The sequence below is a fragment of the Streptomyces sp. NPDC033178 genome, from assembly GCF_055577685.1.
Genome location: NZ_JBVIPT010000007.1, coordinates 108,546 through 164,625, shown reverse-complemented (window position 1 = coordinate 164,625; position 56,080 = coordinate 108,546). Strand labels below are relative to the sequence as shown.

General features: G+C 70.8%; 52 protein-coding genes and 1 tRNA gene (1 of these 53 running past the window's edge). 29 read left to right on the top strand and 24 right to left on the bottom strand.

The window, feature by feature from the left end:
* A protein-coding gene (locus tag ACZ5VQ_RS19270) for an ABC transporter substrate-binding protein (protein ID WP_469105932.1) crosses the window boundary here: on the bottom strand, positions 1-881 show its 5' portion. Its footprint begins 385 nt before the window's first position; only the first 881 of its 1,266 coding nucleotides appear in the window; the start codon lies at positions 879-881; the stop codon falls past the left edge of the window.
* Between the two features lie 214 nt (positions 882-1,095).
* Between ACZ5VQ_RS19270 and ACZ5VQ_RS19265 the strand changes: the two genes are divergently transcribed.
* The 3 genes from ACZ5VQ_RS19265 (at position 1,096) to ACZ5VQ_RS19255 (ending at position 4,364) form a co-directional block, all read left to right on the top strand.
* Complete coding sequence (locus tag ACZ5VQ_RS19265) at positions 1,096-2,079, top strand: ROK family protein (protein WP_469105931.1); 984 nt, start codon at positions 1,096-1,098, stop codon at positions 2,077-2,079.
* On the top strand, positions 2,076-3,290 hold the full coding sequence (nagA, locus tag ACZ5VQ_RS19260) for an N-acetylglucosamine-6-phosphate deacetylase (protein WP_469105930.1): 1,215 nt from the start codon (positions 2,076-2,078) through the stop codon (positions 3,288-3,290). Before ACZ5VQ_RS19265 ends, nagA begins: the two co-directional genes overlap by 4 nt.
* Before the next feature lie 144 nt (positions 3,291-3,434).
* Entirely contained in the window at positions 3,435-4,364 is a 930-nt protein-coding gene (locus ACZ5VQ_RS19255; RefSeq protein WP_469105929.1) for a 1-phosphofructokinase family hexose kinase, read from the top strand.
* 220 nt (positions 4,365-4,584) lie between these two features.
* Here the strand turns inward: ACZ5VQ_RS19255 and ACZ5VQ_RS19250 are convergent, their stop codons facing one another.
* Both ACZ5VQ_RS19250 and cdgB read right to left on the bottom strand, forming a co-directional pair.
* The gene (locus tag ACZ5VQ_RS19250; RefSeq protein ID WP_469105928.1) at positions 4,585-5,556 is read right to left on the bottom strand and encodes a carbohydrate-binding protein; all 972 of its coding nucleotides are present in this window, start codon (positions 5,554-5,556) and stop codon (positions 4,585-4,587) included.
* Positions 5,557-5,674: 118 nt separating this feature from the next.
* The gene (cdgB, locus tag ACZ5VQ_RS19245) at positions 5,675-7,357 is read right to left on the bottom strand and encodes a diguanylate cyclase CdgB (RefSeq protein WP_469105927.1); all 1,683 of its coding nucleotides are present in this window, start codon (positions 7,355-7,357) and stop codon (positions 5,675-5,677) included.
* 390 nt (positions 7,358-7,747) lie between these two features.
* Between cdgB and ACZ5VQ_RS19240 the strand changes: the two genes are divergently transcribed.
* Positions 7,748-8,311, top strand: a complete 564-nt coding sequence (locus tag ACZ5VQ_RS19240) for a flavin reductase family protein (RefSeq protein WP_469105926.1) — start codon at positions 7,748-7,750, stop codon at positions 8,309-8,311.
* A gap of 42 nt (positions 8,312-8,353) precedes the next feature.
* Here ACZ5VQ_RS19240 and ACZ5VQ_RS19235 read toward each other — a convergent pair whose 3' ends face one another.
* Both ACZ5VQ_RS19235 and arfB read right to left on the bottom strand, forming a co-directional pair.
* Positions 8,354-9,223 (bottom strand): sigma-70 family RNA polymerase sigma factor, encoded by an 870-nt coding sequence (locus ACZ5VQ_RS19235; protein ID WP_469106133.1) that lies wholly within the window; start codon positions 9,221-9,223, stop codon positions 8,354-8,356.
* A gap of 276 nt (positions 9,224-9,499) precedes the next feature.
* Positions 9,500-9,928, bottom strand: coding sequence for an alternative ribosome rescue aminoacyl-tRNA hydrolase ArfB (arfB, locus tag ACZ5VQ_RS19230; protein ID WP_454352213.1), 429 nt, complete (start codon positions 9,926-9,928; stop codon positions 9,500-9,502).
* A gap of 241 nt (positions 9,929-10,169) precedes the next feature.
* Between arfB and ACZ5VQ_RS19225 the strand changes: the two genes are divergently transcribed.
* Both ACZ5VQ_RS19225 and ACZ5VQ_RS19220 read left to right on the top strand, forming a co-directional pair.
* Positions 10,170-10,745 carry a TerD family protein gene (locus tag ACZ5VQ_RS19225; RefSeq protein WP_306938732.1) on the top strand — a complete coding sequence of 192 codons (576 nt, stop codon included), beginning with the start codon at positions 10,170-10,172 and terminating at the stop codon, positions 10,743-10,745.
* 118 nt (positions 10,746-10,863) lie between these two features.
* Complete coding sequence (locus tag ACZ5VQ_RS19220; RefSeq protein WP_469105925.1) at positions 10,864-11,379, top strand: GNAT family N-acetyltransferase; 516 nt, start codon at positions 10,864-10,866, stop codon at positions 11,377-11,379.
* A gap of 48 nt (positions 11,380-11,427) precedes the next feature.
* Here the strand turns inward: ACZ5VQ_RS19220 and ACZ5VQ_RS19215 are convergent, their stop codons facing one another.
* Positions 11,428-12,840, bottom strand: a complete 1,413-nt coding sequence (locus ACZ5VQ_RS19215; RefSeq protein ID WP_469105924.1) for a M1 family metallopeptidase — start codon at positions 12,838-12,840, stop codon at positions 11,428-11,430.
* Between the two features lie 37 nt (positions 12,841-12,877).
* Between ACZ5VQ_RS19215 and ACZ5VQ_RS19210 the strand changes: the two genes are divergently transcribed.
* Positions 12,878-13,378, top strand: coding sequence for a hypothetical protein (locus tag ACZ5VQ_RS19210; protein WP_143639596.1), 501 nt, complete (start codon positions 12,878-12,880; stop codon positions 13,376-13,378).
* 286 nt (positions 13,379-13,664) lie between these two features.
* On the opposite strand, the gene ACZ5VQ_RS19205 is transcribed toward ACZ5VQ_RS19210, so the two are convergent.
* On the bottom strand, positions 13,665-14,360 hold the full coding sequence (locus tag ACZ5VQ_RS19205) for a pentapeptide repeat-containing protein (RefSeq protein WP_362086860.1): 696 nt from the start codon (positions 14,358-14,360) through the stop codon (positions 13,665-13,667).
* 160 nt (positions 14,361-14,520) lie between these two features.
* On the opposite strand from ACZ5VQ_RS19205, the gene ACZ5VQ_RS19200 reads away from it, so the two are divergent.
* On the top strand, positions 14,521-15,711 hold the full coding sequence (locus ACZ5VQ_RS19200) for an FAD-dependent oxidoreductase (RefSeq protein WP_469105923.1): 1,191 nt from the start codon (positions 14,521-14,523) through the stop codon (positions 15,709-15,711).
* Between the two features lie 151 nt (positions 15,712-15,862).
* A complete protein-coding gene (locus ACZ5VQ_RS19195) occupies positions 15,863-16,873 on the top strand; it encodes a zinc-binding dehydrogenase (protein WP_469105922.1) in 1,011 nt (336 codons plus the stop codon).
* Positions 16,874-16,900: 27 nt separating this feature from the next.
* Here the strand turns inward: ACZ5VQ_RS19195 and ACZ5VQ_RS19190 are convergent, their stop codons facing one another.
* Both ACZ5VQ_RS19190 and ACZ5VQ_RS19185 read right to left on the bottom strand, forming a co-directional pair.
* Positions 16,901-17,383: a GNAT family N-acetyltransferase gene (locus tag ACZ5VQ_RS19190; protein ID WP_469105921.1), complete on the bottom strand. Its 483-nt coding sequence runs from the start codon at positions 17,381-17,383 to the stop codon at positions 16,901-16,903.
* A gap of 119 nt (positions 17,384-17,502) precedes the next feature.
* On the bottom strand, positions 17,503-18,333 hold the full coding sequence (locus ACZ5VQ_RS19185; protein WP_469105920.1) for an aminoglycoside phosphotransferase family protein: 831 nt from the start codon (positions 18,331-18,333) through the stop codon (positions 17,503-17,505).
* 70 nt (positions 18,334-18,403) lie between these two features.
* Between ACZ5VQ_RS19185 and ACZ5VQ_RS19180 the strand changes: the two genes are divergently transcribed.
* From ACZ5VQ_RS19180 to ACZ5VQ_RS19170, 3 genes are all read left to right on the top strand, one after another.
* Positions 18,404-19,870: an NAD(P)/FAD-dependent oxidoreductase gene (locus tag ACZ5VQ_RS19180; RefSeq protein ID WP_469105919.1), complete on the top strand. Its 1,467-nt coding sequence runs from the start codon at positions 18,404-18,406 to the stop codon at positions 19,868-19,870.
* A 15-nt stretch (positions 19,871-19,885) separates the two neighbouring features.
* Positions 19,886-20,617: an alpha/beta hydrolase gene (locus ACZ5VQ_RS19175; protein WP_469105918.1), complete on the top strand. Its 732-nt coding sequence runs from the start codon at positions 19,886-19,888 to the stop codon at positions 20,615-20,617.
* Between the two features lie 577 nt (positions 20,618-21,194).
* The gene (locus tag ACZ5VQ_RS19170; RefSeq protein WP_469105917.1) at positions 21,195-22,589 is read left to right on the top strand and encodes an EamA family transporter; all 1,395 of its coding nucleotides are present in this window, start codon (positions 21,195-21,197) and stop codon (positions 22,587-22,589) included.
* Here the strand turns inward: ACZ5VQ_RS19170 and ACZ5VQ_RS19165 are convergent.
* Positions 22,586-25,600: a helix-turn-helix transcriptional regulator gene (locus tag ACZ5VQ_RS19165; RefSeq protein ID WP_469105916.1), complete on the bottom strand. Its 3,015-nt coding sequence runs from the start codon at positions 25,598-25,600 to the stop codon at positions 22,586-22,588. The genes ACZ5VQ_RS19170 and ACZ5VQ_RS19165 overlap by 4 nt on opposite strands.
* A gap of 198 nt (positions 25,601-25,798) precedes the next feature.
* Between ACZ5VQ_RS19165 and ACZ5VQ_RS19160 the strand changes: the two genes are divergently transcribed.
* Both ACZ5VQ_RS19160 and ACZ5VQ_RS19155 read left to right on the top strand, forming a co-directional pair.
* Positions 25,799-28,747, top strand: coding sequence for an AAA family ATPase (locus ACZ5VQ_RS19160; protein WP_469105915.1), 2,949 nt, complete (start codon positions 25,799-25,801; stop codon positions 28,745-28,747).
* Between the two features lie 135 nt (positions 28,748-28,882).
* Entirely contained in the window at positions 28,883-29,524 is a 642-nt protein-coding gene (locus tag ACZ5VQ_RS19155) for a helix-turn-helix transcriptional regulator (protein WP_469105914.1), read from the top strand.
* A gap of 28 nt (positions 29,525-29,552) precedes the next feature.
* Here the strand turns inward: ACZ5VQ_RS19155 and ACZ5VQ_RS19150 are convergent.
* Positions 29,553-29,626 (bottom strand) — tRNA-Thr (locus ACZ5VQ_RS19150).
* 259 nt (positions 29,627-29,885) lie between these two features.
* Here ACZ5VQ_RS19150 and ACZ5VQ_RS19145 point away from each other — a divergent pair.
* The 3 genes from ACZ5VQ_RS19145 to ACZ5VQ_RS19135 all read left to right on the top strand — a co-directional run bounded on the left by ACZ5VQ_RS19145 (position 29,886) and on the right by ACZ5VQ_RS19135 (position 32,651).
* Positions 29,886-31,022: an ABC transporter ATP-binding protein gene (locus tag ACZ5VQ_RS19145; RefSeq protein WP_469105913.1), complete on the top strand. Its 1,137-nt coding sequence runs from the start codon at positions 29,886-29,888 to the stop codon at positions 31,020-31,022.
* Between the two features lie 250 nt (positions 31,023-31,272).
* Positions 31,273-31,755 (top strand): hypothetical protein, encoded by a 483-nt coding sequence (locus ACZ5VQ_RS19140; RefSeq protein WP_469105912.1) that lies wholly within the window; start codon positions 31,273-31,275, stop codon positions 31,753-31,755.
* A gap of 164 nt (positions 31,756-31,919) precedes the next feature.
* On the top strand, positions 31,920-32,651 hold the full coding sequence (locus ACZ5VQ_RS19135) for a nucleotidyltransferase family protein (RefSeq protein WP_143639575.1): 732 nt from the start codon (positions 31,920-31,922) through the stop codon (positions 32,649-32,651).
* Between the two features lie 185 nt (positions 32,652-32,836).
* Here ACZ5VQ_RS19135 and ACZ5VQ_RS19130 read toward each other — a convergent pair whose 3' ends face one another.
* The 6 genes from ACZ5VQ_RS19130 to ACZ5VQ_RS19105 form a co-directional block, all read right to left on the bottom strand.
* Positions 32,837-34,498 (bottom strand): DoxX family protein, encoded by a 1,662-nt coding sequence (locus ACZ5VQ_RS19130; RefSeq protein ID WP_469105911.1) that lies wholly within the window; start codon positions 34,496-34,498, stop codon positions 32,837-32,839.
* A gap of 237 nt (positions 34,499-34,735) precedes the next feature.
* On the bottom strand, positions 34,736-35,692 hold the full coding sequence (gene rlmB / locus ACZ5VQ_RS19125) for a 23S rRNA (guanosine(2251)-2'-O)-methyltransferase RlmB (protein ID WP_362086809.1): 957 nt from the start codon (positions 35,690-35,692) through the stop codon (positions 34,736-34,738).
* Between the two features lie 122 nt (positions 35,693-35,814).
* A complete protein-coding gene (gene cysS / locus ACZ5VQ_RS19120; RefSeq protein ID WP_469105910.1) occupies positions 35,815-37,212 on the bottom strand; it encodes a cysteine--tRNA ligase in 1,398 nt (465 codons plus the stop codon).
* Between the two features lie 300 nt (positions 37,213-37,512).
* The gene (gene ispF, locus ACZ5VQ_RS19115; RefSeq protein ID WP_469105909.1) at positions 37,513-38,043 is read right to left on the bottom strand and encodes a 2-C-methyl-D-erythritol 2,4-cyclodiphosphate synthase; all 531 of its coding nucleotides are present in this window, start codon (positions 38,041-38,043) and stop codon (positions 37,513-37,515) included.
* Entirely contained in the window at positions 38,033-38,785 is a 753-nt protein-coding gene (ispD, locus tag ACZ5VQ_RS19110; protein WP_450647329.1) for a 2-C-methyl-D-erythritol 4-phosphate cytidylyltransferase, read from the bottom strand. Before ispD ends, ispF begins: the two co-directional genes overlap by 11 nt.
* A gap of 342 nt (positions 38,786-39,127) precedes the next feature.
* On the bottom strand, positions 39,128-39,610 hold the full coding sequence (locus tag ACZ5VQ_RS19105) for a CarD family transcriptional regulator (protein WP_006380568.1): 483 nt from the start codon (positions 39,608-39,610) through the stop codon (positions 39,128-39,130).
* A 783-nt stretch (positions 39,611-40,393) separates the two neighbouring features.
* On the opposite strand from ACZ5VQ_RS19105, the gene ACZ5VQ_RS19100 reads away from it, so the two are divergent.
* Positions 40,394-41,089, top strand: a complete 696-nt coding sequence (locus ACZ5VQ_RS19100) for a copper chaperone PCu(A)C domain-containing protein (protein ID WP_469105908.1) — start codon at positions 40,394-40,396, stop codon at positions 41,087-41,089.
* 101 nt (positions 41,090-41,190) lie between these two features.
* Here the strand turns inward: ACZ5VQ_RS19100 and phoP are convergent, their stop codons facing one another.
* Both phoP and phoR read right to left on the bottom strand, forming a co-directional pair.
* Positions 41,191-41,871, bottom strand: a complete 681-nt coding sequence (phoP, locus tag ACZ5VQ_RS19095) for a two-component system response regulator PhoP (protein WP_033322296.1) — start codon at positions 41,869-41,871, stop codon at positions 41,191-41,193.
* Positions 41,868-43,145, bottom strand: a complete 1,278-nt coding sequence (gene phoR, locus ACZ5VQ_RS19090; protein WP_469105907.1) for a two-component system sensor histidine kinase PhoR — start codon at positions 43,143-43,145, stop codon at positions 41,868-41,870. Before phoR ends, phoP begins: the two co-directional genes overlap by 4 nt.
* Positions 43,146-43,435: 290 nt before the next feature.
* On the opposite strand from phoR, the gene phoU reads away from it, so the two are divergent.
* From phoU to ACZ5VQ_RS19055, 7 genes are all read left to right on the top strand, one after another.
* The gene (gene phoU, locus ACZ5VQ_RS19085) at positions 43,436-44,113 is read left to right on the top strand and encodes a phosphate signaling complex protein PhoU (protein WP_361058373.1); all 678 of its coding nucleotides are present in this window, start codon (positions 43,436-43,438) and stop codon (positions 44,111-44,113) included.
* A gap of 231 nt (positions 44,114-44,344) precedes the next feature.
* The gene (locus ACZ5VQ_RS19080; RefSeq protein ID WP_186001259.1) at positions 44,345-44,497 is read left to right on the top strand and encodes a hypothetical protein; all 153 of its coding nucleotides are present in this window, start codon (positions 44,345-44,347) and stop codon (positions 44,495-44,497) included.
* 232 nt (positions 44,498-44,729) lie between these two features.
* On the top strand, positions 44,730-44,951 hold the full coding sequence (locus ACZ5VQ_RS19075) for a hypothetical protein (RefSeq protein ID WP_469105906.1): 222 nt from the start codon (positions 44,730-44,732) through the stop codon (positions 44,949-44,951).
* Positions 44,952-45,340: 389 nt separating this feature from the next.
* Positions 45,341-45,838 carry a DUF6082 family protein gene (locus ACZ5VQ_RS19070; RefSeq protein ID WP_362082624.1) on the top strand — a complete coding sequence of 166 codons (498 nt, stop codon included), beginning with the start codon at positions 45,341-45,343 and terminating at the stop codon, positions 45,836-45,838.
* 166 nt (positions 45,839-46,004) lie between these two features.
* The gene (locus ACZ5VQ_RS19065) at positions 46,005-46,241 is read left to right on the top strand and encodes a hypothetical protein (protein ID WP_362082627.1); all 237 of its coding nucleotides are present in this window, start codon (positions 46,005-46,007) and stop codon (positions 46,239-46,241) included.
* 170 nt (positions 46,242-46,411) lie between these two features.
* Positions 46,412-46,894: an SLATT domain-containing protein gene (locus ACZ5VQ_RS19060; RefSeq protein ID WP_469105905.1), complete on the top strand. Its 483-nt coding sequence runs from the start codon at positions 46,412-46,414 to the stop codon at positions 46,892-46,894.
* A gap of 198 nt (positions 46,895-47,092) precedes the next feature.
* Complete coding sequence (locus ACZ5VQ_RS19055) at positions 47,093-47,542, top strand: DUF7144 family membrane protein (protein WP_469105904.1); 450 nt, start codon at positions 47,093-47,095, stop codon at positions 47,540-47,542.
* A gap of 128 nt (positions 47,543-47,670) precedes the next feature.
* On the opposite strand, the gene ACZ5VQ_RS19050 is transcribed toward ACZ5VQ_RS19055, so the two are convergent.
* On the bottom strand, positions 47,671-48,432 hold the full coding sequence (locus ACZ5VQ_RS19050) for a phosphoglyceromutase (protein ID WP_362082633.1): 762 nt from the start codon (positions 48,430-48,432) through the stop codon (positions 47,671-47,673).
* Positions 48,433-48,713: 281 nt separating this feature from the next.
* On the opposite strand from ACZ5VQ_RS19050, the gene ACZ5VQ_RS19045 reads away from it, so the two are divergent.
* On the top strand, positions 48,714-50,006 hold the full coding sequence (locus ACZ5VQ_RS19045) for an MDR family MFS transporter (protein ID WP_469105903.1): 1,293 nt from the start codon (positions 48,714-48,716) through the stop codon (positions 50,004-50,006).
* A 39-nt stretch (positions 50,007-50,045) separates the two neighbouring features.
* Here ACZ5VQ_RS19045 and ACZ5VQ_RS19040 read toward each other — a convergent pair whose 3' ends face one another.
* On the bottom strand, positions 50,046-50,546 hold the full coding sequence (locus ACZ5VQ_RS19040; protein WP_469105902.1) for a DUF2000 family protein: 501 nt from the start codon (positions 50,544-50,546) through the stop codon (positions 50,046-50,048).
* 49 nt (positions 50,547-50,595) lie between these two features.
* Between ACZ5VQ_RS19040 and ACZ5VQ_RS19035 the strand changes: the two genes are divergently transcribed.
* The gene (locus ACZ5VQ_RS19035; protein WP_469105901.1) at positions 50,596-51,396 is read left to right on the top strand and encodes a helix-turn-helix transcriptional regulator; all 801 of its coding nucleotides are present in this window, start codon (positions 50,596-50,598) and stop codon (positions 51,394-51,396) included.
* Here the strand turns inward: ACZ5VQ_RS19035 and ACZ5VQ_RS19030 are convergent.
* From ACZ5VQ_RS19030 to mshA, 3 genes are read right to left on the bottom strand one after another with little or no spacing between them, the layout of a single operon-like run.
* A complete protein-coding gene (locus tag ACZ5VQ_RS19030) occupies positions 51,383-51,505 on the bottom strand; it encodes a hypothetical protein (RefSeq protein WP_469105900.1) in 123 nt (40 codons plus the stop codon). The two genes, ACZ5VQ_RS19035 and ACZ5VQ_RS19030, sit on opposite strands and share 14 nt — an antisense overlap.
* Before the next feature lie 46 nt (positions 51,506-51,551).
* Positions 51,552-52,052, bottom strand: coding sequence for a type III secretion system chaperone family protein (locus ACZ5VQ_RS19025; protein WP_469105899.1), 501 nt, complete (start codon positions 52,050-52,052; stop codon positions 51,552-51,554).
* Positions 52,045-53,382 (bottom strand): D-inositol-3-phosphate glycosyltransferase, encoded by a 1,338-nt coding sequence (gene mshA, locus ACZ5VQ_RS19020; RefSeq protein ID WP_362082648.1) that lies wholly within the window; start codon positions 53,380-53,382, stop codon positions 52,045-52,047. Before mshA ends, ACZ5VQ_RS19025 begins: the two co-directional genes overlap by 8 nt.
* Positions 53,383-53,780: 398 nt before the next feature.
* On the opposite strand from mshA, the gene ACZ5VQ_RS19015 reads away from it, so the two are divergent.
* Entirely contained in the window at positions 53,781-54,590 is an 810-nt protein-coding gene (locus ACZ5VQ_RS19015; protein WP_469105898.1) for a class I SAM-dependent methyltransferase, read from the top strand.
* A 245-nt stretch (positions 54,591-54,835) separates the two neighbouring features.
* Positions 54,836-55,927: a C40 family peptidase gene (locus ACZ5VQ_RS19010; RefSeq protein WP_469105897.1), complete on the top strand. Its 1,092-nt coding sequence runs from the start codon at positions 54,836-54,838 to the stop codon at positions 55,925-55,927.
* The last annotated feature ends 153 nt before the right edge of the window (positions 55,928-56,080 follow it).

Here is a 56,080-nt window from a genome sequence, read left to right as displayed (position 1 = left end):
ACCCCGGGCATCGGCACCATGCCGAACTTCACGCCCTTCGCCTCGGCGGCCTGCATCAGCGTGGGGTGGCCGTTCAGCATCCCGACCTCACCGCGAGTGAACGCCGCAAAGGCCTCCGCACGGTTGAGATTCGCGGGCGCGACGGGTCCGGTGAGCCCCTTCTCGACCAGTTTCTCCTTGAGCCAGGTGAAGGTCTCGACGTTCTGCCTGGAGTCGATGCCGTACGACCCGACCGTGTCGGTGTAGCCGTCGCCGCCGCTCAGCAGCCACATCATCGTCTCGGCCTGCGCCTCCTCGGGCCCCAGCGGCAGCGCGTACGGGTACTTCACGCCGCGCGACTTGAGGACCGCGGCGTCGGACGCGAGCTGGCTCCAGGTCTGCGGCGGGGTGAGGCCCGCGTCGCTGAAGAGCTTCTTGTTGTAGAAGAGCAGCCGCGTCGAGGAGGCGAACGGCATGCCGTACTGCGTCCGGTCTATCTCGCCGGCCTCGCTGAGCCGGGTCACGAAGTCGGCCTGGGTGTTGATGGAGAGCAGGTCGTCGGCCTTGTAGAGCTCGCCCTTCGCGGCGTAGTCGGCGTACGCGCCGATCTGCGCCATGTCGGGTGCGTCACCGTCCGCGACCATGTCCTTGACCTTGGCGTCCACCTCGTTCCAGGAGTAGACGCTCACCTCGACCTTGATCCCGGGGTTCTTCGCCTCGTACGCCTTGGTCAGCGCGTCCCAGTACTTCTGGGAGCTGTTCGCCTTGGAGTCGCCGTAGTCGGCCGCGACCAGTCGCAGCGTGACGTCCCCGGATTCCGAGGAACTGCCGCAGCCGCCGAGGGCCGCCGTCATGCCCAGCGCGGACACCACCGCGATCAGACCTGTCACTCGCCGCTGCACCGCTGCCGCCCCAACCTTCTCGTCCCGCACTCGTCCCGCACTGCCGATTCACACGGCCGGTCACCCGGCCTGCCCGCACGGCTGGTTCACCCGGCCGGTTCACCCGGCTGGTTCACACGTGCGATCCCATGCTTTCGATTCGCAATTTCGCTCTAAGGTCTACACCACGTGAGTGGACTAGACCTCTCACGGGGTAAGGGGCGACACTGTACCCGTGAGACATGTCATCGCCCTGGATGTGGGCGGCACCGGGATGAAGGCCGCCCTCGTGGGGGCGGTCGACGCCGCGCGCTCCGGGGGGATACCCCCCGTGCTGCACCGGGCCCGCCGTGCCACGGGCCGCGAGCACGGTCCGGACTCCGTCGTCGAGTCGATCCTCGCCTTCGCCGCCGACCTGCGCGCGCACGGCGAGCGCCACTTCGGCGAGCCCGCTGCGGCCGTCGGCGTCGCCGTGCCCGGCATCGTGGACGCCGACCGCGGCATCGCCGCGTACTCGGCCAACCTCGGCTGGCGCGACGTACCCCTGCGGGACCTGATCAGCGCGCGACTGGGCGGGGTCCCGGTCGCCCTCGGCCACGACGTGCGCACCGGCGGGCTCGCGGAGGGCCGCATCGGCGCGGGCCGGGGCGCGGACAGGTTCCTGTTCGTGCCGCTCGGCACCGGCATCGCGGGCGCGATCGGCATCGACGGCCGGGTGGAGGCGGGCGCGCACGGTTTCGCGGGCGAGATCGGCCACATCGTCGTACGCCCCGGCGGCACCCCCTGCCCATGCGGCCAGCACGGCTGTCTGGAGCGGTTCGCGTCCGCCGCGGCGGTCAGCGAGGCCTGGGCCGAGGCATCCGGCGACCCGGAGGCGGACGCGGCGGACTGCGCGAAGGCCGTCGAGTCCGGGGATCCGCGGGCCCTGGTGGTCTGGCAGGAGGCCGTGGACGCGCTGGCCGACGGGCTAGTCACCGCGCTCACCCTGCTGGACCCGCGCACCCTGATCATCGGTGGCGGTCTCGCCGAGGCCGGGGAAACCTTGTTCACACCGCTGCGAGCCGCGGTCGGGCGACGCGTCACCTTCCAGAAACTCCCGTCCATCGTCCCCGCGGCACTGGGCGACACGGCCGGCTGCCTGGGCGCGGGCCTCCTGGCCTGGGACCTGCTGAGCACCCTTTCCGCTTCCACCCCCGCTTCGGAGGTAACCACCCGATGACCATGAACCGGGTTCACGACAGCGCCCCGAAAGGGGCGCGGGGAACTGCGCGACCAGCCCCCGCCGACCCGCACGTCGTGGTCCTCTCCGGCGCCAACGTCGTACTCCCCACCGGGACGGTGCCCGGCGGCCGCGTGATCGTCGAGGGCACCCGCATCGCCGGGAGCGCTCCCGACAACACCCCCCGCATCGACCTGACGGGCCACTGGCTGGTCCCCGGCTTCGTCGACATGCACAACCACGGCGGCGGCGGAGCCTCCTTCACCTCGGGCACGGTCGAGGAGATCCTCAAGGGCATCCACACCCACCGTCTGCACGGCACGACGACCCTCGTCGCCTCCACCGTCACCGGTGACATGGACGGCCTCGCCCAGCGCGCCGGACTCCTCTCCGAGCTGGCCGAGCAGGGCGACCTCGCGGGCATCCACTTCGAGGGCCCGTTCATCTCCCCGTGCCGCAAGGGCGCCCACTCCGAGGAGCTGCTGCGCGATCCGGATCCGGCGGAGGTCCGCAAGCTGATCGACGCGGCCCGCGGCCGGGCCAGCATGGTCACGCTCGCCACGGAACTGCCGGGCGGCATCGACTCCGTACGCCTCCTCGCCGAGCACGGCGTCATCGCGGCGATCGGCCACACGGACGCCACGTACGAGCAGACGGTGGAGGCCATCGACGCGGGCGCGACCGTGGCGACGCACCTCTTCAACGCGATGCCCACGCTCGGGCACCGCTCCCCCGGTCCGATCGCGGCTCTCCTTGAGGACGAGCGGGTCACGGTCGAGCTGATCAACGACGGTGTCCATCTGCACCCGGCCTCCCTCCAGCTGGCGTTCCATCACGCGGGCGGCGACCGAGTGGCGTTCATCACGGACGCCATGGACGCGGCGGGCTTCGGCGACGGGCGGTACATGCTCGGTCCGCTGGAGGTCGAGGTCAGCGAGGGTGTGGCGCGGCTCGTGGAGGGCGGTTCGATCGCGGGCTCCACGCTCACGCTGGACCGGGCCTTCAAGCGCGCGGTGACCGTGGACGGGCTGCCGATCGAGGACGTCGTCTCGGCCATCGCGGCCAATCCGGCCAGGTCACTGGGCCTGTACGACCGGGTGGGCTCGCTGGAGCCGGGCAAGGACGCGGACCTGGTGGTGCTGGACGCCGACTTCGAGCTCAAGGGCGTGATGCGCCGGGGCGAATGGGTGGTGGATCCCCAACTGGGGTGATTCACACTCCTGTTGCCGTACGGCGGTTGGCCCTCAGGACTGGGCCGACCGCCGTTCCCTTTGGCATGATCGGGCCTCCGGAACAACCGGCAAGCGCGTTCCACGCGTCCACTTGACGAATCTCTTCGAGGGAGGCCGGCCCAGGTGATCCTCACGGTCACGCTGAACACCGCTCTCGACATCACCTATCGCGTACGGGGACTGCGACCGCACACCTCGCACCGCGTCACCGAGGTGATCGAACGGCCGGGCGGAAAGGGCCTGAACGTGGCCCGGGTGCTCGCCGCCCTCGGTCACGAGGTGACCGTGACGGGCTTCGTGGGTGGCGCCACCGGGCGGGCCATCCAGGACGGGCTCACGCACACACCGGGTGTGGTGGACGCGCTGGTCCCGGTGGCGGGTGCGACCCGTCGCACGATCGCGGTGGCCGACACGGCGACCGGTGACACGACTCAACTCAACGAGCCGGGCCCGTCGATCGCCCCGGCCGAGTGGTCCGCCTTCCAGGAGGCGTACGAGGATCTGCTGCGGTCAGCTTCTGCGGTGGCCCTCTGCGGGAGTCTGCCGCCCGGGGTGCCGGTGGGGGCGTACGCCGGGCTTGTGCGCGTGGCCCGGTCGCTCGCTGTGCCCGTGCTGCTCGACACGAGTGGGGAGCCGCTTCGGCGGGGGGTCGCCGCGCGGCCCGACATCGTCAAGCCGAACGCGGACGAGTTGGCCGAGCTGACCGGGGCGCATGAGGTGTCGCGGGCCACGCGGGATGCGCGCCGGCGGGGCGCGCATGCTGTGGTGGCCTCGCTGGGCGCGGAGGGGCTGCTCGCGCGCACCCCGGACGGTGACTGGCGGGCCGCCCCGCCTCGCCGGGTCCGCGGGAACCCGACGGGGGCCGGGGACTCCGTGGTCGCGGGGCTTCTGTCGGGGCTGGTGGAACAGTTGCCGTGGCCGGAGCGGTTGGCCCGGGCGGTGGCGTTGTCCGCGGCGACCGTGTTGGCGCCGGTGGCGGGGGAGTTCGACCGGTCGGCTTATGAGGAGTTGGTGGGGCGGGTGTCTGTGACGGGGGAAGCGGCGGCGGCGTGAGCGCTCCGCTCGGCTGCGGGATGTTCGGCTGCGGGTTGGTGGGGGCTGGTCGCGCAGTTCCCCGCGCCCCCTAAAGGATTGCGCCGTTCCCCGCGCCCCTAGAAGCCAAAGACTGCGCCGTTCCCCGCGCCCCTTGAGAGGCGGAGTGTCGGCTGCGGGGCGGTGGGGGCTCGGCGCGCAGTTCCCCGCGCCCCCTGAAAGACTGCACCCCTGCGGGGCGCTAGTCCTTGACCTGGCCCGCCTTGAGGCGGAGCTGGTCCAGTAGGACGTTGCAGTCGTCGCCCTGTTGGCAGGAGATGGAGATGGTGTTGGTGCCCTTGGTGAGGGTGGGCCAGGAGTAGGTCTCGGTCCAGCCCTTCTCCCACTCGTTGTCCTTGGCGCCCGTGAAGTTGCCGAGGTTCAGCTTGCTGCCGAACTCCTTGCCGTTCACGGTGAGCGTCATCTTGGCGTCCTTGCCGGCGACGCTGTACCGCGTGAAGACGGTGTAGGTGCCTGCCTTGGGGATGCCGTTGACGGTCCAGGTGACCTCCGCGCCGACCTGGTTCATGCCCGTCACATAGATGCCGCCGCCGGAGCTTGCGCCCTCCACGTCGGAGGCGGTCGTCACACCGGGGCCCAGCTTCAGGGCCTTCGCGTCGATCTCCGGCAGGTCGGCCGGGTCCGCGGCCTGCTTCGTCGGCTCCTTGCTCGGCTCGGCGCTGTCGACGGCCGACGGGGTCGAGCCCGTCGCCTCGCCGCCCTTGTCGTCGTCCGAGTCGCCGCCGAGCATGGCGATGCCGATGCCGACCACGACGGCCGCCACGACGGCGACGGCACCGATCAGCAGGCCCTTGGTGTTGGGACCGCGGCCCCGACCGCCGCCACCGTGGCCATGGCCCTGGTCGGGCAGCGGCTGGTACGTGGTGGGCTCGGCGCCGGGGAAGGCCTCGGGCGCCGCGTAGTTCGCGTTCGGCTGGCCGTGCGTCCCCTGCTGCTGGGGCACCTGTCCGTACTGCGCGGTGGGGGCGGTCGGCGCGGCGGGCTGGCCGTACTGGCGCTCACCGACCGGCCGGACCCTGTTGACCGAGCCGGGGTAGCCGTAGCCACCTCCGCCGCTCGGCGGCTGGGCTCCGGCGGCCTGCCCGTCGGCGTACAGATAGCCGAACGGGTCGTCGTCCTCGGGCGTGCTCGCGCCGTTGTTGCCGGGCGTCATCCCTAGGTCTCCTAGCGGGTGCGGTTCAGATGCGGTACTGGGGATCGAAAGGCGAGCCTACCCGCTTCCGCTGCCCCAAACGGGTGACTCAGCTCGCATCGCATCGCTGACCTGCGGATCAGCCCGCACGCCTGTGCGCTTTGGGACGAGACCGTTTCTCTATGTACATCCGCTCGTCGGCGGACTGCAGGACCTCGTCCGCCGTCATGCCGCAGTGTGCCCACCCGATACCGAAGCTGGCGCCGACCCGCATGGCCCGGCCGTCGACCCTGATGGGCTGGATGATCTCGTTTCTCAGGCGTACCGCGAGGTCCTGCGCGTCGGCGCGGCCGAGGCCGTCGGCGAGCACCACGAACTCGTCGCCGCCGAGCCGCGCGACCGTGTCCCCGTCGCGCACGGCGCCGCCGAGCCGCCGGGCCACCTCGATCAGCACCGAGTCGCCGGCGTTGTGCCCGAAGCGGTCGTTGATCGACTTGAAGCCGTCGAGGTCGCAGAAGAGGACCGCGAGCCCCTTCGTCCCGTCGTCCCGCTCGCCCTCAGGGGCGACGGTGTGCACATGGTGGTCGTAGGCGTCGAACGCCTCGGGGCCCGGCCGGTAGTCGAAGCCGTGCCCGTTCGCGTCGTACACGCCGACCGCGGTGTGCTCGGCCGGCCCGTGCCCGTACGCGGCGTCGATGGTGTCGACCACGCCGGGCTCGATCGCCGCGGGCCGCGCGCACAGCCGGGCGCCGAGCCGGGAGCGCAGCTCGGCGGAGTTGGGGAGACCGGTGAGCGAGTCGTGCGAGGCCCGGTGGGCGAGCTGCAGCTCGCGGCGCTTGCGGTCCTCGATGTCCTCGACGTGGGTGAGCAGGAACCGCGGCCCGTCGGCGGCGTCCGCGACCACGCTGTTGCGCAGCGACACCCAGAGGTACGTACCGTCGCGGCGACAGAGTCTGAGTTCGGCGCGCCCGCCCTCGGCGGAGGTCCGCAACAGGGTGCCGATGTCCTCGGGATGGACGAGGTCGGAGAAGGAGTAGCGGCGCATCGAGGAGGCGGGGCGGCCCAGGAGGCGGCACAGGGCGTCGTTCGTGCGCAGGATCCGGCCGTGCTGGTCGCCACCCATCTCGGCGATCGCCATGCCGGACGGGGCGTACTCGAAGGCCTGCCGGAAGCTCTCTTCACTGGCGCGCAGCGCCTGCTGCTCCCGCTCCAGGCGGACCAGCGCGCGCTGCATATTGGCTCGTAGACGCGCGTTGCTGATGGCGATGGCGGCCTGGAACGCGTACATCTGCAGGGCCTCGCGACCCCAGGCGCCGGGGTGCCGGCCGTTGCGCGGCCGGTCCACGGACAGGACGCCGATCAGCTCGCCGCAGGAGCCACCGGGGACTCCCGGGGTGTACATGGGCGCGAAGAGGCGGTCGGCGGGGTGCCACTCGTCCTCGAAGCGCGGTGCGGGTCCGTCGGTGTACCACTGCGGGACGTCGTCCTCGTCGAGGACCCAGCCCTCCGTGTGCGGTATGAAGCGCAGATCGCCCCACGCCTCGCCCATGGTGAGCCGACGATCCCAGGAGGTGCGGGAGCCGACCCGTCCGGCGATGAGCGCCTCGGCGGCGGAGTTCCCGGCGAGGGCGGCGACCACGAGGTCACCGTCGGGCTGTACGAGGTTGACGCAGGCGAGTTCGTAGCCGAGGCCGGTCACGACGCCGTCGGCGACGGTCTGCAGCGTGTCGGCCAGGCTGCGGGCCGTGTTCATGTCCGCCATGACCTGATGCAGCTGCCGCAGGGTCGCAAGACGGACGTACGGCTCCGACTCGCTCTCCATGCTCGCTCTCCCCGAGACGCTCGACAGCAACTCCAGAGTTATCCAGGCTTCTCGTCGGTACTCATCGCCTACTGGTCACTCACCGGCCGCCTGCCGGCCGGTCCCACTGATCGCCTACTGCTCGCAGCGTCCCCGCCACTGAATCACAGCGCGCTGCCCACTCGGTACACAGGGTCAACAAAATATGGCACCTGTGACTCAAGTCACAGGTGAAGATGAACAATTGAGTAGAGTTTCTGTGTTTTCGCCGTGCGTTTACTGAACGCAAATTGGTGGGATATGTGCGCGCGCCTGGTAGGAGGCACAAGTCACACTCCTTCCCCGGTCCTAGGACCCGGTTCGGCCCCTGGCCCGATGTGTCGCACGGACGCCGGAGAATAGCGTCTTCCCGTGCTGAACACTCCCTCTGCCGCTCCTCCCGTCCCGCCCGTGCATGCTGAGGGGGTGAGCAACGACGAGTTCCGCGCCGCCATGTCCCGGCTGGCCGCGGGTGTGGTCCTGGTGACCGCGCACGAGCCGCAGCCGGACCCGGACGGCCCGAGCGGCGAGGACGTCGGCATGACAGCGACCTCGTTCATGTCCGTGTCCCTGGACCCGTCCCTCGTCATGGTCGGCCTGCGCGAGGGCTCCCGCATGGACGACCTGCTCGACGAACAGCCCCTGTGGGCCGTCTCCGTCCTCGCCGAGAGCCAGCGCCAGATCGCGGGCCGCTTCGCCATGAAGGGCCGTATCTCCGACCGTCTCCTCTTCGAGGACCTCCTGTGGGTACGCGGTGAGGCGTCCGGGGCCCCGCTGATCGGCGGCTCGCTGGCGACCCTGGAGTGCCGCACCGAACAGCGGGTGACCGCCGGGGACCACACGCTGGTCATCGGCCGGGTCCTGACGTCCTCGGCACCGAACGCGGAGGGCGGGCCGCTGACGTACTTCCGCGGCCGGTACCGGCAGTTGGGGTAACGGCCGCGGAAGTGGCGGCGGGTGGGGTGGCGGCGGTCCGCCTCACCCTTCCAGGAAGGTGACGTCGAGCCCGGCCAGCCGCTCCGGCTCGCGGACGATGTCGATCACCGCGATCCGGCCGTGCACGACTGTGAAGGACAGCACGCTGACCAGGCGCCCCTCCATGAGGCCCACGACGCCGACGGCCCCGTTGACCAGTGCGGGCCGCCCGACCGCGGCCAGCCGCCCGAACGTGATCGCGCCGGATGCCACGGCCGCCGCGCCGGTCGTCACACCGGCCCCGGACCGTGCCACCACATCCGGGTCGAGCACCGCGACGAGACCGTCGAAGTCACCGTCGCGCGCGGCGGCCAGGAACGCGTCCACGACCTCCCGCTGCCGGTCGGGATCGGCGTCGGGCGCGGGCGCGCCGCCCTGGACCCGGCGCCGCGCGCGGCTGGCGAGCTGACGGGTCGCGGCCGGTGAGCGCCCCACCACGGTCGCGACCTCGTCGAAGGGCACGGCGAACAGGTCGTGCAGCACGAAGGCGAGCCGCTCGGCCGGGCTCAGGGTCTCCAGGACGACGAGCAGGGCGAGACCCACCGAGTCGGCGAGCAGCGCCTCCTGCTCGGGGTCGCCCCCGCTGACGGGCGCGAGGACCGGCTCCGGCATCCGTACGCCCGGTAGCTCGCCCGGCCGCTCGTCCAGCGGCTCCTCGCGGCGCGTCCGGCGGGAGCGCAGCATGTCGAGACAGACCCGGCCGACCGCGGTCGTCAGCCAGCCGCCCAGGTTCACGACCTCAGCGGTGTCCGACCGGCTGAGCCTGAGCCAGGCCTCCTGAACGGCGTCGTCGGCCTCGGCGAGCGAACCGAGCATGCGGTAGGCGACGGCTCGCAGACGGGCACGGTGCGTTTCGAACCGCAGGGCGAGAATTTCGGTACCGTCCGCGCTCCCAAGGCCGCTCCCAAGGCTGCCGCGACGGCCGTTCGAGCCGTCGTTCCCACGGCTGTTCCTTTTGCCTTGCGGCCCGGCTTCCGACTTTCCTTCGGGCTTTTCTTTCGGTGTCGGAAATTCGTCCCCGCTCATGCGTCGCAACTCCTCTGCCACCGCTGTTTCCGCGCTCTTCCGCGGCCCGTCGATGAGTTGACGGACCACGGAGGGCGGATGTGACAGAGGACGCGGGTGCCGGGATCCAGGACGCGGGGGCCCTCAGGTCCAGTCGCGCCCGGAACGCCCCCGCTTCATGTCTCCGCGCTGCTTCTTCTCACGCAGCCGGCGCTCGTTGATCCCACGAGGGATGCGGGTGGCGCGGCGGGCCCGCGGCGGCGGGGCGGTGGCCTCGGCGAGCAGTGAGGCGAGCCGGACGGCCGCGGTCTCGCGGTTGCGCCACTGGGAGCGGTGCTCGGAGGAACGCACGCTGACGACACCGTCGACGAGCCGCCCGGCCAGCCTGGCGAGGGCCCGCTCCTTCCACACCGGCGGCAGCGCCTCCGTCTTCGCCAGGTCGAAGCGCAGTTCGACCTGGGAGTCGGAGGTGTTGACGTGCTGCCCGCCCGGCCCGGAGGACCGCGAGAAACGCCACATGAGCTCGGCCTCGGGCAGCGAGACGGAGCCACGGATGACGTAGGGACCGGACATGCCCCCATGGTCCCTTGCCCGTCCGGTCCACGTCACCCGTTTTTCGGCGCGCCGCCACACCCCTCCAGGAGGCCAGGTAAAGAAAGTAAAGAGGTGCGGAACCCTGGGGACCCCCTTCGGCGTTCATAGGGGTGCCGGTAGCTTCGTCCCGTACGAAGCCCGACGCGCAGGACCGCAGGACAGCACAACCGCAGGACCGCACGACCCGTACGTACGTCAAACGAGGGAAGGACTCCCAACAATGGCTGTAAGCCTGTCCAAGGGTGGCAACGTCTCGCTCACCAAGGAGGCTCCGGGCCTGACCGCCGTCACCGTGGGCCTCGGCTGGGACGTCCGCAGCACCACGGGTACCGACTTCGACCTGGACGCCTCGGCCATCGCGGTCAACCCCGAGGGCAAGGTCTACTCGGACGCCCACTTCGTCTTCTTCAACAACAAGCAGACCCCGGACCAGACCATCGTCCACACCGGCGACAACCGCACGGGTGAGGGCGCCGGCGACGACGAGGCGATCAACGTCAACCTGGCCGGCCTCCCGGCCGACGTCGACAAGATCGTCTTCCCGGTCTCCATCTACGACGCGGAGACCCGGTCGCAGAACTTCGGCCAGGTCCGCAACGCGTACATCCGCATCGTGAACCAGGCCGGCGGCACCGAGATCGCGCGCTACGACCTCTCGGAGGACGCGGCCACGGAGACGGCCATGGTCTTCGGCGAGCTGTACCGCAACGGCGCGGAGTGGAAGTTCCGCGCGGTCGGCCAGGGCTACGCGTCCGGCCTGACGGGCATCGCCCAGGACTTCGGCGTCAACGTCTGACGCCCGAACCCCGCCTGAACGGCAGCGGAGGAGCCCCCGATCCGGCACGCCCGGACCGGGGGCTCCTCCGCGTCCGCGCACCCCGCCCGCACGCCCTCGCCCGGCTAACCTGCCGCGAGTGATCATCGAAGCCCTCGCCCTCACGCCGGACCACGACCTCCCCGGCCCGCTCCTCACCGAACTCACCGCTCTCTACGCGTCGAACCACGAGTTCTACGCCCTCAGCGGCGAGTTCCCGGACCCGCACGACATCCGCCCGGAGCAAGTGGCAGCAGCTCTGGCCGACGAACTGACGAACCCGGACGTGGACGTCTTACTGGCCCGCGGCGCCGGCCGGCTCATCGCCGTGGCGATCACCCTCGCCCACCACCCCGACCCGGCCGACCCGGACCCCTGGATCGGCCTGCTGCTGGTGGACGCGGAACAGCAGGGCAAGGGATACGGCCGGCAGCTGGCGGCCCACATCGAGAACCGCTTCCGCGAGGCGGGCCGGGACGCCGTCCGCCTGGCCGCCCTCGACAACAACCCCGCGGCCCTCGCCTTCTGGACGACCATCGGCTACGAGACCATCGGCCACCGCAAGGACCGCCAACTGGGCCGCCCCTGCGCGGTACTGCGCAAGATCCTGCGCTAGCGAGCACCTGTTCCAGGCAAAACGCACGAGCAGCGCGAGAGGCTGATCTCAGGGCCTGTCCGGCTTGCCGTCCCCGTACAGCCAGTCCGTCCAGATCCGGGAGAAGTCCTTGTCCGGGGCCTTCTTCTCCACGTACGCCGTGAAGTCGTCCGTGTCCGCGTTGCCGTGGCGGCGGGTGGCGGCCCAGCCCTGGACGATGTCGTAGAAGGTGTCGTCGCCGACCTTCTGGCGGATCTTGTGCAGCACCATCCCGCCCCGCTCGTACACGGGACTGTCGGAGATACGGGCCGCGCTCGGGGGCTTCGCGGGTGGAAAGGCCCAGACGGCGTCGCTGTCCTCCCGGCTGTCGAAGTAGTCGCCCTCATACAGGGCATCGAAAACGTCCTGGGCCGAGTCACCGCCGTGGTCCTCCGCCCACAGCCACTCGGCGTACGTCGCGAAGCCCTCGTTCAGCCACATGTCCCGCCAGGTCTTCGGGGTGACGGAGTTCCCGTACCACTGGTGGGCCAGCTCATGGACGAGCAGCTCGACACTCGGGGCCCCGGGAAACACGGGCCGGTTCTGTGTCTCCAGCGCATACCCCGCGTCGTCCTCCCGCTCGACGATCGCCCCCACCGACGAGAAGGGATACGCCCCGAAATTCAGCTCGGCCCATTTCATGACCTCGGGAATGCGACCGAGCACCTCGCGGCTCGCCTTCGCCTGAGTGGGATCCACGGCCACATACACCGGCAGCCCGTGCGGCCCCTTCGACCAGCGCACCTCGTACTCCCCGACCGCGACCGTCGCCACATACGAGGCCATCGGCTCCCCCACGTGCCAGGCGAACGACGTACGCCCCCGCCTCGTCACCTCACTCCGCAGCTCACCGTTGGACACGGCCTTCAGCCCCTCGGGCACGGTGACCGTGATGTCGTACGTGGCCTTGTCGCTCGGATGATGGTTCCCGGGGAACCAGGCCATGGACCCGGTCGGCTCCCCCAGCCCGAGGGCACCGTCCTCCGTCCGCAGCCAGCCCTCCTCCGAACCGTCCGGATCGGTGATCGTCTCCGGCGAACCGGAGTAGCGAACGACCGTGGTGAACACGGACCCCTCATCAAGATCGTCACGCGGCCGGACGACCAACTCCTGCCCTCCACTGCGGTTGAAGCGCGCGGCCTCCCCCGCCACCTCCACCGACTCGACCTTCATCCCCTTGAAATCAAGATCGAACGCACTCAGATCCTGCTCCGCCCGAGCCGTGATCTCCGCCTTCCCCGCCAGCCGACGCGCCTCCGGCTCGTACTCAAGGCTCAGGACGTAGTGCGTGACGTCGTACCCCCCGTTCCCGGCCTTGGGAAAATACGGATCCCGCACCCCGGGCGCACCCGCCCTCCCCTTCACCCCTCCGTCACAGCCGACGAGAGCGAGCACGAGCAGAACGGCGACGGTCGCTGGACCAACGGGCACAGATCGGGGCACGACGGTGATCCTAAGACGACGTGACACCATCACCCACGTGCTCGACATCGGCTACGCCCTCTCCGCCCGGTTCCCGGATCCCCCGCAGACCGACTACCGCCGCGCGGACGTCCACGCCCTCCGCCACGACCTCTTCTGCGGGGACGTCTATCTCGCCGACACGAAGGCGGACCGCGAGCTGTCCACAGGCTGGGGATGGGTGCCCGTACTCGACTTCGCGTGGGCCCTGTGCGACATCGTCGAGCAACTCGACAAGGACCCTCTCGGCAGCCGCGCCTCCCGCCCCCAGCGCGCCGAACTCGACTTCACCGAGTCCACCGACCGCATGCTCTTCGAGCGCCGCTTCGGCTGGGTCGACATCGAGTCCGACTGGATGCCCGGTGACGAGCCCCCGCTCACCTTCTCCCACGCCGAACTCCGCCGCGAGGCCCGCGACTTCCTGCACGACCTCCTGGCCGACCTCACCGACCTCCACGAGGCGCTCCGCGAAAACCCGGCGATCTGGAGTCTTGAGGCCCGCTTCCCCAGGTTGCCGTAGCTCTCAGCGTGCCGCCCCTGGAGGCTCCGCCCCCAGACCCCCATCGGCCTGAACGGCCTCGTCCTCAAACGCCGGACGGGCTGAGTGTGCTCGGCGCCGCATACACACGGGAGTGGGCCGTGCCGCAGCCGCCGAACTCACGGGCGCGGGCCGTGCCGGTACGTCGAAAGCCCGCCGCGTACGGCTCCTCCAGGAGGCGGGACCCTCAAAACCGCGGCCGTATACCCGGAGGCGGCGGGCTCGACGTACCGGCACGGACCGCGCCCCACCCCACCGGCCGGCGCGCTCAGACCTCCACCCCCACCACCCGAACTCCCATCTCCGCCGCGAACACCCCCGCCAGATCCATCAACTGAGCCGGACTGATCACGGCCCCCGCCAACCGCTCGACGCCCCGCGTGAACGACACCTCAGCCGCCCGCCGCAGATCGACGTCCACGAGCGTCGCCCCGCTGAGGTCCGCCCCCTTCAGTACGCAGTCCACGAACTCCACCCGCTCCAGCCGGGCACCCCCGAAGTCCGGCTCGACGAGCACACACCCCTCGAACACGACATCCCTCAGGCGGGCCTCCCGCAGATTCAGGTAGTCGATCTTCCCCCCGCGCACGACGACCCGCTCCAGCACGGCCCCGTGCCACTGGACCCCACCCAGCCGGGCATCGACAACCTCCACGTCCCGGAAGGTCGAAGACCCAAGATCCGTACCCACCCCCCGGATCCCGCTCAGCACGGAGTCCAGCACCCGCGCCCCGTGCAGCCGCGTCTCGTCCACCGCGCACCCCGTCAGCGCACAGTCCATGAACCGCGCACCCCCACCGTCCTGCCCCACGAAGTCGACGTCGCTGAACCGCAGCCCGTCATAGTCCCCGTCGGGCTCCAGCTCCCCACCCCCAAAGGGCTCAAGCGGCGGCAACCGCACCTCGGGCCGCCGAGCCGCCTTGACCCCCGCCCCGGCCTTCGCCTTCGCCACGTTCCTCACCATGCCCCCCATCCTGCACCCACCCACTGACAACCCACTTGACCAGCCAGAACACCCCCCGATGTCACATTCCGACGCCTCCGAGGAGTCATAGAGGAGAGGAACCGCCCAACGGACCCCAGGCACCCGGAACGCAGCCCCGGACCAGAGGAGACCCAAGCCCATGCACCGCACGCACCGCACGCACCGCATCACAGTCGTCGGCGGCGGCTTCGCCGGCCTCACCGCGGCCATCACCGCCGCGGAAGCAGGCGCCAAGGTCACCGTGTACGAAGCCCATCACACCCTCGGCGGCCGAGCCCGCACCGCCGAGGGCCCGTACAGGACGAACGAGGGCCCCCACGCCCTCTACAAGGGCGGCCCCCACTGGACCTGGCTCAGCCAACGCGACCTGATCGGCGAACTCGCCCCGCTCCCACCCCTGGAGGCCGCCCGCCTCCGCCTCCGCCACAAGGGCGCACTCCGCCGCACCCCACCGTTCGCGATGCTCAAACTCCTCCGCCGCACAGCCGAACAGGCCCCCGTGGACCAGGATTTCAAGACCTGGGCAACCAACATCGCGGGCGAGGAAGGCGCGACCGCGGCAGCCCACTACTCCGCCGTCGCCGTCTTCCACCACGACCCGGGCGCCCTCTCCGCCGCGTTCGTGCAGGAACGCCTGCGCCGAGCGACAAAGCTGCCCCCCGAGGCGCACTACCCGCGCGGCGGCTGGGCGAGCGTGATCGACAGGATGGCGGCCCGGGCCTGGAACCTCGGCGTACGAGTGGAAACCCTGGCCCGCGTCAGCGAACTCCCGGGCGACCACGGCCCGGTCGTCGTCGCCACCTCCCTCGACGCCGCCCGCAACCTGCTCAAGGACAGCTCCCTGACCTGGACGAGCGGCCGAACGGCCCTGATCGACCTGGCGGTCCGTACCCGCAGGGGCGACGCGTTCGCCGTCTCCGACCTCGACGCACCGGGCTGGATCGAGCGGTTCACGGCCCAGGACCGCACGCTCGCCCCGGCCGGCGAACAGCTCCTCCAGGGCCAGATCCCGTTCGCCCCGCACGAGTCCCGCGCGAACGGCGTCGCCCGCGCCGAGGAACTCCTCGACCTGGCCTTCCCGGCCTGGCGCGATCGCGTGACGTACCGCCGCGAGGCGCTCGCGAACGGCCGCACCGGCGCGGTGGACCTGCCTGGTACGAGCTGGCGCGACCGCCCCCGCATCGACCGGGGCAACGACGTCTACCTGGCGGGCGACCAGGTCGCGGCCCCCGGCGTGCTCTCCGAGGTGTCGTTCAACAGCGCGCTGGAAGCGGTGTCGCTGGCACTGGGCAGCCGAACCAGGTCGAGCCTTGACCTGAAGCACGCTTGAGGTTGAAAGCTGATGACAGCCCACCGCGCCACCACCCCAATCCCCAACCCCAAACCGAGCCCAACCCCAACCCGAGCCCGAGCCCGAACCCCAGAACCGACAGCCCCACCCACCCCACTCGCGCCCCACCCCGCCCCACCCAAGGAGCACCATGCAAGCCATCCGTCTCCACACCTTCGGCCCGGCCGAGAACCTCACGTACGAGCGAACGGACGCCCCCCGCCCGGCCCCCGGCCAGGTCCGCATCCAGGTCGCCGCCGCGGGCGTACACCTCCTGGACACGGCGATCCGGGCGGGCATCAAGGGCCCGCTCCCCGAGCTGCCCGCGCTTCCCACGATCCCCGGCCGCGAGGTCGCCGGCACGGTCGAGTCCCTCGGCGAGGGAGTCGCCGCCCTCTGGCTCGGCAAGCGCGTCGTGGCCCACCTGGGCTTCAACCCGGGCGGCTACGCCGAACTGGCCGTCACGGACGTGGACCGGCTCCACGAGATCCCCGCGAACCTGGACTTCGCAGCGGCCGTCGCGATGATCGGCACGGGCCGTACGACGATGGGGATCCTCCAGTTCGCCGACCTCACCCCCGACTCCGTTGCCGTGATCCCGGCCGCGGCGGGCGGCATCGGCACCCTCCTCGTGCAGTACGCGAAGCACGCGGGCGCCACCGTGATCGGCCTGGCGGGAGGCCCCGAGAAGGTGGCACGGGTCGAGAAGAACGGCGCGGACCTGGCCGTCGACTACAAGGACCCGAACTGGCCGGACCAGGTGAGGCGGTTCCTCGGCGACCGCCCGGCCACGATCGTCCTGGACGGCGTGGGGGGCGACACGGCCCGCAAGTCGGTGGCCCTGCTTTCCGCCCCGGGCACAACCACGACCCCGCACACGCCCGACGCCAGACACCTGGTCTTCGGCTGGTCGGGCGCCGGCCTGCACGACGGCACCCCGTACCTCGTCGAGGGAGTCTCCGAATCGGTCCTCGGCCCCGTGATGATGCGGAAGACCGGCGGCCCCGACCCCGTCCGCACCCTGGAGCTCCGCGCCCTCGCCGAGGCCGCCGAAGGCCGCCTCACCCCGGCCGTCCAGCGCTTCCCGCTCGCGCAGGCGGCTGCCGCACACAGGGCCCTGGAAACCCGGGACACCATCGGCAAGGTGGTCCTGGAACCGTGACCCCGCCCAACCCTCCGCCGTCGCCCCTCAGCGTCGGGCGCCCCGCCCCAACTCCGCGAGCGCCCCGTCCGTGAGCCGGTACACCGTCCACTCGTCCTGTGTCCGGGCCCCCAACGCCTCGTAGAAGTCGATGGACGGCTTGTTCCAGTTGAGGACGGACCACTCCAGCCGCTCGTACCCACGCTCCACACAGATCCGTGCCAGCTCCCCGAGCAGCGCCTTCCCGTACCCACCGCCCCGCGCCTGCGGCCGTACGTACAGGTCCTCCAGGTAGATCCCGTGCACGCCGCGCCAGGTCGAGAAGTTGAGGAACCACAGCGCGAAACCGACCGGCTCGCCGTCCGCCGACTCCGCGATGTGCGCGAACGCGGCCGGCCGCTCCCCGAAGAGCGCCTCGCGCAACTGCTCCTCGGTGGCTCCGGCCTCCTCCAACGCCTTCTCGTACTCGGCCAGTTCACGGACCATGGAGTGGATCACGGGCACGTCTGCGGGAGTCGCCGTACGAATCATGCGGGCAGGCTACGACAGCGCTGCCGCCGGCCAGAGCCAATATTCCGGCGGCCGACCGGAGCCGACGCCCAAGCCCCGGCCCCGCCCCAGGACCCCAGCTCCCAGGCCCGAGCCCCGCCTCAACGCCCGAGCAACTCCCGCGCGATGCCGACCTGCTCGGCGTCCAGCCCCTCCCCCTCCTCCACCTGCCACAACGAGTTCTGCAGTACCCGCCCGAGCGTCCAGGCCCGTGCCCTCTCCCGGTCGAGACCCAGCGTCTCCGTCAGCAGATCGAAGCGGCGCGTCAGCTGCCCCTCCTCGCAGCGGTTCCAGAGCGCGGGCAGCAGCTCGAAGCCCGGGTCTCCCGCCAGGGGCTTCGGGTCGATGACGAGCCACGGTTCGCGCTCGGCCGCCAGGACGTTCTCGAAGTGCAGATCCCAGTGCAGCAGCCGGTCACCGGGCTCGCCCGCGACCTCGCGCAGGGCCGCCGCGCAGTCCGCGAGCAGCCGCCGGTCGCCCTCGTCGCCTTTCCCCTCAAGGGACGTGAGGACGGCCGGCAACCGCTCGAACATGCCCGCGACGACCCCGTCCAGCCGCCGCAGCCCCTCCGGCGCCGGCACGGCCGTGAGCCGGGCCAGCAGCTCCGCGAGGATCGTGGTGGCCTTCATCACGTCCGGCACGGCATCCAGCGGCCGCCCCTCGTCTAGCCGTTCGAGCAGCAGGGTGCCCGTCTCCACGTCCTCGTCCAGCAGCCGCACGACGCCGTCGCCGCCCCAGGTCCGCAGGGCGAGGCCCTCGCCCACGGTCTCTTCGTCCACGTCCTGGAGCTTCAGCGCGGCCCGCGTGCCGTCCCCGAGCACCACCGGCAGCACGACCGAGACCTGCCCGCTCATGGGCGTCCCCTCCTGCCGCAGCCCCCACCGCTCCAGGAACTCCTCGCCCCGCTCCAGCAGCCGCGCATACCGAACCATGACCATCACCTCACGTAACCATGGAATCCGAAGGAGACACCCGCCACCCCGAGAAGCTAACGTCCCGCGCATGAGCAGCACGGAGAACGCGGACCGCGGGACCGACCCGGCACGCGCGGCGCACGCGCCCCGCACCGCCGACGGGCCCCGCACCGTAGTCAACGGCGGCATATCGTTCTGGTACGCGCAGGACGGACTCCCCACGCCCCGTGAGCCCCTCCCCGGGGACACGAGTGCCGATGTGGTGATCGTGGGCGGCGGCTACACGGGCCTGTGGACCGCGTACTACCTGAAGAAGGCCGCGCCCTTCCTGCGGATCACGGTCCTGGAGCAGCGGTTCTGCGGCTACGGGGCGTCCGGCCGCAACGGCGGCTGGCTCTACAACGGCATCGCGGGCCGCGACCGGTACGCGCGCCTGCACGGCCACGAGGCCGCCGTACGCCTCCAGGCGGCCATGAACGCCACGGTCGCCGAGGTCGTGCGGGTCACCGAGGAAGAGCACATCGACGCGGACGTCCACCGGGGCGGCGTACTCGAAGTCGCCTGCACACCGGCCCAGTTGGCCCGCCTGAAAGCCTTCCACGAGACGGAGCTCTCGTACGGGGAGAAGGACCGCGAGCTGTACGGCGCGCGCGAGACCGCCGAGCGGATCCGGGTCGCGGACGCGGTCGGCTCGACCTGGACCCCGCACGGCGCCCGGCTGCACCCCGTCAAGCTGCTCAAGGGGCTGGCCGCGGCCGTCGAGGCGCTCGGCGTCACGATCCACGAGTCGACGCCCGTCACCGAGATCAGACCCAAGCACGCCGTCACGCCGTACGGCACGGTCCGCGCCCCCTACGTCCTGCGCTGCACGGAGGGCTTCACGGCCTCCCTGAAGGGCCAGCGGCGGACCTGGCTCCCCATGAACTCCTCGATGATCGCCACCGAGCCGCTGACCGCCGAGCAGTGGGAGTCCGTCGGCTGGGAGGGCCGCGAGACCCTCGGTGACATGGCGCACGCGTACATGTACGCCCAGCGCACGGCCGACGACCGCATCGCGCTGGGCGGCCGCGGAGTCCCGTACCGCTTCGGTTCGCGCACGGACAACGACGGCCGTACGCAGGCGTCGACGGTCCGCGCCCTGCGGGAGATCCTCGTCCGGTTCTTCCCCCAGCTCTCGTCCGTCGCCGTGGCGCACGCCTGGTCGGGCGTCCTCGGTGTCCCGCGCGACTGGTGCGCCACGGTCACCCTCGACCGCTCCACGGGCCTCGGCTGGGCCGGCGGCTATGTGGGCTCCGGTGTCGCCACGGCCAACCTCGCCGCCCGCACCCTCCGGGACCTGATCCAGAGGGATTCCGGCCAATCGGGGGCGACCGACCTCACCACCCTCCCCTGGGTCGAACACAAGGTCCGCAAGTGGGAACCGGAGCCTTTCCGCTGGCTCGGGGTACACGGCATGTACGCGACGTATCGAGCCGCCGACCGCCGCGAACTCACCACCCATGCCGCACAGTCGTCCCGGATCGCGCGTATCGCCGACCGGGTCGCGGGCCGCTGAGACAAGGGGAACCCCATGAGCACCGCAGTCATGGACACGGTCCGTTACTCCTCCGACGGTCAGCTCCTCGACATCCATCGCGCCGCCGCCCCGGACGCCCCGACGGTTCTGCTCTGGCACGGGCGCGGCCCGGCCGAGCGGGACGTCCTGGGCGCCCTGGCCGCGGAGGTGGCCCGCCTCGGCGCCACCGTCATAGTCCCCGACTGGCACCCGGACGCCCCCGACGGCGGCCGCCCCCACCTGGCGGCGTCCCTCCGCTTCACCTGGGACTTCGTACGGGACCCGGCGGAGGTCGTCCTCGTCGGCTGGTCGCTCGGCGGCCGGGCCGCGATGGCGACGGCCCTGCGCCCCGACCCGCCGGAGGGCTGGCGCCCGGCCGCCGTGGTCGGCATCGCCGCCCGCTACAACCAGCCCGAGCCGCTGCTCGGCCTGCCCTCTCCGATGGCCGTCTGTGCCTCCGCCCCGCCGCTGCCCATCCATCTGGTGCACGGCACGGCGGACCGGGTCTGCGACTTCGCCAACGCCCACGAGTTCCAGGCCGTCCTGGCCGCCTGTGGCCGCCCCGCGCCCCTCACGGTGCTCACCACGGACCACTCGGGCGCGGTCATGGCCGAATACGCCTCCGAACTCGGCCGCTGCCGCCCCGCGCACTCGGGAAGCGCCCACCGCGAGGGCCTGCGCACGGCCCGCGTCATCGCGGAGGCGGCGGGCCTGCGCACGCGGGAGGGCCACCAGGTCAGCGGGTGACCCGTACCCCGTGGAACACCGACAGCGCGGTCGCGGTCGCCCGGATCGTTCTGTCGCGGTAAGAGATGCCCCCGCCGCGCAGCCGCCCGGCATTCCGGTCAGGCACCGCGGCGGGACATCGACGCCGGCACGACCTCGTTGAATTTCATTGCCCGCCAGTCCGCTGAGCACTGCACAGACGGGCTGAATTCAGAGTGTGGTGAGCGCGAGGCGCGGTCGGAGATACCGCTGAACTCCGACTTCGGCGACGGCCTTTCCGGGCTGTTTCCCTCCCGGGTGACGAGTCGGCGACCCGGCCGTCCATCTCCGACCGACAAGCCTCTGAACAGCGTAAACATCCCCGCGACCGGTGCTACGGGCCCTCGGCGAACCGCGGCTGTTCCGGCCGGACAACTGCCCGGGGCAGTCATTTCCACCGCCCACGAAACGGGCGTCGAGCGGCTTTTGAACAAGGCGGGCGGGACGTCGACCGTCCCCTACAGTCCGTACCGCCAAGAGGCGGACCGATGGCTTCCCCCATGACAAGCGCATTCGGATCCGCCGTCCCCCCATGCTCGAATCGGGGTCAGCTCCGCGCGTGAAAACCAGAATCGATCCGCTGTCCATAGCCGCGATGGCGGTCGCCGTGGTTTCCATATCCGCCACCGCCCCGCTCACCGCCGCCGCCACCGCGTCGCCGCTCGCCATGGCGTTCTGGCGCAACGCCCTGGGCTTCGCCACCCTCGGGCCGTTCCTCCTGATACTGCGCCGCCGCGAGGTGGTGCGCGTCGTGCGTGGCGAGCGCGGGCTGCTGCGCCGGGAACAGTGGCGGCCCATGGTCTTCGGCTTCCTCGCGGCCACGGCACTCGCCCTCCATTTCGCGGCCTTCATGACGAGTACGCAGCTGACCTCGGTCGCCATGTCCACCGCGCTCGTCGCCACCCAGCCCGTCTGGCAGGCCCTCATCGCCGCGGGTCAGGGCGTCCGGGCATCCCGCAGGACCTGGGCGGGTCTGGCGCTCGCCGTGGTCGGAGCGGCCGCTGCCGCCGGTGTGGACATCCAGTCCGGCAGCCGTACGGCACTGCTGGGGGACCTGCTCGCCCTGGCCGGAGCCGTCGCCCAGGCCGCGTACGCCGCGCTGAGCGAGAAGTCGCGGGCGGACGTGAGCACACCCCTGTACTCGACGGTCACCTCGCTGGTCTGCGGTCTCGAACTCCTCGCCGCCTGCTGGCTGTTCGACATCCAGCTCACCGGTTTCGACAGGACCACACAACTGTCGCTGCTCGGGCTGCTCATCCTCCCGCAGCTGCTGGGGCTCGGCGCACTGAACTTCGTCCTCGGCAGGACGTCGGCGACGACGATGAGCGTCCTCCTGCTGCTGGAGACCCCGGTGGCCGCGCTCATGGCGTGGTCACTGATGGACCAGGGCGTCGCGGTCGCGACCGTCCCCGGGCTCCTGCTGATCATCATCGGCGTCACGGTGGTGGTGACGAGCGACAGCGGCGGAAAGCCCGTACCGCGGGAGGACGAACTGCGCGGGCCGCACGAACTCCACTGGCAGGACGAACAGCGCCGGCGGGACAACGCCGGTGCCGGAAGGCCCCCGTACCCGGCCTACGCCCCGCACTCGCACCCGCACCCGCACCCGTATCGGCATCCGCCTTTGCATACGTCCCAACTCCCGCCCGCAGTCGGCGTGTCCACCGTCGGAGAGCCGGCGGAGAACACACCGGCCCATGCCTTCGAGGCCCGGGCGGCCTTCGAGACCGCCCGGCCGACCACACCCCGGCGCCCACCGCTCGGGCCCAACGCCCGACGGGACCCCAGAGTCGACTGGGCACGCCGGCCCTATGACGAGAGCCCGACGATTCAGCTCAGCTATCACGGGGCGGGTGCGTTCGACACCATGTTCCTGGGCGGTCGGCCGCCCGAGGAGCCGAGACCGAACCCCGGGGAACCGAGGCCGGGCTTCGAGGGCGCCCAGGGTAGCTAGTGGCCCGGCACCAGACCTTGTCGCGCCAGGCTGCCGTCCAGCCAGGCCGCGGCCAGCTCCACCCGGGAACGGCAGCCCGTCCGCCGGAAGAGCCGCGAAAGCCGCTGCTCCACGGTCTTCTCGCTGCACGCCAGCCGGGCGGCGATCTGCCGGTTGGTGGACCCGTCGCTCACCATGCCGATCAGCCGCACCTCGCGATCGCTCAGCCCCGCCCGGGCCGCACGGCGCCTGGGGATCGACACGTTCCGCCGCCGCGCCGCAGCGCCGAGCAGGCTGCGGACGGGCCGTCCCATGCCCAGCGCATGCCCGCTCCGCGTCGCCTCGTCCAGCCACAACTGGGGGTCGTCGCCGACGTCCGTCAGGCACTGGCAACAGTCCACGCTCAGCGACAGGTCGACCCGCCGCTGCACCAACCGGTACGCGGCGAGCGCACTGTCCGCGTCGCCGTGCACCATCCCGCGGGCCACGAGCACCGCCTCGTACGTCATGGGCGAGGCGGCCTCCTCGTACAGCGCCTCCAACTCCTCCAACGTCCGCCGCGTCGCCTCCGGGCTGTCGCCCCGCACCGTGATCGACAGCATCCGCAGCAACACCCTGTCGAGGCCCGCGAGCAGCCCGCCCTCGCGCGCCCGCCGCACGTCGTGCCGGGCCGCCTCCAGGACCTCGTCCGTGGAAGCCCTGTCCGCAGAGGCCCTGTCTCCCGGGGCCTTGTCCGCCTGCCCCGACCAGTACCGGACGCCCAGTCGCACCCGGGCCACCAGCGGATGGCCGACCGAGTCCGGGATCAGGTCCAGCCACTCGCGGGCGCGGCCCAACTCCCCGCGCATGAGCTGGATCTCGGCCGCCAGAGCCCGGGCCAGTTGTCCGACGCCGACCGCGCGGCCCGACCGGCCCCGCGTCTCGATCCGGCGGGCGCACGACAGGGCGCTGTCCCAGTCCCCCGTCAGGTAGTCGCGCACCATGGAGTGGTACCGGACGGCGGTGCTCTCCCCCGCCGCGACGTACCGCTCACCGAGCACGGCCTCAAGAGCACCCGCCAGATCCCCGTACGCGGCGGCGTTCCGCAGCCCGTCCAGGGCCGCCTCGCCGAGGGCGTCCCCCGGCATGCCCTGCCGGGCCCGCTCGAACTCGGCGCCATCGCCCACGGCGGCGGCCAGCAGCCGCACTTCGGCGGACGACGGAACCGGCCCGGAATCGGGTCCGGGACCGGAGCCGGAGCCGGAGCCGGAGCCGGAGGCAGAAGCAGAGGCAGAGGCAGAGGCAGAGCCGGACTCCTGCGCGGCCGGCCCCGGCCGGAAGGTCGTCGGCGTGCTCGGGCCGATCGGGCCGATCGGGCCGATCCCGTATCGTCCGCCGACCGCCGCCAACACCGCGGCAGCGGGCACCCGTTCGAGCGCCGCACGGTAACGGGGGTCGGCGTCCCCGGCGTACGGGGACCGGTGCTCATGCAGTGCCGACAGCGCCCATGCCCGGGTGACCCATTCCAGACCGTCCCGGTCTCCCCGGTCTTTCCTGCCCTCCCGGTCGTCGCCGTGCGGCACGTCGAGACAGGCGAGCAGCGGCTCGACCAGCGCCAGTACGCCGATGTGGTCGGAGTGCCGCAGGCTCAGACCGGCGGACTCGTGCAGCACGCCGGGTGTTCTGGGGTCGTGCGGCGGCAGATGCCGCAACACCGAGCGGTAACTGCGAACCGCCCAGTCCTGGTTGAACCTGACACTGCTGCCGGCCGCGGCCAACAGCAGCGGCACCGCAAGGGTGTCGTCGAGCATCGCGCCGGCCGCCGCCACATGGCCGGCCAGTCGCGGCCGCCGGGTCCCCGCCGCGGTGGCGCCCAGCCGGTCCGTCACCAGTCTGGTGATCGTGGCGTGCAGCGAGCGCACCTCGCCGCGGGCGGGCAGCGTCCGCAGCGCCGCCGCGAGCGCAGGGACGGCGAACTCGATCCGGCCGCCCTGACCGACCGTCACCACTCGGTCCCCGACCAGCTTGTCCACCGTACGGCCGACGGCTTCGAGCGGTCCGTCCGGCCACTTCACGCGGTGCAGGTCCTCAAGCCGTACCTCGGCCTGCTCGACCAGACCGGCGAGTACGGCCGCCGCCCCGACCGTCCCGGCGTCCGGTAACGCGTCCGGCCAGCAGAGCCGGCCCAGTTCCGCGGCGTCCGCCCTGAGCCGCAGCCCGCCCTCCGGCACGGTCAGGCACACCCGGCCGTCGAGTTCGAGCAGGCCGCCGCGCTCCGCCAGCGAGGCGAGCACCGACAGCACGGCGGCCGGGGTGCCTGCCAGCGGGCCCAGCGAAGCCAGCACCGCCGTCACCAGGTCGGGCTCGACGGGACGGCCCAGCCGCCGCTCGATCAGCGCGCCGACATCGGCCGACGACAGCGGCGGCAGTTCGAGCACCCGGTCGGCCGCCGCGGACAGCTGCGCGGCGGTGGCGTGCCCCGGGCTCATCGGCCGGGCGGCCATCACCACCGGCACGCCCGCCGGGCGGAACGTACGCAGCAACAGCCCGAGCGCGGAAACCGTCCGGGCCGGCATCCGCTCGGTGTTGTCGAGGATCAGGGCGAAGGGGACCTCACGAGCCGCGTCCGCCAGCACCTCGCCCAGGGCGGACAGCAGGGCCACTTCACCGCCGGGGCCGGTGGCCCGCGCCTGCACCCGGCGTACCGCGGCGATGCGCGCGGGGAGCCGGCCGTCCTGGACCTTGGCGAGTACGCCGCAGACGGCGTCCGTGAGAGCGGCGGTACCGTCCGCCGGGCCCTCGCCGGATTCCCAGCCGCACCTCAGAACCCTGCCGCCCTCCTGGACCACCGTCTGCCGCGCCTGTTCCAGCACGGCGGTCTTGCCGGTTCCGGCGCCACCGGTGACGAGCAGGGTCCGAACCGCGGCACCGGTGGTGCGTCCGGCGGTGAGTCCGGTGGCGTGACCGGTGGCGTGACCGGTGGTGCGTAACGCCTCGGCCACGTCCTCGACTTCGCCGTGCCGGCCGACGAGAAGTGAAGGGTGCTGCTGCACGTCGACTCCCTGTTTTCCCTTTTTCTCCATGCCGAACTGCTTCATGAGAATTGGAGTCGTCCGAATGTCCGAACAGGTCAACTTTTTATGCCGAGTTTGCCATGATTGCAGGCGCTGGTCCGGGGCCCGTCCGTCGGGTCGGTCCGAGGCGGGCGCCGCCCGCCGGTACGTGATTCCTCGAAGGTTGCGGTGGAGAAAGTGGCTGCTCGGACAGACACCGAGTTGGTCTTCGGCGGCACGGCCGCACGGTTCCACAGCCCCGGCGGGGACCTGCTCGGCCGGACAGCCGAGTCGGAAGAGACCGACCGCGGCCTCCGCGATCCGTCCGGGCCACGCCTGGTGCTCGTCCGCGGCGAACGGGGCATCGGACGCACCGTGTTCGCGCACGCCACCGCCGAGCGACTGCGCGCGGGAGGAATGGCGGGAGGCATCGCGGTCCTGCCGGTCGCCTGCGTCCCCGGCGACGGCGAACACCCTCAACTGCTGGCGCTGCGACTGGTCATGGCCCTGGAGGAACACCGGTCCGCCACGACGAAACGCAAGCCGGCACAGAAGCCGGCCTCGGAAGCGCTGTCCGCGATGAAGCGCGGCGACCGGACAGCGATGGCCGAAGCACTCGTCGCCGCTCTGGCGCGACCGACCCCCGCGGTCGTACTCGTCGACGACGCCCACCATGCCGACGCCGAATCCCTCGCCCTGCTCGACGAGGTCGAATTCGACCGGGTCCCGCCCGGCATCCGGCTGTTGCTCACAGCTGTCCGGCACACCGCGCCGTACGGCACACCCCCGTCCCCCGGCCACACCGTGGACCGGCTCGCCACCGTGGACCGGCTCGCCCACAACCGGGCGGCACACACGATCACCCTGCCGCGCCTCACCCCGGACGACGCCACCGCCATGGTGGCGCAGCGCCTGCGTTCGGCACCCGACGCCGACCTGATGCGACGCCTCCACGAGCTGAGCCGCGGTGTCCCCGGCGCGCTGGACGCCCTCCTCGTCGAATGGACGGCACAGAACGCGATACGCACGGCCGACGGCCACGCCTTCCTCGGCACCGGTGCGCCGGTACCGCTGCTGCCGGACCACGACCGGTACGTCGCGGCGCTGCATGCGCTGGAAGAACCCTGTGGAACGGTGGCCACGGCGCTCAGCATCCTGTGGCCGCTCGGCCGACCGGCCGCCACCCTCGTCGCCTCGTCGACCGGGCTGCCCGCCGAGTCCGTCACCGACGGCATCCGCACCCTGGTCGACGAGGGCATCCTCGACGAACTGCCCGGCCGGGACCCCGCCTCCGCGTCACGCGGCTGGACCTTCCGCGTCCCGCTGCTGGCACACACCGTCCGGGAACGACTGGGCCCCGTGAAGCGCAGCCACTTGTCCGCGGCCGCGGTGGAGGCGCTGTGGGCGGGCGGGAAGCCGGGGCGCACCGGTGCCACCCCGGAGGACCCCCCGGTCTCGGCGCTCCTCGAAGAGGCGGACGCGCAGACCTACCTCCCCGACCGGATCGCCGACGCCGGCTTCCTGGTCGACCGCGACCGCGCGGTGACGGAACTGACCGCCGCCGCACGATCGCTGTACCCCGACCTCGAACGCCGGGGAATGCTGCGGTGGCACATGGGAGCCGTCCGCCTCATCGAGGAGCAGTACGCCCGCGACCTCGCCATACTGCGGTCCGGCCAGGCCGCCTTCGGCTGCGGCGACCACCGGACGGCCCGGACGGCGGCCGAATGGCTCGTGTGCGGCCCCGCCGAGGGCCTCGACGCACAGGCGGTCCACGAGGCCGCCACCCTGCTGGTGGCATCCGCGGCCGCCGAACAGGACTGGCCGGCCCTGTCCCGCATGGGCACCGCACTCTGGTGGGAGGGACTGCCGCTGTCCGCCATGGCCACCGTCTCCGGCCGCGTCCAGGCACTGTGGCAGCTGGAGAAGTGGCAGGAGGCACTGGCCCTCATGCTGCAGACCGAACGCGTATGGCAGGCCACCCCGGGCAGTCGCGCCCTGCTGGAACTCTTCCGCAGGGTCGCGGAGTACGTACTGGGCCGCCCGGAACGGTTCACCCGCGCACTGGCCCAGCCGGAGGAACCGGACCTGCCTCCGAACAAGGCGTTCGCGTTCAACATCGCCACGTTCGACGTACTGCTCGGAATCGGCGACCTGCGAGGTGCGGCGAACCTGCTGTCCACCCGGCGGATGCACCTCGAACTCCTCCCCCAGCACAACCGGTTCCTCTGGCACCACCTCAACGGACAGTGGGACGAGGCACTAGCTCTGGCACGTCGGCTCCTGGTCGACGGCGGGGTCCTGAACGTGGTCCCCGGACACCACCTGCTCCCCGCCCGCACGGCGGCCATCCTCCTCGCCCAGGGACGCACCACCAGCGCGGACCGCCTGATCAGCAGCGTGCGCGGGCCGGCGAACGGGCCGCTGGAACACATCCTGGACCACGCCGAGGCCGAGGTGCTGCGAACCCTGGGCGAGCTCGGCCGGGCAGAGGAAGTACTCCGGCGCGGCCTCCGCGCGGCAGACGAACGCGGCTCCTTCTACGGCACCGACGAACTGCTGGCCTCACTCGCCGAGGTACACGCGGAAGCGGGACACCAGGACCGGGCGACGGCCTGCCTGGACCGCCTCGACCGGACGGCCGAGCAGATGAACAGCGGCCGGACGCGGCTCCTGCACCTGCTGACGTCGGGAAAGATCCTGGGCCCGGACTCCCCGGAGGCCCGCAAGCACCTGCACGAGGCGGTCGACCTGGCCCGCTCCCGCAGCCAGCCGTTCGAAACGGCGGTCACGCTCCTGGCCGCCGTACGCGCGAACGCGGCACCGGCACCCCTGCTGCACGAGGCGTACGAACGCTTCGGCGAGCTGGGTGCCACGCTGTGGCGCTTCCACACCAGGACCGCGATGCGCGAGGCCGGCCTGACCGTACCCGGCCGCAGACAGGCCACGTCGGAGAACGAGCACCTGCTGGCCACCCTGCTCGCCGAGGGACTCACCAACCGCCGGATCGCGGGCGTACTGCGGCTCAGCGAGGACGCGGTCGCGAACCGCCTGTCCCGGTTGTTCGCACGCACCGGAATGCGCTCCCGCACAGAGGTGGTCACAGCGGTACTCACGGGCACCCCGATGACGACGGACCACCACTGACCCCTCCCCCCACTCATGCCAGATTTCCCTGTCCTTAACGGACGAGGGACCTCCGGGAGCGGATCGAGGCAACCCCGCGTGCCACCATCAACTCCTGAACGGCATGGACCACTTGGGTTCCCGAATGGGGGGCGAATGCCTCAGCAGGTACTCACAGACACCGTGCGCGTCGCGATCCACGCACCCGACGCCCTCGTCCGCGCCGGACTGCTCAGCTACCTCCACAACGACCGCCGCATCCGCGAGGTCCCACCGGACAGGCTCCGCGAAGCGGACGTCATCGTGGTCACCGTGGACGTCGCCGACACCTCCACCCTCGACCTGCTGCGCAGCCTGTCCGACAGGCCGGACGCACGATTCGCCCTGGTGGTGGGCAAGGAGTGGCACGCCGACGTCTCGGCCGCGGTCGACCGCGGAGTCCGCGCCGTCCTGTGGCGCGACTCCTTCAGCCAGGCGGCCTTCATCCGAACCCTGCACACCATCGCGGACGGCGGCGGAAGCCTCCCGCCCACCCTCCAGGGCACCCTGATGGAACAGGTCCGCTGGGCCCAACGCGAACTCCTCGCCCCCCGGGGCCTCACGGCATCCGGCATCAGCCCCCGCGAGGTGGACGTCCTCCGCCTGGTCGCCGAGGGCAAGGAACTCGCCGAAATAGCGACGAAGCTCTCCTACTCGGAACGCACCGTCAAATACATCCTCTACGGCGTGATGAAGCGCCTACACCTACGAAACCGCGCCCACGCCGTCTCGTACGCAATACGAGCGGGCATCATCTGACCCACCACCGGGCCGCCCAAACTGTCGGAGCCCCCTGTCGGATTCGAACCGACGACCTACGCATTACAAGTGCGTTGCTCTGGCCATCTGAGCTAAGGAGGCGGGGCCCGCGCACGGGCGGGCCGGGTGCGTGCACGCATGCACGCCCGTGCAGTGTACCCACGTCACAGCGGGCCCCTGTCGAAAATTTCCTCGAACTTCATCGCCCGCGGAGTACTGACAGAACGTGTGAACGCGAGGTAGCGTCCTGAACCAGTCCGCTCATGTGGACTACACCACTACGGACCGTTCCGTAGCGGTCACACCACCTTTACAACGGATCGTCCGGCACGTTCCTGCCGGTGAAGGGGGCCTACGAACCATGGCCACTGTCTCGTTCAACAAGGCGACCCGCATTTACCCGGGTGGCGACAAGCCCGCCGTCGACCAGCTCGAGCTCGACGTCGCGGATGGCGAGTTCCTCGTGCTCGTCGGCCCCTCCGGCTGCGGAAAGTCCACCTCCCTGCGGATGCTCGCGGGTCTCGAGGACGTCAACGCCGGCTCGATCCACATCGGTGACCGCGACGTCACGCACCTGCCGCCCAAGGACCGGGACATCGCCATGGTGTTCCAGAACTACGCGCTGTACCCGCACATGACGGTCGCCGACAACATGGGCTTCGCGCTCAAGATCGCCGGCGTCAACAAGGCCGAGATCCGCCAGAAGGTCGAGGACGCGGCGAAGATCCTGGACCTCACCGACTACCTGGCCCGCAAGCCGAAGGCCCTCTCCGGTGGTCAGCGCCAGCGTGTCGCGATGGGTCGCGCCATCGTGCGTGAGCCCCAGGTCTTCCTCATGGACGAGCCGCTGTCGAACCTCGACGCCAAGCTCCGCGTCTCGACCCGTACCCAGATCGCGAGCCTCCAGCGCCGCCTCGGCATCACCACCGTCTACGTCACCCACGACCAGGTCGAGGCCATGACCATGGGCGACCGGGTGGCCGTGCTGAAGGACGGTCTGCTCCAGCAGGTCGACTCGCCGCGCAACATGTACGACCGCCCGAGCAACCTCTTCGTCGCCGGCTTCATCGGCTCCCCGGCGATGAACCTCGTCGAGGTACCGATCACCGACGGCGGCGTGAAGTTCGGCAACAGCGTGGTGCCCGTCAACCGCGAGGCCCTCAAGACCGCCGCCGACAAGGGTGACACCACGGTCACCGTCGGCGTCCGTCCGGAGCACTTCGACATCGTCGAGCACAACGGTGCCGCGGCCGCCTCCCTGTCGAAGGACACCGAGGACGCCCCGGCGGGCCTCGCCGTCACGGTCAACGTCGTCGAGGAGCTCGGCGCCGACGGCTACGTCTACGGCAGCGCCAAGGTCGACGACGACCTCAAGGACCTGGTCGTCCGCGTCAGCGGCCGCGCGGTCCCGGAGAAGGGCGCCACGCTGCACGTCGTGCCGCGTCCGGGCGAGACCCACGTCTTCTCGACGTCCACGGGCGAGCGCCTCTCCGACTGACGACTGACGACTGACCGAGTCGGTCGGGCCGGCCAGGTCCGACCCGGCCGGTCCCGGAGATTTCACCCAGGTTGACGGAGAAGGCCCCGCAGGCTGCTGCGGGGCCTTCTCCGTTGTCGACAAATACCCCGGCAGAACGGGCATTTCGATACCCGTACGTCAACATCAAACTCGAAAACGACGGTTTACCCGTCCCCCGAATTGATTACTAAATGTCGCCAAATCATCACCCCGCGCTACCCTCACTCGCGTGAAGCACTCCACTAACCACTCGACGCGACACGGCCGTGGTCCCGCCGGCCGACCGACACGGCACGGCCGCGGTCCGGCCCGCCGGATCGGCCGTACTCTCGCCCTCGTTCTGCCCGTCGTCCTGGTGCTCTCCGGGACGCTCGCGGTCACCCGAGTCAACTGGTCGGGGAACAGCTCCTCGACGTCGGTGCTCGCCGCATCCGCCGAGGACGTCTCCCGACGTGCCCCGTCCCGCGCCCCGCAGGACGTGCTGCGCGACACGCTCCTCCTCGAACTCCAGGAGAAGAACCCGGGCGTGGCCCTCACCCACCTCCAGGAGGCGGTGAACGGCCGTCCGTCGCTCGCCAGGCACTGCGCGTCCATCGCCCGCGCCCTGGGCCGCGCCGCCGTCCGCGCCTACGGCCCGACCCGAGCCCAGTCGTTCGCCCGCCCGGTCTGCGACACGTCCTTCGCCACGGGCGTGGCAGCCCAGCACACCTGAGCCGCCAGGAGGGCCCCTCGGGCCCTCTGAGGGGGGCGGAGCTGTGACCCATGCAGCTCCGCCGCGGGGCGCGACGAGCCGCCACCGGATCGCGGATCCCCACCCCGCACACCCCGCAGACGCCCACCCGCAAATCCCGCGGGGCGCCACGTACAGTTCGGGTCATGACCGATCCGAACGCCGCGTCGCGCCCCGTTCAAGCCGTCGTCCTGGCCGGCGGCCAGGGCTCGCGGCTGCGTCCCTACACCGACGACCGTCCCAAGCCGATGGTCGAGATTCCCGGCACCGGGACCCCGATCATCGGCCACCAGCTGGCCTGGCTCGCCGAGGAGGGCGTCACCGACGTCGTCGTCTCGTGCGGCCATCTCGCCGAGGTGCTCCAGCAGTGGCTGGACTCGGCCGAGCTGCCCGTCTCCGTGACCACCGTGGTCGAGACGGAGCCCCTGGGCCGGGGCGGCGGCCTCAAGTTCGCCGCCAAGCACCTGCCCCACCCGGACCGCCCCTGGTACGCGACGAACGGCGACATCTGGACCCGTTTCTCGCTGCGTGAGATGGCGGACTTCCACACCGAGCGCGACGCGGTGGCCACCCTCGCGCTGGCCCGCCCCCGCATCCCGTGGGGCGCCGTCGAGACCGACGACTTCGGCCACATCACGGACTTCATCGAGTCCCCGCCGACCGCGTACGGCATCAACGCGGGTGTGTACGTCTTCTCCCCCGAGTTCGCCGCCCTGCTGCCCGACCTCGGCGACCACGAGCGGTCCACGTTTCCCCGCCTGGCCCGTGAACGCCGCCTGGCCGGCTATCCGATCCCGCAGGGCGCCTACTGGCGCGCCATCGACACCGCGAAGGACCTCACGGAGGCCGCCAAGGAGCTGGCGGCGCTGGGGCGTTGAGCAACTTACTCCGACCCGCGGAAGCGGCGTGTACGACGATGGGGCCCGGCACCTGAGAGGTGCGGGCCCCATCGTCGTACGGTCTGCGCCGCCGTACCGGCTGTACGGTCCTGGGCCGCCGTACCGGCTGTACGGTCCTGGGCCGCCGTACCGGCTTGGCCGTGCCGCCCTGTCGGCGGGCGGTGTCAGCCCAGCAGGCCGCCCACGAGCCCGGAGCCACCGCCGGAGCCGGAGCCACCACCGCTGCCTCCCGTGCTCCCGCCGGAGCCGGAGCCGCCGCCACTGCCGGAGCCGCCCGAGCCCGTACCGCCGGTGGTACCGCCCGAGGAGGACGGACCGGCGCTGGTGCTGGGGGCCTGCGGCGGGGCCGACTGCTGGGGCGGTGCCTGACCGGAGCCCTGCGGCTGGCTGGGCTGCCCGGCACCGGCGCCCGCGGTCTCGCGGGCCGCGCCCGGTGTGGTAGCGGCGCCCGAGGGGCTCGCGGAAGTGGCGCCCTGGGTGGGCGAGTTGGCCGCCGAGGGACTCTCCTTGTGCCGGCCCTTGCCGGGCTCCTCCGGGAGCGGGGAGCCGGGCAGTTCGTTGCGCGGGGCCTCGCCGGGGCCGGGGACGACCACGCGGTCGGCGTCACGGACGGCGCCGCCGAGCAACGAGCCGATGAGCAGGGTGAGTCCGACGACGATGGTCGTGACGAGCGCGCCCCGGCGCAGGACGCGGCTGCGCAGTTCCCAGATGTCGGCGCGCGGCCCGAGCGTGCGCCAGGCCTCGCCGGCGAGGCGGCCGTCGATGGAGTAGACGGGGGCGCCCGCGATGATCAGCGGGGACCAGGCGGCGAGGTAGATGATGTCCGGCGCGTCGTAGGCGGGGACGGACTTCCAGCTGACGGTGAGGAGCAGCGCCGCCGAGAGCAGGGCGCCGACGACCGCGGCGACCCGCTGCCACAGGCCCAGCACGGTGAGGACGCCGACGATGACCTGGAAGAAGGCGATGAGGAGTCCGGCGCCGACGGGGTGTTCGAGGGCGAACTGGCGCAGTGGCTCAGCGAGTTCCCAGGGGTGCAGGGAGTTGAGCCACTTGACCATGGAGCCGCGTTTGCCGCCGTCGAAGTAGACGGGGTCGCAGAGCTTGCCCATGCCTGCGTAGATCGAGATGAAGCCGAGGAAGACGCGCAGCGGGAGCAGGACGACGCCGAGGTTCATCCGGCGGCCGGGGTAGTACCCGTGCCGCACGGGGGCGGCGCCGTGCCGCCTGAGCGCGCCGTCGTCCTCGTCCCGGTACTCGTCGGCGTCGTAGGAGTCGTCCTCGAACTCGCCCTCCGCGTACGGGCGTTCGTCGATCTCCTCGTACGCGCTGCCCGCGCTGCGCATCTGGGGCAGGAGGCGGGTCTCGGGGCCGCGGACGGTCGGTGTCTCGACGGTGGCGTCGACGTCGAACCCGGGGGGTCCGCCCTCGCCGACGCGCGGGATGACCTGGGTCGCACCGCCGTCCCCGGCGGGCGCCTCGGCGCCGTGCCGCAGACTCGTGCTCCGCACCGCCTGCAACAGCCGGGTGGCGCCGGTGTCGTCGGGGGCGGACTTCCCGCTCCAGACGACGGGCGCGCGGCGGCGGGTGCCTGCGGTGGTTCCGACGACGGGGATGCGCGCGGTGTCCTCGCCCGAGCTCAAGTGCCGCGCGGCGCGCGGGGACTGGCCCCGCGGGGCGGAGTTCAGCTGCACGCGGAAGCTCGCATGATTGACGATGACCTGCGCCGGATCGCTCGGCACCTTCACCATGCTCAGCGCGGGAGCGTCGTCGAATCCCAACGAGCGGTCCCCCGTGGGTGTGCGGGGTGTTCTGGTGTCCACACTCATCTAACCGAGTGACGTGTGTTTAGGACACTGCTTTGACCGGCCCGATCTGTCCGGACCCCGTCAAGATCAACGAGCCGCGCCCGGGGTCGCGGTCAAGGGGCGCGGAACCGGGCCCTGTAAGGGGCGCGGGGCTGTGACATTTGCGGCTCCGCCGCGGGGCGCGCCCAGCCCCCACGCACCCGCGGATCACCACAACCCGGCGTCAGCAAACCCCGCACCAGGCCCGCCAAGCCGGTACTAGGCCCGCTTCCGCGAGGCCTCGTACAGCACAACTCCCGCGGCCACACCGGCGTTCAGCGACTCCGTGCCGCCCGGCATCGGGATCCGCACCCTGAAGTCACAGGTCTCACCGACGAGTCGGGAGAGCCCCTTGCCCTCGCTGCCGACGACGATGACGACGGGACCCCCGAGGGCCTCCAGGTCACCGACCTCGGCCTCCCCGTCCGCGGCGAGGCCGACCACGATGAGGCCCGCCTTCTTGTAGGCCTCAAGGGCCCGGGTCAGGTTGGACGCACGGGCGACGGGCGTACGCGCCGCGGCACCAGCGGACGTCTTCCACGCACCGGCGGTCATGCCGGCCGCACGGCGCTCGGGCACGACGACACCGTGGCCGCCGAACGCGGAGACGGACCGGACGACGGCACCGAGGTTGCGCGGGTCGGTCACGCCGTCGAGCGCGACGATCAGCGGGTCCACGCCCTCGTCGTACGCGGCGGCCGCGAGGTCCTCCGGGTGCGCGTACTCGTACGGCGGGACCTGGAGGACGAGCCCCTGGTGGTTGAGGCCGTTGGTCATACGGTCCAGCTCGGGACGCGGGGCCTCCATGAGGTGGATGCCGCCGCGGTCCGCGGCGAGCTGGAGCGCCTCGCGCACCCGCTCGTCGTTGTCGATGAACTGCTGGACGTAGAGCATCGACGCCGGCACGCCCTCGCGCAGCGCCTCGACGACGGAGTTGCGCCCGACGACCATCTCGGACGTGCCCTTGCCGCCCCGGCCGCCGCGCGGCGACGGGCGGCGCACGGTCTGCTTCGCGTTGGCCTTGGCGACGGCGCCGGCGATGCGGTTCTTCTTGTGCCCCTTGCGCGCTTCGGCGGGCGGGGTCGGACCCTTGCCTTCCAGGCCCCGGCGTCGCTGGCCGCCACTGCCGACCTGCGCGCCCTTCTTGCCGGACATGCGGCGGTTGTTAGCGGCCATGACCTACCTGTCTGTGTGAAGGCGTACGTGCGTACGCCTGTGGTGTACGTGTCTGTGAAATGTCGTGCGTCTACGAGTGTGCCGCCCGGAGACCCGAGCGGCACAATCGATCAAGGAAACGGTCAGCGCGGGCCGAGTGTCCAGCGCGGCCCCTGGGGGCCGTCCTCGATCACGAGCCCGGACTGGTTGAGCTGGTCACGGATGGCGTCGGCGGTGGCCCAGTCCTTGCGCGTACGGGCGGACTCGCGCTGCTGCAGCACCAGACGTACGAGCGTGTCGACGACTCCGTGCAGGTCCTCGCCGCGGTCGCTCTCGCCCGCCCAGTGCGGGTCGAGCGGGTCGAGACCGAGGATGCCGAGCATCGCGCGGACCTCGGCCAGCCGTGCGACCGCCGCTTCCTTGTCGTCGGCGGCCAGCGCGCTGTTGCCCTGGCGGACCGTGGTGTGCACGACGGCGAGGGCCCCCGGGACGCCCAGGTCGTCGTCCATCGCCTCGGCGAAGGCCGGCGGGACCTCGGCCGCGGGCTCGACGGCTCCGGCCTTCTCCACCACCCGCTGCACGAAGCCCTCGATCCGCGCGAACGCGGACTCGGCCTCGCGCAGTGCCTCCTCGCTGTACTCGATGGTGGAGCGGTAGTGCGGGGTGCCCAGGTAGTAGCGCAGCACGATGGGCCGCCACGCCTTGACCATCTCGCTCACGAGCACGGAGTTGCCGAGCGACTTCGACATCTTCTCGCCGCTCATGGTCACCCACGAGTTGTGCACCCAGTAGTGCGCGAACTCGTCGCCGAAGGCCTTGGCCTGGGCGATCTCGTTCTCGTGGTGCGGGAAGATCAGGTCGATGCCGCCGCCGTGGATGTCGAAGACGGGGCCCAGGTACTTGTGGGCCATGGCGCTGCACTCCAGGTGCCAGCCGGGCCGTCCCCGGCCCCAGGGCGTCTCCCAGCTCGGCTCGCCGGGCTTGACGGCCTTCCACATCGCGAAGTCCCGCGGGTCCCGCTTGCCGGTCTCGCCGTCCTCGGCGGGCTGGCGCAGCTCGTCCAGGTCCTGGTTGGACAGCGACAGATAGCCGGGCAGGGAGCGCACGTCGAAGTACACGTTGCCCTCGGCCTCGTACGCGTGCCCGCGCTCGATGAGCGTGCGCATCATCTCGACCATCTCGGTGATGTGGCCGGTGGCGCGCGGCTCGTACGTCGGCGGGAGGCAGCCCAGTGCGGTGTAACCGTCGTTGAACGCGCGCTCGTTCTCGTAACCGATCGACCACCACGGCCTGTTCTGCTCGGCGGCCTTCCTGATGATCTTGTCGTCGATGTCGGTGACGTTCCGGATGAACGTCACGTCGTAGCCGCGGTGCTCGAACCAGCGGCGCATGATGTCGAAGTTGAGGCCGGACCTGATGTGCCCGATGTGCGGGGCCGCCTGCACGGTGGCGCCACAGAGGTAGATCGAGACACAACCCGGCGTGATCGGGGTGAAGTCACGGATCTGCCGGGCGCTGGTGTCGTACAGGCGAATAGTCACCCCTCCAGGGTAGTGGGCGACGACCAGTGCCCCGAGACCCTTCCGACACATGGCTCACGATTCGTGACATCCGCTGCGCGGGCGGCCGACCCGGTCTTTTCTCGCCCCCGCCGCCCCTACCCGTCCCGTCCCTGGGGGCTGCGCCCCCAGACCCCCCTTTCGGCCTGAACGGCCTCGTCCTCAAACGCCGGACGGGCTAGTAGTTAGCCCCTCCGGCGTTTGAGGAGCGGGGGTTCGGGGGCGGAGCCCCCGAGGAAGGGACGGGAATGGGTAGGGGCGGCGGGGGCGAGGAAAGGCCCCTCACCCCACCCGCGCCACCAACGCCGTGGCCACCGCCATCAACCCCTCGCCCCGCCCGGCAAACCCCAGCCCGTCCGTGGTCGCGCCGGACACCGACACCGGCGCCCCCACGGCATCGGAAAGAATCTTCTGCGCCTCGTCACGCCGCTTGCCGATCTTGGGGCGGGGCCCAACGACCTGAACGGCCACGTTGCCGATGGTGAAACCCCCGGCGCGAACGATCCGCGCCGCCTCCGTCAACAGCACAACCCCCGACGCCCCGGCCCACTCGGCCCGCCCGGTCCCGAAGTGCTGCCCCAGATCCCCCATCCCGGCCGCGGAGAAGAGCGCGTTGCAGGCGGCATGCGCGACGACATCGGCGTCGGAGTGCCCGGCCAGCCCAGGCCCCTCGCCCTCCCACTTCAACCCCGCGCACCACAGCTCACGCCCCTCCTCGAAGGCGTGAATGTCGGTACCGATACCGACGAGCGGCAGCACAGGCCCCCCGGAGGCCCCCGAACCCTCAGACCCTTCAGACCCCTCAGAAGCCATCGTTCAACCTCCGCCGCGCCAGAACGGCCTCCGCCAGCACCAGGTCCAAGGGACGCGTCACCTTGAACGCCTCCTCGTGCCCGGGCACGACGACCACCCGAAGCCCGAGCTGCTCGACCATGCTCGCGTCGTCCGTGACGTTCTCGGTGACGGTCTCGTGCGCGCGCACGAGCGTGTCGCGGTCGAACCCCTGCGGTGTCTGCACGGCGCGCAGCAGCGCCCGCTCCGGTGTGGCGACGACAGGCTCGGGCTCCCCGGGCACTCCGGCGGGCTCGACCTGCTTGACGGTGTCCGCGAGCGGCAGCGCGGGCACGACGGCGGGAGCCCCGTCCCGTACGGCCTCGATGACGGCATCGACCGTGTCGACGGGCACCAGCGGACGCGCCGCGTCGTGCACGAGCACGATGTCGATCCCGGGCGGCAGCGCGTCGAGCCCTATCCGTACGGACTCCTGCCGGCTGTCTCCCCCGGGCACGACGAGGAAGTCGGTCCGCTCTGGCAGGGCGTGTGCGTCGAGAAGTGTCTTCACCTCGGCGGCCCCGTCGGGCGGAGCCACGACGACGACGAGGGAGACGGCACGGGACGCGGCCATGGCGCGTACCGCGTGGATGAGCATGGGGGTGCCGTTCAGCGCGCGTAGCGCTTTGGGGGCGCCCGGACCAAGGCGTACGCCCCGGCCGGCGGCCGGAATCACGGCCGCCGTACGGGCCTCGGACGGCGAAGGGCGCGAATCGTCAGACATCGGTTCCTGTCAGGTTTGTATGCTCGGCCGACGTGGGTATGGCCTGGGCGTGGTACCCCCGACCGAAGGTTGGGGGAGTGCCGGGCGCGACGCCTTGACCGGACCCTTCCGTGACATTCGGTCGAGCCGCTGCCCGGGCCCGGCACGCCAAGTATCGGTCCCGTGAATGTTCGCCGAGAAATCGGCCATGAATGTTCGAGGGCACCGAGAGCAAGGTATCCGGGTACGAACATGCCGCAGCGCCCGGCGACAATGGATACGTCATCGGGCACCGCGGCATTTCATTGCGCCGAACCGCTCGTTTCGCCTCTGGTCAGAAAGCGATCAGAGCGCGGACGGGCGTCAGGACGCGAGGACCTCGTCGAGCAGTGCCTCGGCCTTGTCCTCGTTCGTGTTCTCCGCGAGAGCGAGCTCGCTCACCAGGATCTGGCGGGCCTTGGCGAGCATGCGCTTCTCACCGGCGGAGAGTCCACGCTCACGCTCACGACGCCACAGGTCACGTACGACTTCCGCGACCTTGATGACATCGCCGGAGGCGAGCTTCTCGAGATTTGCCTTGTAACGGCGCGACCAGTTCGTGGGCTCCTCGGCGTACGGCGCACGCAGCACCTCGAAGACCCGGTCCAGCCCTTCCTGACCGACCACATCACGCACGCCGACGAACTCCGCATTGTCCGCTGGCACACGCACCGTCAGGTCGCCCTGGGCGACCTTCAGCACCAAGTAGGTCTTGTCCACGCCTTTGATCTGGCGAGTTTCGATGGCCTCGATCAGCGCGGCCCCGTGATGGGGATAGACCACGGTGTCGCCAACCTTGAACGTCATGTGACAGGTACCCCTTCCGTGGCTATCCAGGGTAACACGGAAACCGCGTGTTCTGAATGGCGTTTTCGCAGGTCAGGGCATATCTCGGGGCTTGACAATCGCGACATGAACGTGCTGCGCAGGGGTAGCGGAGGACGGTATTCGCAGGTCGGAGCGGCTCTCCATGCGGAGGGAAACGCGCACGTTACAACACCCCGAGACCCCGCTCACGTGCCTGAACGTCCAGATTTGTCGGGTTCCGAGAGCCCACGTTCCGCTACTCCGTTCGGTGAGCGGAGTCGAGTACGAGGGGAATCCGGAATTGATCACGGCGGCCGAAGGCGCGTCGGAGATCAACCGGAGAGTCGGGCCCGGGACTCGGGCCGAGAGTCGGGCCCGGGAGTAGCCCGAAGATCGATGGAAGATCGACGGAAGGTCCTTCGAAGATCCGCGGAAGATCGACGGAACATCGGCCGAAGATCGGCCGACGATCGATTTCCGGGATCGCCATGCATTCCCTGCGCGATATCCGCAAGGGCCGGACGGGCGACTTACCGATGCTTCTTATGTGAATGGCGAACCAGTGCACACCCAATGCAACCGCCGAGTGTGTTGATCGGCCGGTGACGGGCCCAGTGACAAGGGAGGCTCGACCGGGCCGGAGCGCACCCACCGGCCGCTAGAGGCGGGTCGGGTGCGGTGGCGCGGGAACGGCTCGGTAACCTAAGGCCGCTGACAGACCCTTAGGGCGGCTTTATACAGGAGCCGCTCTGCTTCGCCCACGTTCAAGGAGTTGCCGCCGCCGTGAGCAGCAGCCTTCGACGCGGCGGACTCGCCGCCGCCGCCATCGCGTTCTCGGTCGCCTCGCTCGCCGCGTGCGGTGCCGGCAACAAGGCCCAGACGCTGGAGATCAAGCCGGACAACGCCGCCACCAGCGTTGGTGACATCAAGATCCAGAGTGCCGTCGTCGTCACCCAGCCCGAGCTGGAGTCGACGGGCCCCGCCGTCGTCTCCGCGACCGTGTTCAACGAGGGCCCCACCGCCCAGACGCTCGACTCCATCGCCGTGGAGGGCATCGCCCAGCCCGCCAAGCTCAAGCCCGCGAAGGGCTCGGGGGCGCTGACCATCCCGGCCGGCGGTTCGGTCGTCCTCGGCGGCAAGGGCAACGCCTCCGCCGTACTGGAGAGCAGCCGTGAGGCCTTCGACGACGGCGACGCGCAGCCGGTCACCTTCACCTTCAGCAAGACCGGTGACGTGACGCTGGAGGCGTTCGTCGTGCCCGCCGAGAGCTACTTCTCCAAGTGGGGCCCGACCGAGATCCCGACGACGCCGTCCGCGAAGCCCTCCGCTTCGGGTTCGCCGTCCGGCTCGGCGAGCGGGTCGCCCTCGGGCTCCCCGGCCGGGTCCGCGTCGGGCCAGACCGGCGAGGCGGGCTCCGAGCCCTCCGACACCGCGGCCTCGTCGAGCGCGACGGCCTCGGAGTCGGCCGCGGGCCACTGACACCCGTACGGCGAAAGGGCGGGCCCCCTCCACAGGGGGCCCGCCCTTTCGCCGTACTCGAACTCTCCGCAGCGTCGGTCTTCCGACGTCTCCCAAGCGGTTTACGGCTCGAACTTGTAGCCGAGCCCCCGGACCGTGACCAGGTAGCGCGGCGCGCCCGGGTCCGGCTCGATCTTGGCGCGGAGGCGCTTCACGTGGACGTCGAGGGTCTTGGTGTCGCCCACGTAGTCGGCGCCCCAGACCCGGTCGATGAGCTGCATACGGGTCAGGACACGGCCCGCGTTGCGCAGCAGCATCTCCAGGAGGTCGAACTCCTTGAGGGGGAGGTCGACCTTGGAGCCGGAGACGGTGACCACGTGGCGGTCCACGTCCATACGGACCGGACCGGCCTCCAGGGCCGCCGGGGTGACCTCCTCGGGCTCGCCGCGGCGGCGCAGGACGGCCCGGATACGGGCCACCAGTTCACGGGACGAGAAGGGCTTGGTGACATAGTCATCGGCTCCTATTTCGAGCCCCACGACCTTGTCGATCTCGCTGTCCTTGGCGGTGACCATGATCACCGGGACGTTCGATCGGCTGCGCAACTGGCGGCACACCTCGGTGCCGGGCAGTCCGGGCAGCATCAGGTCGAGGAGGACGAGGTCGGCGCCGTTGCGCTCGAACTCGTCGAGGCCGTCGGGCCCGGTGGTCGCGATGGCGACCTCGAAGCCCTCCTTGCGGAGCATGTAGGACAGAGCGTCGCTGAAGGACTCCTCGTCCTCGACGACGAGCACTCGGGTCACGGAAGGACCTCCGGGGCAGAAAACGGTTCGTACGGGGATGAGACGGTGGTCGTCCCGTCGGTCTGACCGGTCTCGTCGTCTTCGTCGAGTCCGGGTGTCTGGTCGTCGGTCACGCGGTCGCGGGCCGCGCCCGCCTCCGGCAGCCTCAGGGTGAAGGTGGAGCCCTGACCCTCGGAGCTCCACACCGTGACCTCCCCGCTGTGCGAGGCTGCCACATGCTTGACGATCGCGAGCCCCAGTCCCGTACCGCCGGTTGCGCGGGAGCGGGCCGGGTCGACGCGGTAGAAGCGCTCGAAGATGCGCTCCTTGTCCTTGTCGGAGATGCCGATGCCCTGGTCGGTCACGGCGATCTCGATGAGGTCTCCGCCGGGCGCGGTCACCCGGCGCGCGGCTATGCCGACCCGGGTGCGGGCGGGCGAGTAGTTGACGGCGTTCTCCACGAGGTTGCCCAGCGCGGCGGCCAGCTGACCCCGGTTGCCCCAGATACTCAGATCGGCGGTACCGCCGGCGGCCATGGTGATCTGCTTCGCCCCGGCCTGGTGGCGGCAGCGGTCGATGGCCTCGGCGACCAGCTCGTCGATGCGAACGGGCTCCGCGTCCTCCAGCGGGTCGTCGTTCTGGACCCGGGAGAGGTCGATGAGCTCCTGGACGAGGTTGGTGAGGCGGGTCGCCTCTATCTGCATCCGTCCGGCGAAGCGTTCCACCGCCTCCGGGTCGTCGGAGGCGCCCATGACCGCTTCGGAGAGCAGCGAGAGCGCGCCGACGGGGGTCTTGAGTTCATGGCTGACGTTGGCGACGAAGTCGCGTCGTACGGCCTCGATGCGGCGGGCCTCGGTGAGGTCCTCGACGAGGAGCAGTACGAGCCGGGAGCCGAGCGGCGCCACCCGGGCGGACACGGCGAGTGCCTCGCCGCGGCCGGTGCCCCGCCGGGGCAGGTCCAGCTCGACCTGCCGTATCTCCCCGTCCCTGCGGGTGTCGCGAGCCATCTGGAGCATCGGCTCGACGGCCAGTTTTCCGCCCCGGACAAGACCGAGGGCGTACGCTGCCGAGCTGGCCTTGACCACGGCGTCGGCCTCGTCGAGGACGACCGCGGAGGAGCGGAGCACGGACAGGACCGTGTCCACGCCCGGCGGAAGCACCGGGTCCGTGTGCAGGGAGGTGCGGGTGGGGCGTTTCTGTTCCCGCTCGCTCCAGCGGAACGCCAGCATGGCGATGACACCGGTGAGTACACCGGCGATCGCTGCCGCTGCGGCGACCGCCGCGTTCACGTCCATGGCTCCAGGTTAGGCACGCTGTACGTCCCGGTCACAGCCGTCCGAGGGTGGACTCGAACACTCGTCGCCCAGAGTTCACCCTGGAGACCATGCTGGTTCACTTCGTACGAGCGGGATGCGTACGCCTCCCACCTGGGGGAAGAGGCGGTGTCGCCCAGAGTTCACCTGGGGGCCAGTGATGGTTCATTTGACGGGGCGGAAACCGACGCGTTCAGGCCGGACCGTGGGAGCGTGGGGTTCGAGAGCCCCCCTGAACCCCCCGAATTGCAGACGTAGAGAGGGACATCCTGATGCGGGACGCGTACCACGAGGAACTTGACTCGATCGGCGAGGGCCTGGTCGAGATGGCCCGTCTCGTCGGCTCGGCGATCGGTCGCGCGACGACGGCGATCCTCGACTCCGACCTGAAGCTGGCGGAGAGCGTGATCGCCGGCGACCAGAAGGTCGACGATCTCCAGCACGATCTGGAGGCACGGGCGATAGCCCTGCTGGCCCGGCAGCAGCCCGTGGCCACCGACCTGCGGATCGTCGTCACCTCGCTCCGTATGTCCGCCGACCTGGAGCGCTCCGGCGACCTCGCCCAGCATGTGGCGAAGCTCGCACGGCTCCGCTTCCCGGAGCGCGCGATTCCGCACGACCTGCACGCCACGATCCTGGAGATGGGCCAGCTCGCGCAGCGCCTGATGGCGAAGGCCGCGGAGGTCATCATCACCAAGGACGTCGACCTCGCACTGCAGCTGGAGCAGGACGACGACGCGATGGACCTCCTCCACCGCACGCTCTTCCAGCACCTGCTGGACGACCGGTGGAAGCACGGCATCGAGACGGCGGTGGACGTCACGCTGCTCGGCCGCTACTACGAGCGCTTCGCCGACCACGCGGTGTCCGTGGCCAACCGCGTGGTGTACCTGGTGACCGGCGAGCACGTGGACGAGATCCAGGGCACGCCGCAGGTGGAAGGGGCGTAAGCCCCCCGGCGGTGGGGGCGCGCCCATGGGGGCGGGGCGAGCGAGATGCGTGGGCGGGTGCGGGTGCGGGTTCTCCTGGGCCGGCCGCGCAGTTCCCCGCCCGCGCCCCTGCGCGGCATGCGCCGGGCGCACAGAATCGGTGCGGGGGCGCGCGAGCCTCTGTGCGCCGTTGATGCGCCCGACCGGGTGGGCATGCAATGGGTGTAGGCACAAGCCTTCGAGGAGGGACCCATGGCCGAATCCCCCACCACGCCCGACCCGACCCAGGAGCGCGAGACCGAGCAGCCCGCCGAAATCAAGAGCCTGCCGCTCTTCGGCGCCTGCGGCTGCGGCTCGGGCTGCGGATGCGGGTGCCAGTCCGGCAATCCGTGCCAGTGCGGCTGATCGCGCCGGCACCACCGACCACGTACGACGTATGACTGCGAACGGGCCCCACTTCAGGTGCGGGGCCCTTTCGTACCGATGAAGTAGGACGGCGGCAGCGAGCAGCGCCGGAAGAAGGGCGCGGACCTGGATCTGTACGCCCTGTTCGTACCGGCGTCGAAAGGCCCTGCGCGGGGGCGCGAAGACACCGGGCACGCTGGTGAAGGCGGGGCATGCGGCACAGGGTGAGCCCTTGCGACCGGGAGGCGGAACGGGCCGCGTCCCTGGCCGGGAGTCCGTCCGTATCGTCCGTCCCGACGAGCAGGGTTACGTGCTGTTGTGCGCGCACTCCGCGATGAGCAACGGCTTCGGCTCCTTCCGCAGTTTCGGCGCGAAGGTCGTCGTCACGGACGGCCGCGGCTCCACGGTCACGGTTCCCCTCTTCACCACGTGGAGGCGTACAGCGCCCGTATGACGGAACGCCGCCCGGTCCTGCACCCGGACGGCACCATCGAGATGAACGGCGGTCCGGTGGAGTTCAAGAGGCGCTGACGGCCCGCTCGCCGCCCCGAATGAGGACTGTGCCGCCGCCGTCAAGGGCTGACGCATCCCTGCCGGCACTTCATGACGGCGCTCGGGGGCACAGGGAAAGCACGACAGCGGGGCTTGTGGCGGACTGCTACCTCCGTGCGCTGCCTGTCCGCACTGCCGCCGGGTTGGTCCACCGGGCAGCCTGGGACGTGTGCCGCTGGGTGCCGTGTCAATCGGACGGCCGGAGCGGCCGGCAGCACCGAAGCGGGGAAACACATGGTCATACGCAGGGTTGGGGGTCGGAATCGAAGCGCCGTATCGATGGAGCATGTCGTGGCGGCCGCGCGCGTCGCAGGCGTACTCGTCACGGCGTTCCGTATCCACGTCTCGCTACGACGGCTCGAAGCCCTCGCTCAGGAGAAGCAGCGGCGGGACACGCTGACCGAGTACCGACGGGACCACCAGCGACTGATCGGGCGGGCCACCGAGGATCCGTCGCTCCTTCCGGTGCTCGACGCGTACGAAGGAGATCTGCACCAGGACACCCAGCGTCGGCACCTGTTCGCGAACGACCTCTACCAGCACGCCTATCAGGGGTACCAGCTCGGCGTGCTCAGCCTGGCCGACCTGCACGGCCACCTCCGCTACATCTTCCAGAGCCGTGCCATGCGCGACTACTGGGAGGCGACCCGGCATCACAGGGCGAGCCTGGTGGAGGACTCGGAGGAAGCCGAACTCGGCAGGATGGTCGACGCTCTCGTGGCTGCCCTGGACGACGCCGAGTCGGAGGGCGACGACTGGTGGGTCGTCGGAGAGGTCCCCGAGAATTGACAACCTGTGCCATCGGAGTCGGAACAACCCGTGCCATCAGCGATGCATATATGCATCCTTCCGGGTGAAGAATGCGCGCCGGATTGCTCTGGGCCGCAACTGCCTTGCCACAGAGGTAACTTGGGCGCCCAACCATCACTTCGATCATGGCAAGGACCGAACCACTTTGAAGATCGTTCGCCGCGTCGGGGCGTCCCCAGTCGAGCGAGGGAGTGTCGGAGGCCAGGCCTGCCCCGACATCTTCGAACTCGCCGACGGCAGCTTCGCCGTCATCGGAACCGACAAGACCGACCTGCTTGACGGCAGCCTCCCCGCCGATGCCTCACGTGGTGGCCACGAGAGGATCGTGGTGATCACCCGCGACACACTGCTCCGCGCCAAAGCGGACATCCCGGACGTCTGACAAGCCCTCTCCGTGGGTCCCGAGCCCTCCGGAGGCCGAGCCGGCCGCGTCACCCGCCTTTCGCAGTCCGGGCGGGTGACGGGCTACAACTCGCCTTGCACGGTGTGTGCCCCTGGCACTCCGACCGACCACGTGTTCCATGCGGGTCCTCGTGAGGACACCATGGAGCCATGCGCCGAAGGACACCGGACACCACCACCTGGCTGGACTCCCCCGACCCCGTACTCGCCCTGGCTCAGGGCGACCTGGCCTTCTACGAGAAAACGCGGGACTCGGCCCGTCGCTGGTACCGCCTGAGCGAACTGGGCGCACTTGCCACGTCGTCGTCCACGGTGGTGGCGGCAGGACTCGGCGCCCCGGCCTGGCTGACCGCTCTCATCGCCGGTGGGGCCCTGTTCTTCACCGGCTTTCGCCAGGTGTTCGCGCACGGTCCCCGCTATGTACTGGCGGCGCAGTCGCGTGAGGTCCTCCGACGGGCCGTCAACCGGTACCAACTGCTGCCTGAGTCCGACCGTGACGAAGCGGCCCGGCAGGAACTGCTCGCAGCGGTCGAGCGGGTCGGCGACGAGGAACTCCGTCAGTGGGTCGAGCAACGACACCAGACCTCGGTGGGCCGCAGCGAGCCATCAGCCAGCCCCGCCCCCCTGACCTGACCTGACCTGACGTGACCTGACCTGACCTGATCTGATCTGATCTGATCTGATCTGACCGCAGAACCCGACTACCGACGAAGTCGTGCCCCGGCTTCGGAATGCCGACCGGGTGACGTCGTGCCACGCTGAGACCGGGGATCGAGTCGGTCCGGGTGTTGGGAGCCGGACCGGATGGCTCTGCGACCCGAGGAGGCCGGCATGGCCAGTCACACCACCCAGAGCAAATCGGCCGAGGCGGCGGATCCACGCCCCTGGCATGCGCCCACATCCGGTATCACCGTCTTCGCGGCAGTGCTGATGATGTTCGGCGGAGCGATGGCGATCTTCGAGGGAATTGCGGCCATCGCCAAGGACGACCTGTTCATCTCGACACGCAACTACGTGTTCGAGTTCAGCCTGGCGGGCTGGGGCTGGGTCCACCTCATTCTGGGAATCGTCCTCGTCTTCGCGGGGTGCGCCGTGCTCACCGGAGCACTGTGGGCGCGCTTCTTCGGTGTGCTCGTGGCCGGGCTGGGCGCGCTCGCCAACTTCCTGTGGGTGCCGTACTACCCCCTGTGGGCCCTGTCGCTGGTCGCCGTCAACATCTTCGTCGTCTGGGCGCTGTGCACGGGTATGCACAGAGAGGCCGAAGACGGCCGGGTGACGTGACCCGGGCATGCCCGATCGACCGGAGATCCTCCCCACGACCGGAAATCTCCCCATTACCGGAGATCTCCCCATGTCAAAAGCCCCCGCCCCGCGAAGAAACCGCAGGGCGGGGGCTTTGAGGCGTGCGCTTACTTCTTCTTGCCCTGGTTCTTGACGGCCTCGATCGCTGCCGCGGCCGCGTCCGGGTCCAGGTACGTGCCGCCCGGCTTCACCGGCTTGAAGTCGGCGTCCAGTTCGTAGGCGAGGGGGATGCCCGTCGGGATGTTGAGGCCCGCGATGTCGGCGTCCGAGATTCCGTCGAGGTGCTTGACCAGGGCGCGGAGGCTGTTGCCGTGGGCCGCGACCAGGACCGTGCGGCCCGCCAGGAGGTCCGGGACGATGCCGTCGTACCAGTACGGGAGCATGCGGACGACGACGTCCTTCAGGCACTCCGTGCGGGGGCGGAGCTCCGGGGGGATCGTCGCGTAGCGCGGGTCGTCCGACTGGGAGAACTCCGTGCCGTCCTCAAGGGCCGGCGGCGGCGTGTCGTACGAGCGGCGCCACAGCATGAACTGCTCCTCGCCGAACTCCGCGAGGGTCTGCGCCTTGTCCTTGCCCTGCAGCGCACCGTAGTGGCGCTCGTTCAGGCGCCAGGAGCGGTGGACCGGGATCCAGTGGCGGTCCGCCGACTCCAGCGACAGCTGGGCGGTGCGGATCGCGCGCTTCTGGAGCGAGGTGTGGACCACGTCGGGGAGAAGGCCGGCGTCCTTCAGGAGCTCGCCGCCGCGGACTGCCTCCTTCTCGCCCTTCTCGTTGAGGTTGACGTCCACCCATCCGGTGAACAGGTTCTTCGCGTTCCATTCGCTCTCGCCGTGGCGGAGGAGGATCAGCTTGTACGGTGCGTCGGCCATGGCCCCGAGCGTAATCGAACCCACAGATCGCCCGCTCCCCCGCCCGGAACCCGGACAGGGCGAGGTCGATCCGGGTTCCGGCGAACCGGCGAACCGAAGGGTCGAGGACGGGCCGCGACGCCCACAGTTGACGGCTTCTGTTAATTGAGTGGACCCACCGGAGCCGTACTCGTAAGTTGCGCTCAGCGCCTGAGCCACTTACAGCGGCTGCTTGCGCGCCAGCACCTGCACCTGCACCTGCACCTGCACGCAGCCACTTACACACGCACCCGGGGGTCCCGATGTCACTCACGTCCATGAGACGTGCCGCCCGCGAGACCGTCTCGGGGCTCCCCCGCGAGTTCTGGTGGCTGTGGACCAGCACGCTCGTGAACCGGCTCGGCGCGTTCGTCGCCACCTTCATGGCGCTCTACCTCACCCTCGACCGCGGCTACTCCGCCTCGTACGCCGGACTGGTCGCCGCGCTCCACGGGCTCGGCGGAGTCATCTCCTCGCTCGGCGCGGGCGTCATGACGGACCGGCTCGGGCGGCGGCCCACCCTCCTCGTCGCCCAGTCGTCGACCGCGGTCTCCGTCGCGCTGCTGGGCTTCGTGCACCACCCGGTCGCGATCGCCGGCGTCGCCTTCCTGGTGGGGATGGCCAGCAACGCCTCCCGGCCCGCCGTGCAGGCGATGATGGCCGACATCGTCCGGCCCGAGGACCGCGTCCGGGCCTTCTCCCTCAACTACTGGGCGATCAACCTGGGGTTCGCCGTCTCCGCCATGGCGGCCGGGTTCATCGCCGAGTTCAGCTACCTCGCCGGCTTCCTCATCGAGGCCGGGATGACCATGATCTGCGCGGTGCTCGTCTTCGCGAAGCTGCCCGAGTCCCGGCCCGAGCGGGTCTCGAAGGGGGTCGACCAACCCGAGACCGGGCTCGGGACCGTGCTGCGCGACGGGCGCTTCATGAGCGTCGTCGGACTGTCCTTCCTCGTCGCGCTGATCTTCCAGCAGGGGTATCTGGGCCTGCCCGTGGCGATGGGCGAGGCCGGGTTCACACCCGCCGACTACGGCATGGCGATCGCGGTCAACGGAGTCCTCATCGTCGTCCTCCAGATCCCCGTCACCCGCTTCATCGAACACCGGGACCCGAGGCGTCTTCTCGTCCTGTCGTCCCTCCTCGCCGGGTACGGGTTCGGGCTCACCGCCTTCGCCGGCTCGGTCGGCGTCTTCGCACTCACGGTCTGCGTCTGGACCCTCGCCGAGATCGTCAACGCGCCCACCCAGACCAGCCTCGTCGTCCGCCTCTCCCCCACCCACGGCCGCGGCCGCTACCAGGGCATGTACACCATGTCCTGGTCCGTCGCCGCCCTCGTCGCACCCCTGATGTCCGGTTTCGTCATCGACCGGTACGGGGCGGAGTGGCTGTGGGGCGCGTGCGCGGTCATCGGCACGGTCGCCGGTGTGGGGTACGGGGCCCTGATGCGCCACCTGCCGACGCACGACCCGGAGGAGACGGAGAAGCCGGAGGTCAAGACCACGGAAGCCGCCGAGGCACCTCCTGCCGCCCCTGAGACCGAGGTCAGCGCGGCGTGAACCAGCCCCACCCCACATATTTCGCGTGACCCGTACGCCTCACGGATGCATCCGCGCCCCCTTGAGCACCTTGTCCACCGCGTTGCGCGGCCCGTACACCGCGAGCCCCACCAGGTCCAGCTCCGCCGTCGGTACGGCCCGTACCGCCGCCCGGTTGTCGCGGTCGTTGCCCGTGGTGAACAGGTCGGAGGTGAAGAGCGCGCGGGGCAGGGCCCTGGACAGCACGCGCGCGTGGGCCGCCGTCAGCGTCTCCTTCGTGCCCTGGAACACCAGGACCGGCTGACGGAACATCGGCAGGTAGCCGGTCCCGTCGGCGTCCTCGTACGGCTCGCCGATCACCTCGGGCACGGACGCCCCGATCCCGCTCACGAGGAACGCGGTCACGTTCAGCCGCTGCCACGGCTCCAGGTCCTCCCGCAGCAGGACGGCGATCTTGGTGTCGAAGCGGACGGGCTCGGCGCGAGCGGGATCCGCGGAAAGGGATTCCGTGGGAAGCGGTTCCGTGGGAAGGGGTTCCGTGGGAAGGGGTTCAGCGTTCATGCAATGAGACTGCCGAGCCGCGTACGTCCCCGTCTTGTACGTTCTTTGCATGGTCGCCCAGCGTGAGGTCTCCGCGTGGCGCCCGCGCGTACCGGGTGTCGTGGAGGTCTTCCACGCCCATTTCACGGAGTACGCGTATCCGATGCACGTCCATGACGCGTGGACGCTGCTGATCGTCGACGCCGGTGCCGTGCGGTACGACCTCGACCGGCACGAGCACGGCACCCCGCACGACACGGTCTCGCTGCTCCCGCCGCACGTCCCGCACAACGGCTCGCCGGTCACGTCGTCCGGCTTCCGCAAGCGGGTGCTGTACCTGGACGTCAGCCGGCTCGACGAGACCTATGTCGGCCCTGCGGTGGACACCCCGGACCTCGTCGACCCCGTACTGCGGACGCGTGTCGGGCAGCTGCACACCGCCCTCGCCCACCCCGGCGACGAGCTGGAGGCGGAGAGCAGGCTGACCCTGATCGGCGAGCGGCTGCGCGGCCATCTGCGCGCACGGGCAGGGGAGGACCTTCCACCTCGGCCCGACCACCCCCTCGCCCACGACCTCCGCGAACTCCTCGACGAGCGGCTCGTCCAGGGTGTGAACCTGGAGGAGGCCGCGAGTCTGGTGCACGCGCACCCCGCCCACCTGGTGCGGGCGTTCAGCGGTGCCTTCGGGATCGCCCCGCACCAGTACCTGATGTCCCGCCGCGTCGACCGCGCCCGCCGCCTCCTCCTCGACGGCCGCACACCGGGCGAGGTGGCGGCGGAGACCGGCTTCTACGACCAGTCGCATCTGACCCGGCACTTCAAGCGGCTGGTCGGGGTGGCTCCGGGGCGCTACCGCCTCAGCGCGCGCTGAGGCGGTCGCCGAGTCCCAGTTCGCGCTGGGCCTCGTACAGGTTCCGCGGGCGTACCGTCCCCGAGGTCCCGTAGAGCTCCAGTCGGGAGTGCAGCTCTCCGGAGAACAACGGTTGACTGATGGAGAGTTATGGAGAGTTGACGCAGACGGGTTGGTCAGTCGGTCGAACGTCGAGTCAGATGACTGAACGCGTCGAGGTTGCGCGTGGACTCGCCGCGCGACACCCGCCAGGCGTACTCCTTGCGGATCGCGGAGGCGAAACCGAGCTCCAGAAGGGTGTTGAAGCTGCCGTCGGCGGCCTCCAGGACCGAGCCGAGCAGCCGGTCGATCTCGTCGGCGGTGACCGCGGCGAGCGGGAGCTTGCCCGCCACATAGATGTCGCCGAGGGAGTCGACCGCGTAACTCACGCCGTAGAGCTTGAGGTTGCGCTCAAGGAGCCAGCGGTGCACGCCGGGCTCGTTCTCGTCCGGGTGGCGGATGACGAAGGCGTTGAGCGACAGGGAGTGCCTGCCGACGATCAGCGAGACGGTCGTGGACAGCTTGCGGGTGCCGGGCAGCTTCACCACGAAGTGGCCGGACTCCGGGCTCTCCCACTCGATCTCGGCGTCCTTCAGGACCTCCTCGATGGTCCCCGCCGCGCTCTGTACGTCAGCCATGGTGGGAGCGTACGTGACGGCGGTGCTCGTGCATCGCCGCCGTGTAGACGTCCGCCGTGGCGGCGGCGGACGTGTCCCAGCCGAAGGACTTGGCGTGCCAGGCGGCGGCCGCGCCCATCCGGTCCGGGAGCGCCCGGTTGTCGGCGAAATCGCGCAGCACGCGCGCGTAGTCGACGGGATTGTGGCCCGGCACCAGAAAACCGGTCTCCTTGTGCCGCACCGCGACGGGCAGACCCCCCACCGCGGCCGCGAGCACCGGCGTCCCCGCCGCCTGCGCCTCTATGGCGACGAGCCCGAAGGACTCGCTGTAGGAGGGCATCACGAGGACGGACGCGGCCCGGAACCAGTCGGCGAGCTGCTCCTGTCCGACCGGCGGCCGGAACCGCACGACGTCGGCGATGCCGAGCCGGGCGGCGAGTTTCTGCAGGCCCTCGGGCTTGGCGAGACCGCTGCCGCTCGGACCGCCCACAATGGGCACCACGATGTTCGAGCGGAGGTCGGGCCGCTCCTCCAGGAGGACGGCGACCGCGCGCAGCAGCACGTCGGGCGCCTTCAGGGGCTGGATGCGGCCGGCGAAGAGCGGTATCAGGGCGTCCTGCGGCAGGCCGAGCCGGTCGCGGGCGGCGGCGCGTCCGTCGGCCGGGCGGAAGCGGTCGAGGTTCACGCCCGGGTGGACGACCGCGACCTTGCCGGGCTCGGCCTCGTAGTGCCGTACGAGTTCGTCGGCCTCTTCGGAGGTGTTGGCGATCAGTCGGTCGGCGGCGCGCACGATCTGCGTCTCGCCGATGACCCGGGCGGCGGGCTCGGGGGTGTCGCCGTCGGCCAGGGCGGCGTTCTTGACCTTCGCCATGGTGTGCATTGCGTGCACCAGGGGCGCGCCCCAGCGCTCGGCGGCCAGCCAGCCGACGTGGCCGGAGAGCCAGTAGTGCGAGTGGACCAGGTCGTAGTAGCCGGGCCGGTGACCCGCCCAGGCCTGCATCACCCCGTGCGTGAAGGCACAGAGCTGCGCGGGCAGATCCTCCTTGGCGAGCCCCTCGTACGGACCCGCGTCCACATGCCGTACGAGGACACCGGGCGCGAGTTCCACCTTGGGCGGCAGGGCCCCGGTCGTCGCGCGCGTGAAGATCTCGACCTCGATGTTGATCGCGGCGAGGCGCTGGGCCAGCTCGACGATGTAGACGTTCATGCCGCCCGCGTCGCCGGTGCCCGGCTGGTGCAGCGGTGAGGTGTGCACGGAGAGCATCGCGACGCGGCGGGGCCGGCGGTGCAGCCTCAGCCTCGAAGGGGTCGCCGGGGAGCGGCGCCCGAGCCTGCTCACGTACTGGCTCACGTGGCGTTCCTCCTTGCTGCGGACCTGCTCTGACCGTGGTGCGGGCATGCCTGACGGAGGACGTGAAACGCCCTCCAGCTCCTTGAACGCCGGAGCACTCTGCTCCATTTCCTCTTTGCCGAATCATTACTGGGGGTCGCTCAACCGTTCGATGGCGTGTTGCGTGGCGGAACCCTCTCAGGGGCTCCGCCCCCGAACCCCCGCTCCTCAAACGCCGGAGGGGCTGAAATATCCGGCGGAGGGGCTGATTTTGGTGGCGGGGCCGACACCTTCAGCCCGTCCGGCGTCTGAGGACGAGGCCGTTCAGGCCGATCAGCGGGGGTCTGGGGGCGGCAGCCCCCAGGGACGGCCACACCGGCGCGCGGCTCCCCACAAAGGCACCGCATACCCTTACCCCCATGGCAGCCCGCGCAGCGACCCCCGTCGGGACGACGACGCGCGGCACCACCAACCCCAACCGCCTCCGCCGCATGGACCGCTGGATCGCGACGACCCACGGCGCCGAACTGCGCAGGTCGGACGCCCCCGTGGCCGTGGACCTCGGATACGGCGCGGCCCCCTGGACCGCGGTGGAGCTCCTCCACCGCCTCCGCACCACCGCCCCCCGCACCCGCGTGGTCGGCGTGGAGATCGACCCGGCCCGGGTCGCGGCCGCGAAGCCGTACGAACGCGAGGGGCTGGCCTTCCGGCACGGCGGCTTCGAGATCCCCCTGCCGGAGCGACCGTCGCTGATCCGTGCGGCGAACGTGCTGCGGCAGTACGAGGAGGCGGAGGTCGCCGAGGTCTGGGCGCGGCTGTGCGCCCGCCTCGCTCCGGCGGGCGGCGACTCGCGGGGCGGGCTCCTCGTCGAGGGCACGTGCGACGAGATCGGCCGCCGGCACGTGTGGGTCGCGCTCGGCCCCGAGGGCCCGCGGACCGTCACGTTCGCCACCCGACTCGGCTCCCTGGACCGCCCGTCCGACCTGTCCGAACGCCTTCCCAAGGCCCTCATCCACCGCAACGTCCCGGGCGAACCGGTGCACGCCTTCCTCCGCGATTTCGACCGCGCCTGGGCGTCCGCGGCGCCGTACGCCTCGTACGGCGCCCGTCAGCGCTGGATCCGGGCCGTACGCGATCTGACGGCGGACTGGCCGGTCACGGACGGGGCGCCACGCTGGCGGCAGGGCGAAGTGACCGTGCGCTGGGAGGCGTTGGCGCCCCGCTCATAGGTCGGCCCGGGCAACGGACATGAGTTCGGCGGAGCCGTGACGCGGCGGGAACGATCTCGGTGAGTCGTTCGTCACATTGGCGGGGAACGCGCGGGAGATCATCGTCGAGTGGGCAGTGAGGGGTGGGGAACGGGCAGTGCCGGGGAGGGAGTTCCTGCCCGCCTCTGTCACATTGCGCGCCGACATGGCACGATCCCCGAGGCCTTCGTAAGTTACTGACGGTAAATCAACTTGGGGGTTGGTCCATGGGAGCCGGCAAGCGGAGCCTGACCACTACGGCCATGGCCCTGGCCTGCGCGGCAACCATCCTGTCCGCGCCGGGAGTGGCCTTCGCGGCCCCGACACCGACCCCCACGCCGACGCCGACTCCGTCTCCGTCTCCGAGTTCAACGCCCGCGAGCACCAAGGACCTTGAAGCGGTCCGCAAGAAGCTGGACACGCTTTACCACGACGCGGCGGTCGCCACGGACGCGTACAACCTCGCGGAGGAGCGGGCCGAGGAGCAGTCCACGCAGATCGTCGGGCTGGCCCGCTCGATCGTCGAGGGGCAGGCGCGGCTGGACCACCTGAAGGACCGCGCGGGCGCAGCGGCCCGCGCCCAGTACCGCAGCGGCGGACTGCCGGACGAGGCCAAGCTGATGCTGAGCGACGACCCGGCGCAGGTCCTGGACGGCGCGGGCCGGATCCGCGAGGGCGCACAGGCGACCAAGGGCCTGCTCGCCGAAATGAAGCGCACCCAGGAGGACTTGGAGCAGTACGCGCGCGACGCGGCGGCCCAGTGGAAGAAGCTGGAGTCCAACCGCGAGGCGAAGGAGAAGGCCAAGAAGAAGGTCAAGAAGCAGATCGCCGCCGCCGAGAAGCTCGAGTCGCAGCTGGAGAAGGAAGAGAAGAAGCGCCTGGCGAAGCTGGAGCAGCAGGCCGCGTACAAGGCGCAGTCGGCCTGGCTGGGCTCCGGTGTCCTCGACGAGATCAGCGGCAAGGCGTCGGCCCAGGGCAAGAAGGCCGTGGAGTACGCGACGAAGCAGATCGGCAAGGCGTACGAATGGGGCGCCGAGGGTCCCAACACGTTCGACTGCTCGGGCCTGACCTCACAGGCGTGGGCGGCCGCCGGGCAGGGCATCCCGCGCACGTCCCAGGAGCAGTGGAAGCAGCTCGACCGCATCGCCGTCGAGGCCATGCGCCCCGGCGATCTCATCATCTACAACTCCGACGCCAGCCATGTCGCCCTCTACATAGGCGACGGCGCGATCATCCACGCGCCCCGCCCGGGGCGCACGGTGACGATCGCGGGAGCGGGATCGATGCCGATACTCGGGGTCGTACGCCCCGAACAGTGACGCCGCCTGTCCGCAGGTGGAGCCACCTGTCCGCCGGTGAAGCCGGCCGTTCGCCGGTGACACCAGCGATCCACCGGTCCGCCGGTGACGGCATCGGTCCACTGGTCCGCCGGTGACGCCGTCAGCCCCGCCAGTGACTCCGCCGGTCCGCCC

Excerpts from the sequence above, each read along its gene's own strand:
- nagA (WP_469105930.1), top strand. The coding sequence starts at position 2,076 with ATGACCATGAACCGGGTTCACGACAGCGCCCCGAAAGGGGCGCGGGGA.
- ACZ5VQ_RS19250 (WP_469105928.1), bottom strand. The coding sequence starts at position 5,556 with ATGACGCCCGGCAACAACGGCGCGAGCACGCCCGAGGACGACGACCCG.
- cdgB (WP_469105927.1), bottom strand. The coding sequence starts at position 7,357 with ATGGAGAGCGAGTCGGAGCCGTACGTCCGTCTTGCGACCCTGCGGCAG.
- arfB (WP_454352213.1), bottom strand. The coding sequence starts at position 9,928 with ATGTCCGGTCCCTACGTCATCCGTGGCTCCGTCTCGCTGCCCGAGGCC.
- ACZ5VQ_RS19225 (WP_306938732.1), top strand. The coding sequence starts at position 10,170 with ATGGCTGTAAGCCTGTCCAAGGGTGGCAACGTCTCGCTCACCAAGGAG.
- ACZ5VQ_RS19205 (WP_362086860.1), bottom strand. The coding sequence starts at position 14,360 with ATGGTGAGGAACGTGGCGAAGGCGAAGGCCGGGGCGGGGGTCAAGGCG.
- ACZ5VQ_RS19200 (WP_469105923.1), top strand. The coding sequence starts at position 14,521 with ATGCACCGCACGCACCGCACGCACCGCATCACAGTCGTCGGCGGCGGC.
- ACZ5VQ_RS19195 (WP_469105922.1), top strand. The coding sequence starts at position 15,863 with ATGCAAGCCATCCGTCTCCACACCTTCGGCCCGGCCGAGAACCTCACG.
- ACZ5VQ_RS19190 (WP_469105921.1), bottom strand. The coding sequence starts at position 17,383 with ATGATTCGTACGGCGACTCCCGCAGACGTGCCCGTGATCCACTCCATG.
- ACZ5VQ_RS19185 (WP_469105920.1), bottom strand. The coding sequence starts at position 18,333 with ATGGTTCGGTATGCGCGGCTGCTGGAGCGGGGCGAGGAGTTCCTGGAG.
- ACZ5VQ_RS19180 (WP_469105919.1), top strand. The coding sequence starts at position 18,404 with ATGAGCAGCACGGAGAACGCGGACCGCGGGACCGACCCGGCACGCGCG.
- ACZ5VQ_RS19175 (WP_469105918.1), top strand. The coding sequence starts at position 19,886 with ATGAGCACCGCAGTCATGGACACGGTCCGTTACTCCTCCGACGGTCAG.
- ACZ5VQ_RS19155 (WP_469105914.1), top strand. The coding sequence starts at position 28,883 with ATGCCTCAGCAGGTACTCACAGACACCGTGCGCGTCGCGATCCACGCA.
- ACZ5VQ_RS19145 (WP_469105913.1), top strand. The coding sequence starts at position 29,886 with ATGGCCACTGTCTCGTTCAACAAGGCGACCCGCATTTACCCGGGTGGC.
- ACZ5VQ_RS19135 (WP_143639575.1), top strand. The coding sequence starts at position 31,920 with ATGACCGATCCGAACGCCGCGTCGCGCCCCGTTCAAGCCGTCGTCCTG.
- ACZ5VQ_RS19130 (WP_469105911.1), bottom strand. The coding sequence starts at position 34,498 with ATGAGTGTGGACACCAGAACACCCCGCACACCCACGGGGGACCGCTCG.
- rlmB (WP_362086809.1), bottom strand. The coding sequence starts at position 35,692 with ATGGCCGCTAACAACCGCCGCATGTCCGGCAAGAAGGGCGCGCAGGTC.
- ispF (WP_469105909.1), bottom strand. The coding sequence starts at position 38,043 with ATGGCTTCTGAGGGGTCTGAAGGGTCTGAGGGTTCGGGGGCCTCCGGG.
- ispD (WP_450647329.1), bottom strand. The coding sequence starts at position 38,785 with ATGTCTGACGATTCGCGCCCTTCGCCGTCCGAGGCCCGTACGGCGGCC.
- ACZ5VQ_RS19105 (WP_006380568.1), bottom strand. The coding sequence starts at position 39,610 with ATGACGTTCAAGGTTGGCGACACCGTGGTCTATCCCCATCACGGGGCC.
- phoR (WP_469105907.1), bottom strand. The coding sequence starts at position 43,145 with ATGGACGTGAACGCGGCGGTCGCCGCAGCGGCAGCGATCGCCGGTGTA.
- phoU (WP_361058373.1), top strand. The coding sequence starts at position 43,436 with ATGCGGGACGCGTACCACGAGGAACTTGACTCGATCGGCGAGGGCCTG.
- ACZ5VQ_RS19080 (WP_186001259.1), top strand. The coding sequence starts at position 44,345 with ATGGCCGAATCCCCCACCACGCCCGACCCGACCCAGGAGCGCGAGACC.
- ACZ5VQ_RS19060 (WP_469105905.1), top strand. The coding sequence starts at position 46,412 with ATGCGCCGAAGGACACCGGACACCACCACCTGGCTGGACTCCCCCGAC.
- ACZ5VQ_RS19055 (WP_469105904.1), top strand. The coding sequence starts at position 47,093 with ATGGCCAGTCACACCACCCAGAGCAAATCGGCCGAGGCGGCGGATCCA.
- ACZ5VQ_RS19050 (WP_362082633.1), bottom strand. The coding sequence starts at position 48,432 with ATGGCCGACGCACCGTACAAGCTGATCCTCCTCCGCCACGGCGAGAGC.
- ACZ5VQ_RS19045 (WP_469105903.1), top strand. The coding sequence starts at position 48,714 with ATGTCACTCACGTCCATGAGACGTGCCGCCCGCGAGACCGTCTCGGGG.
- ACZ5VQ_RS19040 (WP_469105902.1), bottom strand. The coding sequence starts at position 50,546 with ATGAACGCTGAACCCCTTCCCACGGAACCCCTTCCCACGGAACCGCTT.
- ACZ5VQ_RS19035 (WP_469105901.1), top strand. The coding sequence starts at position 50,596 with ATGGTCGCCCAGCGTGAGGTCTCCGCGTGGCGCCCGCGCGTACCGGGT.
- ACZ5VQ_RS19025 (WP_469105899.1), bottom strand. The coding sequence starts at position 52,052 with ATGGCTGACGTACAGAGCGCGGCGGGGACCATCGAGGAGGTCCTGAAG.
- ACZ5VQ_RS19015 (WP_469105898.1), top strand. The coding sequence starts at position 53,781 with ATGGCAGCCCGCGCAGCGACCCCCGTCGGGACGACGACGCGCGGCACC.
- ACZ5VQ_RS19010 (WP_469105897.1), top strand. The coding sequence starts at position 54,836 with ATGGGAGCCGGCAAGCGGAGCCTGACCACTACGGCCATGGCCCTGGCC.